Consider the following 56,475-nt stretch of genomic DNA (forward strand, 5'->3'; position numbering starts at 1 on the left):
GGGTCTCGTCGCCCAGATGGATTCTCGCGGAATGAGCGAGGAACGGCGGGAGGGGTCAGGCGTTCTTGGTGTCGCGCCAGCGCAGCCACGAGCGGATGAGGTCGTAGTCCCAGTCGGGGCCCTGGAATCCGATCGTGAACAGGCGCACGCCGGCGTCGTAGAGGCCGTCGGCGTGGGCCTCGTCGCGCTGGTGCAGCTCGTTCGAGATGACGAGGTTGGAGGTGTCGCGCTGCTCGCGATCGGCCCACCGCTCGATCACCTCGAGCTTGTGGGACAGATCGGTCCCACGCACGTAGCTGTGCCAGATGTCGGCGTGCCGGGCGACCAGGCGCAGGGTCTTCTGCTCGCCTGCGCCGCCGATCATGACCGGGATGTCGCGGGTCGGGGCCGGGTTGAGCTTCTGCCAGCGCGCCTCGATCCGCTCGAGCCCGGCGGCGAGGTCGTCGAGGCGCGACCCGGCGGTGCCGAACTCGTAGCCGTACTCCTCGTAGTCGCGGGCGAACCAGCCCGAACCGGTGGCGAAGATGAAGCGGCCGACGCCGTCCTTCGCCGAGATGTGGTCGATCGTGCGGGCCATGTCGGCCTGCAGGTCGGGGTTGCGGTAGCTGTTGCAGTTGACGAGGGCGCCGAACTCGACCCGCTCGGTCTGCTCCGCCCATGCGGCGAGCATCGTCCACGACTCGAAGTGGAGGCCGTCGGGGTCACCGCTGAGCGGGAAGAAGTGGTCCCAGTTGAAGAGGATGTCGACGCCCATCTCCTCCAGCCGCAGGACGGCGTCGCGGAAGGAGGAGTAGGGCGCGTGCTGGGGCTGCAGCTGCACGCCGAGGCGCACGGGAGTATCGAGGAGGGGCATGGGGAAAGCGTACGGCCGCCCGAAGGGGGCGGTCCTCGTTCGAGGGAATGCGCCGAGATGCGGACCGCCCCCGGGGTTCGGTCCGCATCTCGGGCCAGGTCCTCAGCTGAGGACGCGTGACGACCCCCGCCGCGCACGCGCAGCCTTGAGTGCGGCATCCACCGTGTCCCAGATCGCGACGCCCGCGATGACGAAGCCGACGATGATCGAGATGATCTCGCCGACCTCGGCGCCGTCGCCGGGGATGATCGTCGGGAAGTACGCCGGGTTGATGAGGCGCCCTTCGAACAGCAGCCACAGCGCGGGCACCGCGATGACGAGATTCAGGATGCCGTTGGCCACCGCGAGTCCGACAGTCCAGCGTCCGATCGCGTAGACGACGACCGCGAGCACGGCTTCGAGGGCCATCACGGCGAACAGCGCCAGGATCCACCAGGGCCAGAGCCCCGGGTCGAGGAACGATAGACCGGGCTCCGTGGGCACGAAGCCGATGAACAGGTCCCACAGCACGACCCCGGCCATGATTCCGAGGAACGCCAGCGAGGTGATCATGTCGCCGAGGCCGACGCCCTTCTGGCGCGGTTCGGGGAGCTGGTCGGGCGTCCAGGGCTGGCCGGTCATCGGCTGGTGACCGGTGCGCTCGAGGATGACGAAGACCAGCGTGGTCCAGAACGCGAGGTGCACGACCACCGAGAGCAGCAGCGGCACGAGCGCGCCGATGATCTCGCCGAACGTGGCACCGTCGAGCACCATCGCGAGCGAGACGCCGAAGGCTGCGCACGCGGGCACGATGTACAGCAGCAGCTTCAGCAGCCGCCACCAGTCGAGGAAGTAGCGCGGGCCGACGAGCCACAGCGGGCGATCCGTGTACCCCGCGGCGAGCTTGTCGGGGTCGCCGAGCTCGGTGAGCACGGCGCGTTCGGCCGTGTCGCGCGGCTCGCCCTGCTCGAGGCGGGCTTCGACCTGGTCGTCGATCGACGCACGCAGCTCGGCCGCGAGGTCGGCGCGCTGCGCCTCGGGCACCGTGCGCATCGCTGCGTCGACGTAGCGATCGGTGAGGGTGGCGGTGGTGGTCATGTCACTTCTCCTGGGGGAGGGCGTCGATCGCGACGGCGATCGCGCGGAAGTCGTCGGTGAGGGCGCCGGCCAGACGGAGGCCGGCGTCGCTGGTGCGGTAGAACTTGCGGGGACGGGATTCGTCGGTGTTCCACTCGCTCGTGAGATACCCCTGCTTCTCGAGGCGCCGCAGCAGCGGGTACAGCGTGTTCGCGTCGGTGGGGAAGCCGCGCTTGCCGAGCTCCTCGAGCAGCCCGTACCCGTACCCCGGCGTCTCGAGGAGCCGCAGGCACGCGAGCACGGTCGTGCCGCGCCGCAGCTCCTGCAGATGCGTCTCGAGGATCTCGGTTTCGCTCATGCCTCACACCATACTGTGCGTCACACACTATCGTCAACGGCACTTTATAGTTCCGATCCGAACTGGGATGCTGGGGGCACCGCGGGACGGGAGGCCCCCATGTCCGAGAAGCCGAGTCGTTGGATGCGCCTGAAGTGGGCACTCCTCGGAAAGCCCGTGAGCCATGAGGAGTACAGGAATGCGCACTCCTCCTCGTACGTCGATGCCCGCGTGATCGGGCACGCAGAAGCAAGGAGTCACCGCTTCCAGGCCGGCAGCGGATTCTGACCGCGACGGGGCAGACTGAGCACGTGACCACGTCTGCCCCGCTCCCCCCGCTCGCCGAGATCCTCGACACCGCGCACGTCGTCGCACTGCCACTCGCGACGCGGTTCCGCGGCATCGACGTGCGCGAGGCCCTTCTCTTCCATGGCCCAGAGGGCTGGGCCGAGTTCTCGCCGTTCGCCGAGTACGACGACGCGGAAGCCTCCACGTGGCTGGCTGCCGCCATCGAGGATTCACGGATGCCGCGGCCCGCCGCCCTTCGCGAGCGCATCGGCGTCAACGCCACCGTGCCGGCGGTGGCGGCAGCATCCGTCCCGTCCGTACTGGCGCGGTTCGACGGCTGCCGCACGGCGAAGGTCAAGGTGGCGGAGCCCGGTCAGGTGCTCCCGGACGACGTGGCGCGCGTGCGCGCCGTGCGCGAGGCCATGGGGCCGGAGGGGCGCATCCGCGTCGACGCCAACGGCGCCTGGAACGTCGACGAGGCCGAGCACGCGATCCACGCGCTCGCCGAGTTCGACCTCGAGTACGCCGAGCAGCCGTGCGCGAGCGTCGAGGAGCTCGCTGAGCTGCGTCGGCGCGTGAAGTACATGGGCATCCCGATCGCCGCCGACGAGAGCGTGCGCAAGGCGGCCGATCCGGTGGCGGTCGCCCGGGCCGGAGCCGCCGACCTGCTCGTGATCAAGGCGCAGCCGCTCGGCGGCGTGCGGCGAGCGCTCGAGATCGTCCAGGAAGCCGGCCTTCCCGCGATCGTGTCGAGCGCGCTCGACACGTCCGTCGGGCTGTCGATGGGCGTCGCGCTGGCCGCAGCCCTCCCCGAGCTCGACTACGACTGCGGACTCGGCACGGCGTCGCTGTTCACGGCGGACGTCGTCGATCCGCCGCTCGCGCCGCGCGGCGGGATGCTCGCCGTCGGGCGCGTCACGCCCGACCCGGCGCTGCTCGCCGCGCACGCGGCATCCGCGGACCGCCGCCGGTGGTGGCTCGACCGGCTCGCCCGCTGCTATGAGGTGCTGCGCACCGCGGGGTGATGCCTGCGGGACTCACCGCCTGCGGAGGGCTCGCGGCGTTTCGACTCGCAAGCTCGCTCAACGACCGGGAGGAGCGCGACTGCCGGGGGTCAGAGGGGGTCGACGAGGGCGGTGGCCACGCGCGCGGTGCGCTCGTTGACCAACTGGTGCATCTCGGGCACGCTCAGGCCGGTCATGACCGCGAAGGCCGACGTGTCCTCCCAGGTCTGCAGGATGAGGCCCGCGAACTCCTGCGGCGACAGGCGCAGCCTGAAGCGATACGTGAGCGCGAGCTCCTCGATGAACGAGCCGACGCGCTCGACCATGCCGGTCTGCCACGCGATGTAGGTCTCGGCGAGCCGCTGGTCGCGCATCGCACGCGTGCGGATCTCGCTCGTGAGCAGGATGCCCTGCTTCTTGTCGAACGCCACGTCGAGCAGCTGGCGCACGAGGGCACCGGGCTCGAGATCCTCGCCGCGCTCCTGCAGCTGGGCGACGCGCTCGGCGACCTCGTCGATCTTCTCGCCGGCGACCCGCTCGGTCAGGGCGAGCATGAGCTCGTCCTTGGTCTCGAAGTTGGAGTAGAACGCGCCGCGCGTGAAGCCTGCGCGCTCGCAGATCGCTTCGACGGATGCCGCATCCAGGCCGACTTCCGCGAAGACCAGGGCGGCGGCATCCAGCAGCTTCTGCCGGGTCGCCTCCCGGCGACGTGAGGTGCCGGTCGCTTCGGCCACGGGGGTGTCGGTCATCGGTCCTCCATCTCGTCCAGTCTCACACGCACTACTCAGGTTGGGGCGACACGTCCGCCCTACGATACACTCATGTATCCGATACAGCGCTGTATCGACGGTTCCCGAACTCTCCACCCGTAACCGGAGGCGCTGTTGTCGACTCTTCTGTATGCGCTCGGCCGTTGGACCTACCGCCACCCCTGGCGGGTGCTGGTCTCGTGGCTCATGCTGCTCGGCATCGCCCTCGGGTTCGCGATCCCGCACCTGGGCGGCACCGACAACTCCTTCTCGATCCCCGGCACGGAGGCGCAGGAGGGCATCCAGCTGCTCGATCGCAGCTTCCCCCAGGCGAGCGGCACGAGCGCCCAGCTCGTCATCGTGACGGCCGACGGCGACCGGATCGACGAGGAGCCGTACACCGGCGCCATCGGCGACACGGTCGCGCACCTCGAAGATCTCGACGGGGTCATCGCCGTGACCGACCCCTTCAACGAGATGGTGACGGGCATGGTGTCGGACGACGAGTCCGCCGCGATCATCCGCCTGCAGTTCGACGGCCAGTCGACCGACGTGTCCGACGAGACGAAGGAGGGCCTCGAACAGGTCGCCGACGATCTGCGCGAGACGCTTCCCGAGGGCTCGCAGGTCGCCATGGGCGGCGACCTCTTCTCCACTTCGGTGCCTGCCCTGTCCCTCATCGAGGCGGTCGGCGTGCTCATCGCGCTGTTCGTCCTCATCGTCACATTCCGCTCGTTCGCGGTGGCGTGGTTCCCGCTCGTGTCCGCGCTCATCGGCGTGGGCCTCGCGATCGCGCTCATCTTCGTCGCCACCGCGTTCGTATCGGTGTCGTCGACGACCCCGATGCTCGCGATCATGCTAGGACTCGCGGTCGGGATCGACTACGCCCTCTTCATCGTGGCGCGACATCAGGATCAGGTGCGCGCCGGGGTCGAGCCCGAGGAGTCCGCCGCCCGCGCGACAGGCACGGCCGGTTCCGCGGTCGTCTTCGCCGGCATCACGGTGCTCATCGCCCTCATCGGCCTCGGCTTCGCCGGCATCCCCTTCCTCACCACGATGGGCATCGCCGCGGCGGTCGCCGTCGCGATCGCCGTCGTCGTCGCCCTCACTCTCACGCCCGCGCTCCTCGGCTTCGCGAAGCACCGCGTCGCCGGCTGGGGCCACGGCAGGAAGCGGCGGGGGATGCCTCTGCCCGGTGCCCGCCGCTCGGCGGCGCAAGAGGCCCGGACTTCGGACGCCGGCGTCGAGCCGAACGACGTCGTCGACGCGCCCCTCCCCTCCCACACGCCGACCAAGCGGACCAACCGCTGGGTCATGCTGGTGACCAAGCACCCGATCGTCACCACCATCGCCGTCGTGCTCACGCTCGGCGTCATGGCGATGCCGGCGGCGAGCCTCGCGCTCGCCCTGCCGAATGCCGGCCAGCAGCCGGAGTCGAGCCAGGCGCGTCAGGCGTACGACCTCACGGCCGAGCACTTCGGGCCGGGGTCGAACGGCCCGCTCATCATGACCGGGACGATCGTGACGTCGACGGATCCGCTCGGACTCATGGCCGACCTCAAGGCCGAGATCGAGAAGGTGCCGGGCGTGAAGGAGGTCGCGCTCGCGACGCCGAACGAGACCGCCGACACCGGGCTGATCCAGATCGTGCCCGAGACCGCGCCCGACGACCCGGCCACCGCCCAGCTCGTGCGCGACCTGCGCGCGCTCGCCCCGGAGCTCGAGGACGAGTACGGCGTCGACCTCAAGGTGACGGGATTCACCGCCGTCGGCATCGACATCTCGGACCGCCTGGGCGCCGCCCTGCTGCCGTTCGGCGTGTTCGTCGTGGGCCTGTCGCTCGTGCTCCTCATGATCGTGTTCCGCTCGATCTGGGTGCCGATCAAGGCCGCCCTCGGCTACCTGCTGTCGGTGATGGCCGCGTTCGGCGTCGTCGCAGCCGTGTTCGAGTGGGGCTGGGGCGCGGAACTGCTGCATGTGGACCGTACGGGCCCCGTGATCAGCTTCATGCCGATCATCCTGATGGGCGTGCTGTTCGGCCTGGCGATGGACTACGAGGTCTTCCTCGTCAGCCGCATGCGCGAGGACTACGTGCACGCCCGCCGCGCCGCCGGCGGTCACGCGACGCGCGGCGGCCGCGATCTCGCAGTCGGCGCCGTGCGCTCGGGCTTCACGGCCTCGGCGCGCGTGGTCACCGCCGCCGCGGTCATCATGTTCGCCGTCTTCGCGGCCTTCGTGCCCGAGGGGGACTCCTCGATCAAGCCGATCGCGCTGGGCCTCGCCGTCGGCATCGCCGTCGACGCGTTCCTCGTGCGCATGACGCTCGTGCCGGCCGTCATGGCGCTGCTCGGCGACAAGGCGTGGTGGATGCCGCGCTGGCTCGAGCGGATCCTCCCCCACTTCGACATCGAGGGCGAGGCCGTCGAGCGCGAGCTTTCGCTCGCCGACTGGCCGGAGCCCGACACGACGGCCGTGGTCGTCGGCGACGGCGTCGCCGTGCGCGCGGACGCGGGCGGCTCGGCCGGCGAAGTCGTGCTGTTCGACGACGCCGCCTTCCGTGCGGAGCCCGGCGGCACGCTCATCGCGACGGGCGACCCCCGCGCGGCGCGGGCCTTCGCGCTCACGATCGCGGCGCGACTGGCCCCGACCGACGGACGCCTGCGCGTCGCCGGCCATCTGCTCCCCGAGCGCGGGGCCTGGGTGCGTGCGCACGTCGGGCTCGCGCTCCTCGCCGACGCCGACGACCGCGTGCCGGCGCTGCGCCGCGCCCTCACCGGGAAGGCGAGCCTCGTCGTGATCGAAGGCGTCGACGCGCTCGATCACGCGGAGCGCGACCAGGCCGCCGCGCTGCTGCGCGACGCCGCTGCGGCGCTCGCGGCGAGCGACAAGCGGCTGACGCTCGTCGTGACCGGCCGCACCGAGAGCGCGGCTCTCGCCCTCCTCGCGGACGCGCACCGCCCCGACGTGACCTCGATCACGCTGCGCTCCGCCACCGCTCAGACCACCCCCACCGCAGAGGTGAACGCATGACCCCGAACTGGATCACCACGGCCGTCGAGCGCGCGCGCTCGACCCGGCCCGTCACGTGGCTGACGCTGATCGGCGTGCTGCTGCTGCCCGTCGTCATCGGCGGCATCCTGGTGGCCGCGCTGTACAACCCCGTGGAGCGGCTCGACAACCTGACCGCCGCCGTCGTGAACGAGGACGAGCCGGTCACCGTCGACGGGCAGCTGGTGCCGCTCGGCCGCCAGCTCACCGCCGGGCTCGTCGAGGGCTCGGACGAGCTCGACAGCAACCTCACCTGGACGCTCTCGAACGCGGATGACGCGGCCGCTGGCCTCGCCGACGGCACCTACGCCGCCGTCATCACGATCCCCGAGAACTTCACGGCCGCCGCCCTGTCGACCCGCCCGGGCGAGACGCCGGAGCAGGCCACGATCGAGGTGACGACGCCTCCCGACAGCCTCATCGTGGACGACGCCATCACGGCGCAGGTCGCCTCCGCCGCCGCCTCGACCATGGGCACGCAGCTGTCGACCGTGTACCTCGAGAACGTCTTCCTCGGGTTCACAACGCTGGGCGACCAGCTCGGCACCGCCGCCGACGGTGCGCAGCAGCTCGCCGACGGCGCGACCCAGGCCGCCGACGGCGCGGCTCAGCTGCCCGACGGCATCTCGCAGATCGCCGACGGCAACGAGCAGCTGGCAAGCGGGGCCTCGCAGCTCGCCAGTGGCGCCGGACAGATCGCGGGCGGGGCGACCTCGCTGCAGTCCGGGCTGACCACGATCGCGAGCAAGACGCGTGAAGCCTCAGCTGGTGCGCAGCAGATCGCCGACGGCGTGAACGCCGGGGCTTCGACCCTTGAGCAGACCGGGGTCGTTCCCACCACCGTGTCGGATTACCTCGACGTCGCGGCTGCAAGCACCGTCACGACAGCAACCGACATCGGGAAACAGGCGGCGGCGCTGCAGCAGCTCTCGGCAGAGTGCACGCCGTCCGATTCGGGCTTCTGCATCCGCCTGGCGAACGCGGCGGCCGGAACACTCGCGGCCGCCGGGCAGGCGGGCACCGCCGCGACGGATGCCGGCACCGCGGTGTACGTGCTCGACCAGTTCAACAAGAAAGCGACGGCAGAGTTCGCAACGCAGTTCCGCACCATCGGCACCGGCGTCGGCACGCTGGCGGGCGGCCTCACCCAGCTCGCCGGCGGCATCGACCAGTCAGCGGCGGGCGCGGGGCAGCTGGCGACCGGCGTGACCGGCATCCAGAGCGGAGCGGACGGCCTCTCCGACGGCGCATCGCAGCTCGCCTCGGGCGCGACCCAGGCCGCCGACGGCGCCACGAGCCTCGCCGACGGCGTGGCCCAGCTCGCGGACGGCACCGGTGAGCTCGCGAGCGGACTGGCCACGGCATCCGATTCCCTCCCGTCGTACACCGACGACCAAGCCACCGACCTCGCCACCGTGGTGGCGAACCCCGTGGAAGCGGAGGGCGTGGGCACGTCGCTGTTCGGCGCCTCCGCGATCCCGCTTCTCGCGACCCTCGCACTGTGGTTCGGCGGACTCGGCACCTTCGTCGCGTTGCAGGCCGTCTCGCGTCGCGCGCTCACGTCGCGCCAGCCCTCGGCGCTGCTCGCGCTGCGCTCGTTCGCCCCGGCGGCGGCGCTCGGCGCCGTGCAGGGCATGCTCGTGGCCGGCGTCGTGCAGCTCGCCGCGTCGTACGCGTGGGCGGACTGGTGGGTGTTCGCCCTGGTGGCGGTCGTCGCCGGCATCGCGTTCGCCGCGGTGAACCAGGCCCTGATCGCCGTGTTCGGCGGTGCCGGGCGATGGATCGCCGCACTGATCGGCGTGTTCGCCGTCGCGACCGGCGTCGTCTCGACGGTGCCCGGTGTGCTCTCGAGCGTCGCGGCCCTGCTGCCCACCGGGCCCGCCTACAACGGGATGCTCGCCGCCCTCACCTCGGCGTCGGGACTCGGCGCCGCGATCGCCGGCCTGGTGGTGTGGACCGTGCTCGGCCTCGGCGCCACGATCCTCGCGGTGGCGCGCCGGCGCAGCACGTCGGCGAGAGCGCTGCTGAAGGCGGCCCCCGTCACCGCCTGACCCGCGCGTCGACGGAGCCCGGCCGCCTCGCGGGCGGGGCTCCGTCGCGTTCCGGCGCCTCGGCCGATCGGCCCGAGATCCCGGCCGATCGGCCGATTGCCCCCGCGAAGGTGGCGCGTCAGGATCGGAGGCATGAACGCTCCAGGGTCCGCTCCGCGTCCGACCGGGCAGCCGCACGACCCCGCCCGGATCCCGCCGCGCTGGTTCATCCGCACCGCGTGGGTCGTTCATCGCGGGCTGTACCGGGTGACCGGCGGACGCGTGGGGCTGCGGCATCCGTCCCCCACCGTCTACGGGATGATGCGCCTGCACACCGTCGGACGCCGGTCGGGCAGCCCGCGCGTCGCGATCGTCGGGTACTTCGAGGACGGCCCCGATCTCGTCACCCTCGCGATGAACGGGTGGGGCGATCCGCCGCCGGCGTGGTGGCTGAACCTCAAGGCCCGGCCCGCGGCATCCGTCAACCTTCCCGACGGCACGCGCGCGGTGCTCGCCCACGAGGCGACGGGTGCGGAGCGCGAGCGGTTGTGGGCCGTGTGGCGCACCCTCGAGGGCGACGCGGACCTGGACGCCTACGCGGCGCTGCGCAGCCGCGAGACCCCGGTCGTGGTGCTCGCTCCGGCGTGACGGACGAGGAACGCGGTCGGCTCGGGCCTGCACCGCGACGGATGCTCGCCGGCTTCAGTTCAGGCCGGAGTAGGCGTGGAGGCCCTTGAAGAACATGTTGACGATCGTGAAGTTGAAGATCACCGCGGTGAAGCCGATGATCGACAGCCACGCCGAGCGCGAGCCGCGCCAGCCGCGCGTGGCCCGTGCGTGGATATACCCGGCGTAGAGGACCCAGATCACGAAGGTCCAGACTTCCTTGGTGTCGAAGCCCCAGTAGCGGCCCCACGCGTCGTTGGCCCAGATGGAGCCGGCGATGAGCGTGAAGGTCCAGAAGATGAAGCCGAGGATCGCGAAGCGGTAGGCCAGCGACTCGAGCGCCTCGGCGCTCGGGAGCGTCTTGAGGAAGCCCGGTCCGGTCTTCGCGGTGCCGGATGCCCCGCCCTCCGCCTTCGCGAGAGCCGCGATCCTCGTCTCGCGCCGGGCCTGCATGAGCTGCAGCACCGAGAGGCCGAAGGCGAGGGCGAACAGCGCCGTCGCGAGGGAGGCGACGAAGACGTGGATGACGAGCCACACCGACTTCAGCGGGTCCATGAGGGGCACGATGTCGGTGTAGAACCAGATGGCCGTGCCACCCAGCAGCACCACCACCAGGCCCGTGATGAAGGTGCCGAGGAATCGCAGGTCGTACCGGAAGAGCACGCCGAGGTACACCGCGACGATCAGCAGCGTGCCGGTGAGGGCGAACTCGTACATGTTCGACCACGGCACGCGCCCCGCCGCGATGCCGCGGGTGACGTCGCCGCCGAGGTGGAAGAGGAAGCCGAGCACCGTCAGCGACGTGCCGATGCGGGCCCACACGAGTCGCGCGCGCTTGCCGACCGGGGCGTTGAGCGCCTCTTCGGACGCCGTCTCCTGCGCGCGCATCTGCTCGATGATCCCGACACGCGAGCCGCCGCCGGCGCCGCCGGCGGCGACGAGTTCGCGCTCGCGCGCGATCTTGGCCGCGGCATCCTTCGCGTCCACGGCGACGGCACCGCGACGGGCCAGGTCGACCGCGTACGCGATGAACGCGAGGGCGTAGATCGCGATGGCCGTCCAGACCAGCAGCACCGAGACCGAGTCGAGGGTGAGGGGGGAGGCGTCGGGCATGGTCCTCAGTCTACGTCGGGGGTGGATTCGGGCTTCGTGGGGGGCTCGCCAGCGGGAGCGGGGTCGGCGAGCGAGGCGAGGTGGCGCTGGGCGAACTGCTCGAGCGCGCCGTCGAGCGCAGGGTCCTCGCCGCGCGCAAGACCGGCGTATTCGAGGTGCACGGTGTGGCCCTGACGCGTCGCCTTGACCCACATGCGGCGACGCGGCACGAAGAGCGCGGCGAGCAGGCCGGCCGTCGCGAGCACGGCGAACACCAGCACCCACGTCGCCGCGGCGTCGCGATGGATCGAGAGCGACACGTACCGCTTGACCGAGTCCTGGAAGCCGGCCGCCTCCGGTGTCTCGTTCTCGAAGGTGATCGTGCCGAGGCCGTCCGGAAGGTCGACGGTGTCGCCGGGCTTCAGCTCGAGCGAGTCAGTGCCCGAATCGCCTCCGGCGAGCTGGGTCATCTCGCTCGGGTCGAGCGTGTACACCGACTTGGGCACGCCGCCGTCGATGCCGAGGTCGCCGGCGTAGACCCAGAAGGTGAGCATCGGGTACTCGAGGTCGCCGTACACCGAGGTGTAGGCGCCGTTCGTGAGCTCCTGCGCGGTGGGATAGAAGAAGCCCACGAGGCCCACCTGCTCACGGAGGCCGTCCGGCACCTTCACGACGCCCTGCGAGGTCATGTTGTTGTCCTGCGGCAGGAACGGGACGGACTCCGAGAAGACCACGTCACCGTCGCTGTTTCGGATGGTGATGGTCGGTGCATAGCCGTTGCCCATCAGGTACACCTTGTCGCCGGCGATCTGCAGCGGGTGGTTGACGCGCACCTCACCCGCCTCGGCATCGGCGTCGGGGAACTGCGTCGTCAGGTGCGCGACGAAGTCGCCGGCCTGCCCCGCGCCCTTCGCACCGGGGGTGACGTAGGAGAGCGAGAACTCGTCGAGCGTCAGCGCGTAGGGCTGGAGGGCGTCCTCGTCGACGAACCGGCCGGGATTGAACGACGTGTAGTCGAGCATCGTGTTCACCCAGGTGCGGCCCTCGATGATGACCGTCTGCCCGGTATAGGTGAATCCGCCGCCGATGCCGACCGCGAGCAGCACGCCGACCAGCGCGGCGTGGAACACCAGGTTGCCGGTCTCGCGAAGGTACCCGCGCTCCGCGGACACCGACAGCGACGTCGCGCCGTCGTAGCGGGCGACACGGTACCCGGCCTTGCGCAGCTGCTGCTGCGCCGCCTCGATCGCGGTCGCGGCGGCGGCCGCGGCATCCGTGTCGTCCTGGAACTCGAGGATCTCGGAGCGGTGCGCGTCCAGGCGAGCCAGTCGGGCGGGCGTGCGCGGCGGCTGCGCGCGCATCGCCTTGTAGTGGTGCTTGGTGCGCGGGATGACGCAGCCCACGAGCGAGACGAACAGCAGGATGTAGATCGCCGAGAACCACGGCGACGTGTACACGTCGAACAGGCTCAGTTTGTCGAGCACCGGCGCGAGATCCGCGTTGTCGACGAAGTACTGGCGCACGCCGTTGGGGTCGGCGCTGCGCTGCGGCACGAGCGAGCCGGGCACGGCGGCGATCGCGAGCAGCAGCAGGAGCACGAGCGCGGTGCGCATCGACGTGAGCTGACGCCAGCCCCAGCGCAGCCACCCGACGACGCCGAGCGCGCCCCCGCCGGCTGCTCCGCCTGTCGAAGCATCGGGTGCCGGGGAGTCGGCGTGATCGGAGGGCCTCAGCGGGTCGGTCACGTCGTCGGTCACAGAGCCTTCCGGAGCATCAGAGCGGGGCCGGGACACTGGCGAACACCCCCTGGAGCTGGGCCATCACGGCGGTCCAGACGCCGGTCACCATGAGCAGGCCCAGCACGATGAGCACCGCGCCGCCGATGAGGTTGACGACGCGGATGTGGCGCCGCACGAACGACACCGAGCGCGTCGCCCACCTGAATCCCAGCGTGAGGAGCAGAAAGGGGATGCCGAGCCCCAGCGAGTACGCCACACCCAGGAGCGCCGCGCGGGCGGCCGAGCCGGAGTCGAACGCCATCGTGAGGATCACGGCGAGGGTCGGGCCGATGCACGGCGCCCAGCCGATGCCGAGCGCGACGCCGAGGAGCGGTGCGCCGATGAGTCCGAGGTTGCCTCTCACCTGGGGCCGCGCGATGCGCTGAGCGAGGCCGAACCACCCGATGAAGACGAGCCCCATCGCGATGATGACGACACCGAGGACGCGGGTGATGAGGTCCTGGTACTCGAGCAGGAAGCGCCCGAGTGTGCCGCCGAGCATCGCCATGCTGACGAAGACCACGGTGAACCCGGCGATGAACAGGAGCACGCCCAGCATGAGGCGCCCGCGGGCGGGCGCGTCACCGTCCCGACCGGCCTTCGCGGTCGTCGAGCGAGCGAGGGGCGCGGTCGTCGAGCGCGCTTGCGAGTCGAAACGCGGAGTCGACACGCGCCGACTGTCCGAGATGCCCTGGGCCGCAGCATCCGTTCCCACGGGAACCGGCGCGGGTCGCGGCGAGACCGCGCCGCCGATGAAGCCGAGGTACCCCGGAACGAGCGGCAGCACGCAGGGCGACAGGAAGGAGATGGCGCCGGCGAGGATCGCGATCGGGATCGCGATCAGGAGTGACCCGTCGGCGACGAGGGCGCCGATGTTCACGACTCCTCCAGGGCGTCGCGCACGATGGTCTCGAGGATCGATGCCTCTTCGATCTGACCGACAAGGCGGGCGGCGACGCGGCCGTGCTTGTCGAGCACGATCGTGACGGGCACCGCGTTGAGCGGGGTCTCCCCCGCGAACGCGAGCTTGATCGAGCCGTCCTCGGTCGCCAGGGCGCTGGGGTACGCCACGCCGTACTTCTCGGCGAACGCCTGGGACGCCGCGGCGCCGTCGTACAGGTTCACCCCGAGGAACGAGACGCCCTGGCCCTGGAACTCCGCGTCGACCGCGGCCAGCTCCGGGGCCTCGACGCGGCACGGCGCGCAGCCGGCGTACCAGAAGTTCACGACGAGCACGTCGCCCGCGTAGTCGGCGCTCGAGGTCGTGCCGCCGGTGTCGAGCACGCCCTCGAACTCGACCGGTTCGGTGCGATCGGCGGCCGGGATCTCGACGACGCGGAAGCCGTCGGCCGCGACGAAGCCCTTGTTGTCGCCCGAGCGGTACTGCTCGGCGAGGGGGTCGCTCGTGCACGCGGCGAGACCGGAGATCAGCCCGACGACGAGGAGAGCGGATGCCGCCGCCCGCAGTCGCGCGCCGCGCGCGGGGCGCTTCGACTCGCGCGCTCGCTCAACGACCCGCTGAGTCATACCGCCCCCACATCCACTGCGCCGGCCGTCGACGCCGGTTCGGCGTAGGCGGTCTCGGTCCATTTGCCGTCGACCATCTCGAAGCTCGTCACGCTCGACAGCGCGCAACGTCGCGCGCGGGGGTCGTGCCGGAGCGGGAGCCCGGCGACCGCGAGGTGGGTGATCCAGATCGGGAGCTGGTGCGACACGATGACGACGTCGCCCGAGTCCGCAGCATCCCATGCGTGCGTCATCGCCGAGTTCATACGGCCCACGACGTCCGCATACGGCTCGCCCCAGCTCGGCAGCGCCGGCTTGCGGAGGTGTCGCCAGTTCCAGGGATTGACGAGTGCCCGCGCCATGCGCTTGCCCTCGAAGACGTTGGTCGGCTCGATCACGCGCTCGTCGAGGAGGGGCTGGAGGCCGAAGATCTCGGTGAAGGGCTCGGCCGACTCCTGCGTGCGCTCCAGCGGCGAGCACACGAGCGCCGACACGGGACGGTCGAGCGACTTGATGTACTCGGCGGCCTGCCGGGCCATGTGACGGCCGTCGGCGCTCAGCCGGTATCCGGGGAGTCGCCCGTAGAGCACGCGGGCAGGATTGTGGACCTCCCCGTGGCGCACGAGATGAAGGCGAGCGGCGGGCACCGGCCCAGTCTACGTGGGGGTCCTCTGTGGACCGGCTGAGCGTTCTCCCAGCTTCGGCGCCCGCCTCAGTCGAGTTCGGGCTCGGGACCGCGAGAGGTGCCACGGGACTCGAGCAGGGCACGGACCCGCACGTACAGGAACCATGCCACGCCGATGACGGCAACAGCGATCACGACGTACTGCAGGATCTCGGCGTACCGCTCGACGATGTGCCACGACTCCCCGAGGAAGAAGCCCGAGAGCACGAAGATCGAGTTCCACACCAGGCTTCCCGCCGCCGTGAGCAGCGTGAACCGCCACACGGGCATGCGGGTGATGCCTGCGGGAATGGAGATGAGGCTCCGGAAGATCGGGATCATCCGGCCGAAGAACACCGCCTTGCCGCCGTGGCGCCCGAACCACGCGACCGTGCGGTCGATGTCTTCCGGGTGAAGCAGCGGCACCTTGGTCGCGATCGCACGCAGCCGCGCGATCCCGAGCCACGCGCCGAGCCCGTAGAGAAGGAGCGCGCCGAGGACCGATCCGATGGTGGTCCACGCCAAGGCCTCGACCAGCGAGAACGACCCGCGGCTGGCCGCGAGTCCCGCCATCGGCAGGATCACCTCGCTCGGCAGCGGCGGGAAGAGGTTCTCCATCGCGATCGCGATGCCCGCTCCGGCGGGTCCGATCACGTCCATCAGGGAGACGGCCCAGTCCGCGAGAGCGGTGAGCCAGGAGCCGTCGGTCGTCGTCGCAGTCGTCATTCGTCGGATCCCGTCCGTCGGTGGCATTTTCGTGGCGGCGGCCGCGACCGGTCGGCGCGACACCGTCCACGCTACGGGGCGATGGTGAACGGAACCCGGGTGCAGACCCCCGGAAGCCGATGGACCTCGCGGGTTCCCGCTGGGATCAGAGGGTCGAACCCGGAACCGCGGCCGAAGCGACCATGAACGCTGCGACGAGCGACAGCACGATGAGGGCGGCTCCGGCGAGCGGAACCCAGAATGCGAGCCGTCGCTTGACCATCAGCACGATCGCCACGACGACCGTCGCGACGAGCATCACCCACGGCAGGATCATGCCCATCAGCCAGCCGAGGGTGATGAGGTCGACGTTGCAGTCGCGGGCGCCGCACGAATCGGACGCCATCACGAGGAAGATCCCCATGAACGACGCGAGCGTCGCCAGCACCGCGTCGGCGACCAGCAGCACGATCGTGATCACGAGGTCGAGGACCTTCACCGGCGGCTTCGTCGGGGCTGCGCCCTCCGCGGAGGGCGTGTAGGCGTGGCCGCCCGGATAGGGAGGCGGAGCCGCCGCGGTCCAAGCCGGCGCAGGCTGCTCGGATTCCGGCGTGGTCATGCCCGCATGGTAGCGGTGGGTGCGGATTTCGGCGAGAAGGCGAGTGCGGCGCGTCCACGTAGACTTGTCGCTCGTGAGTGAACGCGTCCTCGTCAAGCAGCTTCAGGGTCTCGCCGACGGCCCGGTGTCGGTCTCCGGGTGGGTCGAGACCGTCCGTGATCAGAAGAAGGTGCAGTTCGTGATCCTCCGGGATGAGTCCGGCGCCGTGCAGCTGGTGAACCCCGCGACGCGCCCAGCAGAGGACGGCAGCGACCAGGATGCTGCGGCCCTGGCCCTCACGGACCTCATCTCGAACCTCGCCACGGGAACCTTCCTGACCGTGACCGGCGAGCTCAAGCACGACGAGCGCGTGAAGCTCGGCGGGGTCGAGATCAAGATCGCACGCCTGGACATCGCGGCGGCCGCCCTCCCCGAGACGCCCATCGCGGCGGACTCGGGCCTCGACAAGCGCATGGACTGGCGCTTCCTGGACCTGCGCCAGCGCCGCAACAACCTCGTCTTCCGCGTCCAGACCACCCTCGAGCACGCCTTCCGCTCGTACTGGATCGAGCGCGACTACATCGAGGTGCACTCCCCCAAGCTCATGGCCTCGGCATCCGAGTCCAACGCCGAGCTCTTCGAGGTGCCGTACTTCGAGGACAAGACCGCGTATCTCGCGCAGTCGCCGCAGTTCTTCAAGCAGATGGCGCAGGTCGCCGGCTTCGGCAAGATCTTCGAGATCGCCCCCGCCTTCCGCGCCGACCCCTCGTTCACGTCGCGCCACGCGACGGAGTTCACCTCGGTCGACGCCGAGATCAGCTGGATCGATTCCCACGAGGACGTCGCCGCGATGCAGGAGGAGCTCCTGCAGACCGCGTTCCAGGCCGTGAAGGACAAGCACGGCGCCGAGATCGAGGAGCTCTTCGGCCTCGAGGTGCAGGTGCCGGCGATTCCGTTCCCGCGCATCCCGTTGGCCGAGGCGCGCGAGATCGTGAAGAGCCGCGGCTACGAGATCCCCCGCACCGACGGCGACCTCGACCCCGAGGGCGAGCGCCAGATCTCGGCCTACGTCGAGGAGACCTACGGCCACCAGTTCGTCTTCATCACCGACTACCACCCCGAGATCCGCGCGTTCTACCACATGCGCGACGAGGAGACCGGGCTCACCAAGTCGTACGACCTCCTGTTCAAGGGGGTCGAGATCACCACGGGTGCCCAGCGCGAGCACCGCGTCGACGTGCTGATCGAGCAGGCGAAGGAGAAGGGCCTCGGGGCCGAGCACCTCGACTTCTACTTCGACTTCTTCCGCTATGGCGCCCCGCCCCACGGCGGGTTCGGCATGGGCCTCGCGCGAGTGCTCATGCTGCTGCTCGGGCAGGACTCGATCCGCGAGGTCACTTACCTCTTCAGGGGCCCGACGCGCCTCGCGCCCTGACCCGCCCCGGACGGTGCAGGCCGTCGGGCGTCGGCGGCTAGGGTGAATCGTATGGCGATCGAGGGACTGTTCAACTTCCGCGATACGGGCGGGATGCCGCTGACCTCGGGCGGCGTGATCCGCAGCGGCGTGCTCTACCGGTCTGCCGCGCTCAACGCGCTCACCGACGACGGGCTCGCGCAGCTCGCCGACACGGCGGTAGGCGTGATCGCCGATTTCCGCACGCCCGTCGAGCAGCAGATGGCTCCCGATCGGGTTCCGGTGTCACGCCCGTTCCGCGTCGAGTCGCTCACCCTCCTGGAGGGCGCGCTGCCCCAGCCGGCGGTCGGCGCCGACGCGACGGCAGTGCCGGAGTCGTTCGCGACCGTGCTGGCGCAGCTGCCCACGCTCGGCGAGCTGTACCTGTCGATGCTCGCCGCCGGCGCAGAGACCTTCGCGGGCGTGGCACGCCTCGTCGGCGCATCCACCGACGACGAGCCGACGGCGGTGCTCGTGCACTGCACCGCGGGGAAGGATCGCACGGGGGTGGCGGTCGCCCTGATGCTCGACGCCGCGGGCGCGGAGCGCGACGCGATCGTCGCCGACTACGCGTCCTCGCAGGACAACCTCGCCGGTCCCTGGGCCGAGGGCATGCTCGGCACCCTCACCTCGATGGGCGTGCCCGTCACCGACTCGCTGCGCACCCTCGTGACCAGGACTCCTCCCGCTGCGATCGAGCAGGCCCTGACCTGGGTCGACGGCAAGGGCGGGTCCGCCGCCTATCTGCAGTCGGGCGGCCTCACCGACGCGGAGCTCGACGCGCTCCGGACTCGCTTGCGGGCGTGAACCCCGGCATCCGCCACCCGGAACCCGGAGGACGCGGGTCCCTTCCGCGGCGACGCCGGCGCCGATAGCGTGAACGCGGCGACACGCCGGGACGCGGCATCCGTCCGCTTCCCACATGGACCGAGGGGGCTCCGATGGCGGGCAAGTTCGAACTGTGGACCGACAAGGGCGGAGACTGGCGCTTCAACCTGAAGGCGTCGAACGGACAGGTGATCGCGACCAGTCAGGGATACTCGTCGAAGGCGAGCGCACTGAACGGCATCGAATCGGTCAAGACGAACGCGCCCGGCGCGGAGGTCGAAGAGATCGAGAGGTGACGCCGGTCCGTCAGCGCGCGGTGGCCAGCGCCGCACGCAGGCGGTCGGGCGACACGCGCCAGTGTCCGTGCAGCTCGCCGTCGATGAGCACGACGGGGATCTTCTCCCACCACTGCGCATAGAGGGACGGGTCGTCGGCGATCGAGAGCTCCTCGACGTCGACCGCGTCCTCGGGCAGCTCCGCCACGACGGTCTCGACGACCTCGCGCGCCACGTCGCACAAGTGGCAGTCGGGCTTGCCGATGAGGGTGATGGTCCTCACGCGCGGCGTCACGCCTCGACCGGGAAGCCGGCCGCGATCCACTCGTTCGTGCCGCCGTCGACGTTGGTGACGTCGTAGCCGCGCGCTTCGAGCGCTTCGACCACGCGGCCGGAGCGGCCGCCGATCGCGCAGATGACGTCGAACGCGCCGTCGGGCAGTTCGTCGAGGCGACCGCCGATGACCGACATCGGGATGTTCACGGCGCCGGGCACGTGGCCCGCGGCGTACTCGTCGACCTCGCGGACATCGATGAGCGGCGTCCCGACGCGGTCGCGCAGCTGCTGAACGGTGATGGACTTCATGACGGCCTCTCGGGTCGCGGGCTGCGCCGGCGGGGGCGCGGGATACACGAAGCGCCCGTCCGGAGACAGGCGCTTGGTGCGGATGCCGCTTACTTCTTGTTGCGGCGCTGGTGGCGAGTCTTGCGAAGCAGCTTGCGGTGCTTCTTCTTCGCCATGCGCTTGCGGCGCTTCTTGATGACAGAACCCACGGAAAACCTCACTAGATCGGGGTCTGGACGCGGCCTGGCCGCGCCCGGGAACGGGGCAAAAGGAAAATGCCTCGGGACAGTCTAGCCGACGTCGGCGATCGGCCGTTGCAGAGCCTCGGTGACCGCTGAGTCGGGCACGCGGTAGCTGCGGCCGAAGCGCACCGCGGGCAGCTCGCCCGAGTGCACGAGCCTGTACACCGTCATCTTCGAGACCCGCATCAGCTCAGCGACCTCGGCCACCGTGAGGAAGCGCACGTCCGGCAATTCAGCCATGTCGATCCCCCCCTTCCCCAGAAGTGCTGCAGTCACTCTAGAACGCGGGCGACCCGCGTGTAAACACAGAGACTGGTGTGAAGCCTGTGACACGTGATGCCCGTGGGGTGATCACGCTTCCGGACGCTGCCGAGCGCGCCGATCACGCGCCTCGCGCGCGGCCTGACGCTCGAGCTTGTGGGCGTCGCGCAGAGCCTTCTCGGCCTCACGCACGGCCTTGCGGGCCTCGCGGAACTTCTTGTCGTCGGCGATGTCGGCGTCGTCGGGCACGACCCACGACTGCGGCCGTTCCGGGCGTCCGTCGGCTGTCGCGGCGATGTAGGCGCTGACCCCTTCGAGGCCGCGGGCGAGGGCGAAGGAGAACGGATCCGACTCGTCGAGGAACGCGCCCGCCTCGATCGCGGCACGGAGCTCGGGGTAGGCGTCGGCCGTGATCAGGGCGCGGAACATCGCGTCCTCGCTGCGGCTGATCGCCTGGCCGTCGACACCCCGCTCGCGCTCGACCCGCGCGTAGCCCGCGAGGACGGTGCCGGCCCAGTGCGCGGTGCCGGTGACGAGCAGCATGACGGCGAGGCGCTCGGTGTAGCTGAGGTCGGTGTCGGCGAGCGCGCTCAGCCCGGCGTCCATCCATGCGGCGCTGTTCGGCGTCGCGGGGACCCCCGAGATCGGGATGTCGAGGACCCACGGGTGCGTGAGGTAGTGCTGCAACTGCTCGCGGTAGAGCGCTTCCAGCCGCTCACGCCACCCACCGGCCGTCCGCGTCGCCTCCGACGGCGCACCGGTCGCCTCCTCCTGCATGAGCAGGATGAGGTCTTCCTTCGCGGTGACGTAGCGGTAGAGCGACATCGGAGTGAAGCCGAGGCGCGCTGCCACCGCGGCCATCGACACGGCACCGAGGCCCTCGGCATCCGCGATCTCCACCGCCGCCTCCACGATGCGCTCGACGCTCATCTCGCGCTTGGGGCCGCGCTGCGGGTTGGCGGCCACTCCCCACGCGAGGGCGATGCCCCGCGGGAGCTCGGGCTCGACTGCATCGGTCATGGCGTCAGTCTAAGACTGTTTATTACGTAAACAGTGTGTTAGCGTCATAAACAGTTACTGGCATAAACAGTTTCTCCCCTACACGATCTGACGGAAGGATGCCGCGATGATCCCCACACCTACTCCACACGCCGCTGGCGCGTCGCGCGGAGCCTCTCGGTACGTGGGCCCAGCACCCGCCATCGACGTCCGCGGGCTCGGCAAGAGCTTCGGACGCACCCTCGTCCTCGACCGCCTCGATCTCACAGTCGCGCGCGGCGAGATCTTCGCCCTCCTCGGCGCGAACGGCGCGGGTAAGACGACGACCATCTCGATCCTCACGACGCTGCTGCGCCCCGACGTCGGCAGCGCCCGGGTGGCGGGGCACGACGTCGCGACGCAGCCCGACGCGGTGCGCGGGCGCATCGCGCTCACCGGGCAGTCGGCCGCCGTGGACGACATGCTCACCGGGGTCGAGAACCTCGTCATGCTCGGGCGCCTGTCGGGTCTGTCGCGGCGGACCGCGAAGCTGCGCGCCGCCGAGCTGCTGGAGCGCTTCACGCTGACGGATGCCGCGACCCGCCGCGTGGGCACCTACTCCGGCGGGATGCGCCGACGTCTCGACCTCGCCCTCAGCTTCGTCGTGGTCCCCGAGGTTCTGTTCCTCGACGAGCCCACCACCGGCGTCGATCCGCGCAGCCGCCGTGAGCTGTGGGACGTCATCCGGTCGCTCGCCAGCGCCGGCACCACCGTGTTCCTCACGACCCAGTACCTCGAGGAGGCGGATCAGCTCGCCGGCCGCATCGCGGTGCTCGACGGGGGTCGCGTCGTCGCGACAGGCACCCCCGCCGAGCTCAAGTCGCTCGTGGGCACCGACACCGTCGTGCTGACCGGGGCCGGCGGCGAGGTGCTGCGCGAGATCGCCACCGACGGATCGATCGACGGCCTTCGCTCGGCGATGGACCAGCTCGGCGACGGGGTTGCCGGCGCCGAGGTGACGCTGCGACGCCCGACCCTCGACGACGTCTTCCTCTCGCTCACCGGCGCGTCCCACGCCCCTGCCGCCAAGGAGCTCGCATGACCACGACCGCCATCACCCCTCGCCCGCCGCTGCGCGGCTTCACCGCCGAGTCGGTGTTCGTCGGACGCAGTCTCACGCAGTCGCTGCGCGACGGCGAATCGCTCAGCATGTCGATCCTGCTGCCGGTGATGCTCATGCTGCTGTTCACGTTCGTGTTCGGCGGCGCGATCGAGCCCGGCGGGGCCTACGTCGACTACGTCGTCCCGGGCATCATCCTGCTCTGCGCGGGTTTCGGAGCCGCGACGACCGCGACCTACGTCGCGCGCGACATGTCCAGCGGCATCATCGACCGCTTCCGCACGATGCCGCTGCGCAGCGGCGCCGTGCTCACGGGTCACGTCGTGGCGAGCCTCGCCCGCAACCTCGTCGCGACCGCCGTCGTCATCGGGGTCGGGCTCCTCGTCGGGTTCCGCCCGCACGCCGACCTCCTCGCGTGGATCGGCGCGGCCGGACTCATCGCGCTGTACATCCTCGCGATCACGTATCTGTTCGCCTCGATCGGGCTGGCGGCCGGCAGCCCGGAGGCGGCATCCGGCTACGGGTTCATCATTCTCTTCCTGCCGTACCTGTCGAGCGCGTTCGTGCCGGTCGAGACCATGCCCGAGTGGCTGCAGTGGGTCGCCGACAACCAGCCGATCACCCCGATCATCGAGACCCTCCGCGGCCTCCTGATGGGTACCGACCTCGGCACCGAGGCGTGGTGGGCCATCGGCTGGTGCATCGCGATCGTCGCGATCTCGGCGGTCTGGGGCGCGTGGCTCTTCGGCCGCAAGAGCCGTCGCCACTGACCTCGCTCGACGGACGGGATGCTTCGAGCCGAGGCATCCCGTCCGTTTCTGTCGGTCAACGTCCGGGGAGGCGCTTGAGGGCGTTCTCGAGGGCGTGCTTCGCGGACGCGGCGGCGCGGCCGACGACCTCGGCCGCGTGCGCTGCCGAATCCGGCAGCGCCGCGGCGATGCCGTCGCCCTCGATGCCGCCGCCGTCGTCGAGGAAGGGCACGAGCCAGTCGTCGACCTCGTCGAGGGGTGCGGCCGAGAGGCTGTAGTAGCGGTGCTGGCCCTCTTCGCGCACCGAGACCAGGTGGGCGTCGCGCAGCACCTTGAGGTGCTTCGAGACGGTGGGCTGGCTGGCGCCGAGCTCGGTCACGATGTGCGACACGCTGGTGCCGCGCTCTCCGGCGGATGATCGATCGAGCAGCAGTCGCAGGATGTCGCGACGCGTTCCGTCTGCGATCACGTCGAAGATGTCCGCCATGTGCTCAGATTAGTCGGGAGCCCAGCGGAGTACCATGAGCGAGACCGCCGGGCCGCCCGCACGAGGACCGTTCGCACCAGGAGGAACCCCGTATGACGGATGGCAGGCGCGCCGCACCCGTCTCAGGCATGAGTGCGCTGCGCGCGGTCGGCCACGGGTTCATGGAGTTCTTCCGCGACCTGACCCAGCGCTCCCCCGCGCGGTTCGCGATCATCATCTTCCTCTCGCTGATCCTGGTGTTCACCGGACTGTTCTCGCTTCCCGTGGCGGCCGCGAACGGTCAGGTCACCCCCTTCGCCGACGCCTTCTTCACGGCGGTGTCGACGATCTGCGTCACCGGACTCGCGACCGTCGACATGGCGACGCACTGGTCGCCGTTCGGCCATGTGCTGGTGTTCGTCGGCGTCCAGATCGGTGCCCTCGGCGTGCTGACCCTCGCGTCCATCCTGGGACTCGTGATCTCGCGGCGGCTCGGCCTGCGCGCGAAGCTCATCGCCGCCAGCGACTCGAATCCCCTCCGCACCCACGGCGGCCCGGTCAACGAGGGCCAGACGGTTCAGCTCGGCCAGATCGGCAGCCTGCTCGCGACCGTCGCCCTGTCGACCCTCGTCATCGAGGGCGCGATCGCGATCCTGCTCTATCCGGGCCTGCTCGTCGCGGGGGTTCCGTGGAACGTCGCGTTGTGGGAGGCGCCGTTCTACGCCGCGATGTCGTTCACCAACACGGGGTTCACGCCGAACGCCGAGGGCCTCGCGCCCTTCCGGCACGACTACTTCTTCCTCACGGTTCTCATGGCGGGCGTGTTCCTCGGCTCCATCGGATTCCCGGTGATCTACACGCTTCTGCGTCAGCGGTGGCGCGTCCGGCGGTGGTCGCTGCACGCGAAGCTCACCCTCATCACGACGGTGACGCTGTTCTTCCTCGGCGGCGTCGTCTTCCTCATCCTCGAGTACGACAACCTGCTCACCCTCGGCACCAACGATGCGTGGGACACCACGTTCCAGGCGTTCTTCCTGTCGGCGATGACGAGATCCGGTGGCTTCGCCATCCTCGACATCGGGCAGCTCAACCAGTCGAGCCTCCTGGTCGCGTGCATGCTCATGTTCGTCGGCGGCGGCTCCGCGTCGACCGCGGGCGGCATCAAGGTCACGACGCTCGCAGTCATCGCGCTCGCGGTCATCTCCGAGGCCAAGGGTCGCGCGTCGAACCAGGCGTTCGGTCGCCGCATCCCGAGCGACGTGCTGCGCGTCGCGCTGTCGGTCGTGGCCTGGGGCTCGACGATCGTCGCGATCTCGACGATCATCATCACGCAGATCACGAAGGCCGATCTCGGAGACGTCCTGTTCGACGTCATCTCCGGCTTCGCGACCGTGGGCCTGTCGACCGGCCTCACCGCGCAGCTGCCGGATCCCGCCATCTACGTCCTGGCCATCACGATCGTCATGGGTCGCGTTGGTACAGTGACACTCGCCGCGGCGGTGGCCGCGTCATCCCGATCGCAGCTGTACTCGCTGCCGGTGGAAAGGCCGATCGTTGGTTGAGCGGATGAGGGGCGATGCGCCTGTTCTCGTGATCGGACTCGGGCGCTTCGGCGCCGCCTGTGCGGGTGAGCTGGACCGGCTCGACCGCGAGGTGCTCGCCATCGACGACAACCTCGACCTCGTGCAGAAGTGGTCGGAGCGGGTCACCCACACGGTGCAGGCGGACGCCCGCAACATCGACTCGCTCAAGCAGATCGGCGCACAGGACTTCTCGGTCGCCGTCGTCGCGGTGGGCTCCTCGATCGAGGCATCCGTCCTCATCACCGCCAATCTCGTCGACCTGAAAGTGCCGCAGATCTGGGCGAAGGCGGTGTCGCAGTCGCACGGCAAGATCCTCGCCCGCGTGGGCGCGAACCACGTGATCTACCCCGAGCGGGAGGCCGGCGAGCGCGTCGCCCATCTCGTCAGCGGACGCATGCTCGACTTCATCCGATTCGACGACGACTTCGCGCTGGCGAAGCTGTACCCGCCGAAGTTCATCCGCGGTGTCGGCCTGAACGAATCCGGCGTGCGCACGAAGTACAACGTCACGGTCGTCGGCGTGAAGAGCCCCGGCAAGCCCTTCCGCTACGCCGAGGCCAACACCGTGGTCACGAACCACGACCTCATCATCGTGTCGGGCACCAACTCCGACATCGAGCGCTTCGCCTCGCTCGAGCGCTGACGGCCTCCCCCACACACCCCGCTTCCGCGCGGGCGGCTTCCGCCTGCCCGGAAGCGGCCACACGTGGATCCACGCTTTGATCGTTACAAATCGATCCTTGTTCGCGCTCACAGTGAGCGATAACATTCCGGCGGGCCGACCATCGGGAGTCGGCGCGTCCCGGCCGCTGATGACCGGGAGGGAAAGGATCTGCAATGAGGCACTCACGCCTGCGAAGAACAGTCGCAGGGCTCACGGCATTGGCACTCGGGGTCACCGGCGCCGTCGTCGCGACCCAACCCGCCTTGGCGGCGGAACCCCATCTCGTCGCGCACTATCAGCTCGATGAGACCTCCGGCACGGTGGCGACGGATGCCTCGGGGTCGGGGAGGAACGCGACCTATGTCGGCGGCCCGACACTGACGGGCAGCGAGGGCGCACGCTTGGACGGCACCGACGATTACGTCAGGCTGCCGAACAACATCCTCGCGGGCCTCGACTCGATCACCGTGAGCGCCGACGTGCTCGTGCGTGCGTCGCAGGCGACGCCGTACTTCATCTACGGCCTCGGAAACACCGACGGCTCGGGTGTCGGCAACGGGTACCTGTACTCGACCGGCAACACCTACAAGACCTCGATCGCGACCGGCAACTGGACGACCGAGCAGACCGTCAACAGCAGCGCGAACCTCGCCCGCGACGTCTGGAAGACGATCACCTACACGCTCGATGACGCGACCGACACCGCCCGCGTGTACCTCGACGGGGTGCAGGTCGCGCAGAGCACCGGCGTCACGATCAAGCCGGGCGCCATCGGCGGCGGCGTCACGACGGCGAACTACCTCGGCCGCTCGGTCTACACCGCCGACAAGTACTTGGCCGGGAGCCTGCGCAACGTGCGGATCTACGACTCCGCGCTGACGGAGACCGAGGTCGCCGGGCTCGCCCCGGCCGATGCGACGCGCGTGCAGCGCGATGCGGCGGCGCTCTCCCTCGGCAACCTGAGCGCGGTCACCGCCAACCTCGCTCTGCCGTCGACGGCGGCGAACGGGTCGAGTGTCGCGTGGGCGACCGGCAACGCGGGCGTGATCTCGGGGACGGGCGCCGTCACGCGTCCGGCGGCGGGCCAGCCGAGCGTCGACGTCACGCTGACGGCGACGCTCACCCGGGGTGCGTCGACGCAGACGAAGCAGTTCACGGCGACCGTGCTGCCGCAGCCGGGCAGCGAAGCGCTCGCCCAGGCCGACCTCGATGCGATCTCGATCCAGAACGCGAGCGACGTCCGCGGCAACATCACGCTGCCGGCGGCGGGCTCGAAGAACGGCAGCGCCATCACGTGGTCGGCATCACCGGCCGGCGTCATCACCACCACGGCGCAGGGCGGCAAGGCGGCCGGCGTGGTGACGCGCGGCGCGAGCGACACCGTCGTGACGCTCACCGCGACGGTCGCGGCCTCCGGCGTGCAGCGCACCATCCCGGTGACAGTGAAGGCCACCCCGGCCGGTCTCGACAAGGACTACTCGGCGGGCTACCTGTGGACGCACTTCGCGGCGCAGGGCGGCTACGAGAAGATCTTCTACGGCTACAGCGACGACGGCCTGCACTGGGACAAGCTCAACGACAACGAGCCGATCCTCGCGAACCTCGCCGGCGACCTGGGCGTGCGGGACCCGCACCTGGTGCGCTCCCCCGAGGGCGACAAGTACTGGATCATCGGCACCGACCTGCACGCCGAGGGCGGTGGGGCCGGCGGCTCCGGCTGGGACCAGCTGAACGCCAGCCAGAACATCGTGGTGTGGGAGTCGACCGACCTCGTGCACTGGAGCGACCAGCGCATCGTGTTCGCGGGCTTCGACCAGGCGGGCTGCGTGTGGGCACCCGAGGCGATCTACAACGAGGCGACCGGCGAGTACTACGTGTACTGGTCGGCGCGCGACAAGACCGACAACGGCACGAACGACTGGGCGCTGCGGGTGTACCTCACCAAGACGCGCGACTTCACCACGTTCACCAAGCCCGAGATCTGGCTCTCGCTGAACGCCAAGGGCGACGGCGCGACCGGGCCGAACATCATCGACACGACCATCGCGAAGGAAGGCGACACGTACTACCGCTTCTCGACGTCGGACTGGCACACGGTCGTCGACACCGCCACGAGCCTGGACGGCCCGTGGACCACGGTGATCGCCCGCGGCGAGGCGGCGGCCCACGGCATGCGCGCCTCGATGGAGGGCCTCACGGCCTACCAGCTCCCCGACGGGCGCTGGGCGCTGATGGGCGACCAGAGCGGCTACTACGCGCAGACCGCCGACACCCTCGCGAGCCTGCAGTTCACGCAGCTGAGCGCGGGATCGGGTGCGAACCAGTACTCGTTCGACCAGGCCTTCCGCCACGGCTCGGTGATGCGGCTGTCGGCTGCCGAGGAGGAGCGCCTGCTCGCGGCGTACGGCGACGAGCCGGTCGACCCGACCGACCCGGAGGAGCCTCAGCAGGAGCCGATCGCGAAGTACACGTTCGACGACGGCACGCTGAACGACTCGATCGGCGCGGCGAACCTGACCGCGTCGGGCACGGCGGCAGTGGCGACGGATGCCGTCAAGGGCAAGGCGCTCAAGCTCGACGGCTCGACGAACGGCTTCGCGTCGTTCCCGACCGGCTTCTTCGACGGGCGCGACACCATGACCGTGTCGATGGACGTCAAGTCGGAGAAGACCAGCGGCAACTTCTTCTCGTTCGCCTTCGGCAAGGACTCCAACAAGTACTACTTCCTGCGCGTGCGAGGAGGTGATGTGCGCAGTGCGATCACCCAGGCGACGTACACGACCGAGTCCGCGGTGACCGGAACGGTCGCCTCGGGCCAGTGGCACCACATCGACGTCGTCTTCGAGGGCACGACGATGACGGTGTACTCGGACGGCATCCGGATGGGTCAGAACACGACCCTGAACACCAAGGTCAGCGACCTCGGCACGAGCCTCGCCGGGTACCTGGGCAAGTCGTTCTATTCCGCTGACGGCTACTTCCAGGGCTGGTTCGACAACGTGAGCGTGTACAACCGTGCGCTCTCGCCCGTCGAGGTGCTCGCGAATGCGGGCGTCACCGACCAGCTCCTGGACGTCTCGCTCGCGAACGCCGATGCGCTCAAGCTCGCGCCGATCGTCGACGCGACGGACCACTCGGTCGTGCTGCCCGTGAAGAAGGGGACGGATGTCTCGGCACTCGCCCCGACGTTCTCGACCGTTCCCGGGGCCACGGTCTCGCCCGCGTCGGGCACGACGGTGAACCTCACCCAGCCGAAGAGCTACACGCTGACGAAGCCGGACGGCTCGACCGTCACGTGGAAGATCGAGGCGCGCGTGGTGAACAGCCCGGTGCTGCCGGGGTACTACGCCGACCCGAACATCGCGGTGTTCGGCGACACGTACTACATCTACGCGACGACCGACGGGCTGCCCGGGTGGGGAGGCAACACGTTCTACGTGTGGAAGTCGAAGGACCTCGCGACCTGGGAGCGGGCGGCGCAGCCGTTCCTCACCCTCGACGGCGCGAACGGCAACGTGCCGTGGGCGACCGGCAACGCGTGGGCGCCGACGGTCATCGAGCGGGACGGGAAGTACTACTTCTACTTCAGCGGCCACAACCCGACGTACAACCGCAAGACGATCGGCGTCGCGGTGGCCGACAGCCCCGAAGGACCGTTCATCGCACAGCCCGCGGCGATGATCCTCAACAACGAGGCCGTCACGTCCGGTCAGGCCATCGACCCGGCCGCCTTCCACGACCCGGTGACGGGCAAGTGGTATCTGGGCTGGGGCAACGGGTCGCCGGTGCTGGCGGAGCTCAACGACGACATGGTGTCGATCAAGCCGGGCACGTACCAGCGGATCAACGGGCTGACGGACTTCCGCGAGGGCGTCTTCTTCAACTACCGCAACGGGCTGTACCACCTCACCTACGCCATCGACGACACCGGATCGGAGAACTACCGGGTCGGGTACGCCACCGCGACCAGCATGAACGGTCCGTGGACGTATCGCGGCGTGATCCTGCAGAAGGACCTGTCGCTCGGCATCAAGGGCACCGGCCACAGCTCGATCATCAACGTCCCGGGCACTGACGACTGGTACATCGCGTACCACCGGTTCGGAATGCCCGGCGGCGACGGAACGCACCGTGAGACGACGATCGACAAGCTCGAGTTCGGCGCCGACGGGCTCATCAAGCCGGTCGTGCCCACTCTCGAGAGCGTCGTACCGCAGACGATCCAGCTCCCGCCGACCGGCCCGGAGATCCGGGTCACGACCGCGGCTCGCTGCGTCGCCGGCAAGGCCGTGCTCACCGTGACGGCGACGAACCTCGACGATGTCGCAGCTTCGCTCAAGGTCGCGACCGCCTACGGCGCGAAGGACATCGCCTCCGTCGCCGCCGGCAAGGCCACGTCGCAGGCGTTCACCACGCGACTCGGAAACCTCGAAGGCGGCTTTGTCGAGGTGACCGCGACGGCGACGATCGGCGGAGCCCCCGTCACGTCGACGACGACCGCGACCTACGCGGGCACCGTCTGCGGCTGACGCGCTGATCCGACCAGGAGGGGTGGCACGCGAGTGCCACCCCTCCTGCTGTGTCTGCGAGCACTCCGGCCGGGGCTCTGCCCGGGTGGATGCGGTTGTCCGGGGTTCGCGGGATACTCGCGGCATGACAGACCGGAACACGACGGAGGCGGCCGCCCGGCGATGGGTCGCGGCGTACGAGAACGCGTGGAAGACGAACGAGCCCGACGACATCCGAGCACTCTTCACCGACGATGCCGCGTACTTCACCCAGCCGTGGGGTGAGCCGTGGGCGGGTGCTGACGCGATCGTCGCCGGATGGCTCGACGCGCGCGACGAGCCGGGCACGTACGAGTTCGAATGGGAGATCGCGGGTGTCGACGGCCACCGTGTCTTCGTCGACGCCCGAACCGACTACGCCGCCTCGGGTGAGGAGCAGCCCGACGGTCGCACCTACCGCAATCTGTGGGTGATCGACCTCGACGAGGATGGGCGGGCTCGCGCGTTCACCGAGTGGTACATGAAGCAGCCCAGAGGCTGATTCGCACGAATAGCTCACCCGCCCTGGGCGAGCTCTTTCGCACGGGCCAGCGCCGCATCGGTGGCTTCGGCGAACACGTCGTCGAGGCGGGCGTCCTGCAGCACCGCGATGGCCCGCTCGGTCGTCCCCTTCGGGCTGGTGACGCGTCGGCGCAACTCCGCGGGATCGTCTCCGGATGCCTCGAGCAGCGCCGCAGCGCCGATGAAGGTCTGCTCCGCCATGAGCCGCGCCTCGGGCTGGGCGAATCCCTTGGCGACGGCGGCCTTCGTGAACTCCTCCACGAGCAGGAAGAAGTACGCAGGACCCGAGCCCGAGATCGTGGAGAGCGCGTCGATCTGCGACTCCGGCACCTCGACGACGGAGCCGACGGTCTCGAACAGCCGACGGACCGTGGCGACCGCGCCCTCGTCCGCGCGCGAGCCGGCAGCGAGGCCGGTGACTCCACGCCCGACGAGCGCGGGCGTGTTCGGCATGGAGCGGAGCACCGCGACACCGTCCCCGAGGATCTCCTCGAAGGTCGCGACGGTGACACCGGCGGCGAGGCTCACCACGATCGTCCCGGGCCGCAGCACCGGCGCGATCTCCCGCAGCAGGTCCGGCACCATCGTCGGCTTGACACCCACGAGCACGACGCCCGCGGCGGTCGCGGCATCCGTGTTCGCGGTCGACTGCGCCTCCAGGGCGAGGCTCGTGACGCCTTCGAGGCCCTCCAGCTCTGCGGCCCTCGCGAGGGAGCGGTTCGTCGTGGTCACTCCCCCGGCAGCGAGGCCCGATCGAGACAGACCGCGGGCGATCGCACCGCCCATGGAGCCGGCGCCGAGGATCGCGATGGGCGGAAGGGCGGGGGTGTCTGCAGCCATGGATCCGATCCTACGAGCCCACCCGTGTTCGCAATTCAGGATGGTTGCTCCACCCACACGCGTCGAGGCGCGGAAACACGTGGGTCGCACCCTATCCCGACGCCATCCATCCTGAATTGCGAACGGATAGGTCAGCATAGGTCTTGACTTATATAAGCCAGAGCGCAAACATGGTCCCATGCACGCGCTCGACATCCTCGGCGACCCGGTGCGCCGACGCATCCTCGAACTCCTGGCGGAGGGCGAGCGCAGCGCCGGCGAGATCGGCGAGGACGTGCAGCGTGAGTTCGGCATCTCGCAGCCCGCCGTCTCCCAGCACCTGCGGGTGCTGCGCGAGTCGGGGTTCGCGACGGTGCGGCCGGAGGGCGCCCGCCGCCTCTACGCGATCGCGCCGGAGCCGATCGAGAACGCCGCGGCCTGGTTCGACCCGTTCCGGCGGTTCTGGCAGCCGCATCTCGACGCCCTCGGCACCGAGCTCGCACGGGGGCGCCGGGCCCGGCGTCTCGCGGCGGAACAGGACACCGCCGGCGACACCGACGAAACCGACACGACCGAACCCCAGGAGGATTGACATGGTCGACGTGCAGCGCCAGCTCGCCGCAGTGAGCCGCGAGATCGCGAGCGAAGAGATCGACGGCTTCCCGTCGCGCGTGCAGACGCTCGCGCAGACCTATCCGTCCCCCATCGAAGACGTCTGGGACGCCGTCACCCGCGCGGACCGGATCGCACGGTGGTTCCAGCCCATCTCGGGTGACCTCATGGTCGGCGGCCGCTACCAGATCGAGGGCAACGCCGGCGGCGAGATCCAGGAGTGCGCGCCTCCCGCGAACGGCGCCGCGCACTACAAGGCGACGTGGGAGTACGGCGGCGGCGTGACCTGGCTCACGGTGCGGCTCACGGCGGAGGGCGTCGATGCGACCCGCTTCGAGCTGGAGCACATCGCCCGCACCGACGAGGTGCCCGCCGAGTTCTGGGACGTCTACGGCCCCGGCGCCACCGGTGTCGGCTGGGATGGCGGCCTGCTCGGGCTCAATCTTCACCTCACCGGCGGCGGTGGGCCCAAGCCCGAAGACGCCGAGGCATGGGCGTTCACGGACGAAGGCCGCGCGTTCTATCGCGGCGCCGCCGATGCGTGGGGCGCCGCGCACGCCGCCGACGGCGCCGATCCCGCTGCCGCTGCGCGAGCCGCTGACAACACGTTCGCCTTCTACACCGGCCAGACCCCGCCCTCCACGGAGGACTGACCGGTCCCGCGCCCCTCCGCGCGCCGCCGGCGCGCGGAGGGGACCCCCCGGCGCGTGGGCCCGGCCGCGGCCGCGGCATCCCTAACATGAAACCCGATTCACAAGATCCTGCGGCCGGTCTATTCTCGTGAGTGGGCGGGGTCGCAGGGGCTTCCGCAGGACGTGGGAGGCACCCGAAATGACCCTCTTCGACGGCATCGCCGCACGCATCGTCGAGACGCCCGGGCTGTCGGTGAACGTGCTGGAGCGCACCGCGGACGACCCGGCCACACCGCCCGATCGCACCGTGGTGCTCATCCACGGCAACGTGTCGTCGTCGCTGTTCTGGCAGGAGTTGATGCAGGACCTGCCTCACGACCTGCGGGTTCTCGCGATCGACCTGCGAGGCTTCGGCGGAACGGAACACGCGCCGATCGACGCGACCCGCGGGGTCCGCGACTTCAGCGACGACGTGCGCGCGACGCTCGAGGCGCTCGGGATCGCGACGGCGCACCTCGTCGGATGGTCGATGGGAGGCGGCGTCGTGATGCAGTACGCGCTCGATCATGGCGCACTCAGCCTCACCCTGCAGGCACCGGTGTCGCCGTACGGGTTCGGCGGCACCCGCCGCGACGGCTCGCGCCTCACCGATGACGACGCAGGGTGCGGCGGCGGCGGAGCGAACCCGGACTTCGTGCAGCGCCTGATCGACCACGACACCACCGACGAGGCGCCGACCTCGCCTCGCAACGTCTTCCGCTCGGGCTACGTGGCCCCCGGATATCAGACCGACAACGAGGACGTCTGGGTGGAGTCGATGCTCACGACCTCGACGGCGACCGGCAACTACCCCGGCGACATGGTGAAGAGCGAGAACTGGCCGGGCTTCGGCGCCGGCGACATCGGGGTGCTCAACACCATGACGCCCGGTCACTTCGACGTGTCGGGCATCGTCGACCTCTCCGACAAGCCGCCGATCCTGTGGATCCACGGCACCGCCGACGCCATCGTGTCGGACGCATCCTTCTACGACTTCAATCACCTCGGAAAGCTCGGCATCGTCCCCGGCTGGCCCGGGGACGACGTCGCACCGCCGCAGGAGATGGTGTCGCAGACGCGCGACGTCCTGGCCCGGTACTCCGACGCGGGCGGCCAAGTCACCGAGCTCGCGCTCGAGGACACCGGGCACTCGCCGCACCTGGAGCGGCCGGCCGAGTTCCGCCACGCGCTGCTCGAGGTCATCGGGTACGTCGGGCACCCGCACGACCCCTCCCCGCCGACCGAGGCGATCATCCTGCGCTCGTCCGACTGATGCCGGAACCCGTCACAGGCCGCGGCCCGCGCATGACGCGGGTCGCGGCATCCGTAGACTCATCCGCATGAGTGCTTCCGGCGGCGGCAAGGCGATCCTCGCGGCGTTCCTGGCCAACATGGGCATCGCCCTGGCGAAGTTCATCGCGTGGTTCCTGTCGGGCTCGGCGTCGATGCTCGCCGAGGCGATCCACTCGGTCGCCGATTCGGGCAACCAGCTGCTGCTCATGCTCGGCGGGCGCCAGGCGAAGAAGAAGGCCGACCGCGAGCACCCCTTCGGCTACGGCCGCGAGCGGTACGTGTACGCGTTCGTCGTGTCGATCATCCTGTTCTCGGTCGGCGGCCTGTTCTCGATCTACGAGGGCATCGACAAGCTCACCCACCCGCACGAGCTCGAGAACGCGTGGATCCCGATCGCCGTGCTCGTCGTCGCGATCGTGCTGGAGTCGTTCTCGCTGCGCACGGCCGTCAAGGAGAGCAACCACGTGCGACCCAAGGGGCAGTCGTGGGTCTCGTTCGTACGGCACGCGAAGGCGCCGGAGCTCCCCGTCGTCCTGCTCGAAGACATCGCCGCGCTCACCGGCCTCGTGTTCGCGCTGTTCGGCGTCGGCATGACCGTCATCACGCACAACCCGGTGTTCGACGCGATCGGCACGCTCATGATCGGCACGCTGCTGATCCTCGTGGCCATCACGCTCGGCATCGAGACCAAGAGCCTCCTCGTCGGCGAGGGTGCGACCGATGCCGACCACGACCGCATCGTCGACGCCATCAACGACGGGCCCGAGGTCGAGAAGATCATCCACATCAAGACGCTCTACCTCGGCCCCGACGAGCTGCTCGTCGCGGCGAAGCTCGGGTTCGCGTCGGATGCCCCACTGGCGCACGTCGCCTCCGACATCGACCGCGTCGAAGCGCGCGTGCGGGCGGCCGTGCCGGCGGCTCGCGTCATCTACTTCGAGCCCGACATCTACCGACCGGGCGACGACGCCACTCCGCCCACGTCGGAGTTCGTCATCAAGTCGGCGGACTGACCGTTCGACAGGTTCAGCGACCGCCATGGAATACTGCATCTTCACCGAGCCCCAGCAGGGCGCCAGCTACGATGACCAGCTCGCCTTCGCTCAGGCAGCCGAGCGTCTCGGCTTCGACGGCTTCTTCCGCTCCGACCACTACCTGCACATGGGCGACGGCGACGGGCTTCCCGGTCCCACCGACGCGTGGACCACGCTGGCGGGACTCGCCCGCGAGACCTCCCGCATCCGCCTCGGCACGCTCGTGTCGTCGGTGACCTACCGTGTTCCGGGGCTTCTGGCGATCCAGGTGGCGCAGGTCGACGCGATGTCGGGCGGCCGTGCAGAGCTCGGCCTCGGCACGGGGTGGTTCGGTCGCGAGCACGACGCCTACGGCATCCCGTTCCCGGCCAAGCGGTTCGGCCTCCTCGAGGAGCAGCTCGCGATCGTGACCGGCCTGTGGTCGACCCCCGTCGACGAGACCTACAGCTTCGCGGGCGAGCACTATCGGCTGACGGATGCCCCGGCCCTGCCGAAGCCGGTGCAGTCCCGCGTTCCCGTCATCGTGGGCGGCGGCGGGCCGAAGCGCACCCCCGAGCTCGCCGCGCGGTTCGCGACGGAGTTCAACATCGGCTTCCGGTCCGAGGCGGAGTCGGCGGAGAAGTTCGCCGGAGTGCGCGCCGCGTGCGAACGCGTCGGTCGCGACCCCGAATCGCTCAAGCTCTCGGTGGCGCTGCCGACGTTGGCCGCGGCATCCGCGTCCGAACTCGACCGGCGTGCCGAGAATCTCGGCCGCACCGTCGACGAGCTGCGCGGCGACGTGAACATCGTCGGCACCCGCGACGAGATCGTCGCGAAGGTCGAGCGGCTGGTGGCCATCGGCGCCAACCGCGTCTACTTCCAGCTGATGGACCTGCAGGATGTCTCGCACGTCGAGTACCTCGGCGAGGTGCTCCCCCACCTCCCCCGCTGACGTTCAGGGCGTGGCCCATTCCTCGACTCCCTGCCTCGTGGGGGCGCCGGATCCCGGAATCGGGTCCGGCACTTCCCGGTGAGTTGTGCCCGTAACCGCTGATTGTCGCCCCGGGTCGACGCGCGCGCCAGAGGCTCCGGTGCCGACCGGATGCCTTCGCTCAGCGGCGCAGATCCGCGAACGGCGCACCCGGGTGGTCGTTCTCGTCTGCCGGCCAGGCTCAGACGGAGGTCGTGGCCCACAGCGGAGCCAGTGCGATCGCCACCATGATGAGGCCCGCCGTGGCTCCGAGTGCGACGAGATCGATGAGAGGCGGCCTCCGGGCGCTGATCCGCCCGACGACGCTCGCGAGCAGCACGACAGCCGCACCCGCTGCACAGATCAGCAGCAGCCAGCCGACGAGCCACGCGAACACAGCAGCGTTCTCATTCGCGTCCAGTGCTGCCGGGGTCCCGGTATTCTGCACCCAGAGCACGCGGTAGACCCATAGAGCGAGCACGGCGCCGGCTGCCGATGCGAGGGCGACGGCCCCGGCTGTCGTCAGCCGATCGCGCGACGTCGCCCGGTCCACACCGGAACCCTAGCGAAGCACCTGGGCGGTGTCGCCCCCGTCTGCGTGCCGCACGCGTCGGCCGGCCACAGGGAGTTCGCTGTTCACTTCCCGGTCGTTCCGCCGACGGCTCATCACCGCTAGCGTGCAGGCAGGAGTTGCGATGACCACCGTGACGGTTGCCGGCGACGCACCGGCCGTACCGCGGCCGAAGAAGCGGACGCCGCTCCTGCCTGCGCTGATCGCGGGTGCGGTCGGGTTCGCCGCGGTCGCCGTTCCCGCGCTGATCGCCTCCTCGACCCCGCCGCCTTCGAGCTCGCCCGCCTTTCCCACGGCGGTCGCCACCTACTCGTGGTTCGTCTCGCACAGCGACCTCGACATGCCGGCAACAATGATCTACCAGAACGGCATCGGGGTTGAATTCATGGACTCCCCGCAGGCGGTCGCACTCGGCGTCGACGGCAGCACATACCGGCGCCTCGGTGCCGCCGAGCAGCGCTCTGTGCCGACCGACCAGGGCGACCCAGCCGCCATGGTGCTGTCAGCCGACGGCACGTTCGCGGTGATCGCCGGCGCGAACGGTCACGGCAGCGTCCTCGTCCGTTCCCTCGTCGACGGCACCGACCGAGAGGTATCGATCGGAGTCGGGCGCAGCGCCGTACCGTTGAGCATCGCCTCCGACGGAGACCACGTCCTGGTGCTGCTCGGCGACGGTGAGATGAGCCGGTACACCGACCCGCCGTTCAGCGGCACACTCGCCTTGCTCGACCTGTCGAGCGGCGACCTGCTCGAGTACTCGCTGGACGCGGTGACATCGGCGGCATTGGCCCCCGATGGATCTCGCGTCGTCGCGCAGGCGTCGCAGGGCGCCGTGATGATGGATGCCGCGGGGCACAGCATCCGCGAACTCCCCGCGGAGCTGACGGGGCAGGCGTTCGGCGACGACGCGTGGTCACCGGACGGCACCCGCCTCGTGACGCTGGTCCACGACCCCGTGTGGGTGGAGAAGCCCACGGGCAGAACGCTGACCAGCTCTGCGACGCTGCAGATCTCCGCACTCTCGGCCGGCACGACGCAGATGTTCGCGCTCGCGGGCGTCGAGTATGCGGCGGCCCTGGGCTGGCGCGACGACGACACCGTCGTGCTTCAGACCTACGCCGAAGACAACAGCTCCGAGTTCCGATGGGTCGACGCCGACACGGGCGCTGCGCAGACCTTCGCGACCTACGAATCGGGGTTCACCTCGGCATCGATCGGCTCCGCCGACCTCGCACGGGACCTGATCCGCGAGTGGGTGGTCGAGGACCGACCCGTGGATCAGGGGTGGACCTTCGGGATGATCGCCGGCATTGCCGTCGGTGCCGCCACCGGGCTCATCGTGTGGGTTGTGACGCGACGTCGTGAGGGCTGAGCGCGCGTCGATCCCGACGGGCTCCGCGCGGTGTGCGGCGGCGCCGTCGTGATCCGGCGCTGAATCAGGGGTCGGCCCGTCGGAGGTCAGACCGGCAGGCGGTACGAGGGCAGGCCCCGACGGCGGATCAGCCACTCGGCGAAGACGAGGTTCGGGAGCCAGCACAGGAACGGCACCGCGGCGTAGGCGTTCGCGAAGACGGAGTCGAACTCCCACGGCTGCCCGAGCAGGAGCGGCGCCATCAGCAGCAGCGGCAGCCAGATGCGCAGCATGACGCCGGAGTAGGTCAGAGCGTAGTTGCGGATCATCCACGCCTGATGGCTCGGTACGTCGTGGCGACGGATCGCGCGGTACGCGCGCCAACCCGTGATGAGCCACAGGACGGCGAGCGCGCCGAACCCGAAGAAGCCGACGTAGCCGGCGGGGCTCGACGGCGCGATGATGAGTCCGCCGACCGCCCCGATCCCCACCGCGACCAGGTACACCCGGCCGATCCAGCGGTGCACGCGCGGCGCGCGCGTGCGCAGGCCCCGCCAGAACTGCAGCGGACCGGCGACGAGCGCCGTCGCCCCGCCGACGATGTGGAGGTAGAGGGCTCCCTGGACGAATGGGGGCACAGCGGCGTACGTCGGGGCGAGCCCCACGTCCTGCCCGGCGAGGTCGGCCAGCGATGCGGTGAAGTACGGCACGGCGGAGTACGCGACGATGGCGAGCGCCGTCAGCAGGACGAACGTCCAGCCGATGCGTGAGCGGATGCCGCCCGGCCGTGCGACGGCTGGTGCGGTCCGGACGGGTTCGATGAGGCGGGTCATGGCCGTCACGCTAAGTCCGGGCGCGGGGCGTCCAGCAGGGTGCTGTCCCCCCGATCCGCCGGGGCTCACCCCCCGATCAGCGGCGGGCGTCGAAGAAGGCGCGAAGGAGGGCGGATGCCTCGGCCTCGCGCACGCCAGCGACGACCTCGGCGCGATAGGGCAGGCGCCGGTCGCGCACGACGTCGTACATCGATCCCGCCGCGCCGGCCTTCTCGTCCCACGCGCCGAACACGAGCCGCGAGATGCGCGACTGGAGCACAGCGCCCGCACACATCACGCAGGGCTCGAGCGTCACCACGAGTGTGCAGCCTTCGAGGTTCCAGTTGCCACGCGTCGCTGCCGCTGCGCGAAGAGCCACCACCTCGGCGTGCGCGGTCGGATCGTGCTCGAGCTCACGGAGGTTCCGGCCCTCGCCGATCACCGTGCCCGCGGCATCCGTCACCACCGCCCCTACCGGGACGTCGCCCGCACCGCCGGCCACCGCGGCGAGCGCCAGCGCGCGGTCCATCGCGGCGAGGTCGGCGGGGGCGGGAAGCACAGCACGAGCGTAGTCGCCCCCGACGAAGTCGCCCGGGGTTCCGGCACCGCGACGCACTAACCTGTCTCTATGCGCCTGCACGTCGCCGACCACCCCCTCATCACCCACAAGCTGACGGTGCTGCGCGACAAGCGCACCCCGTCGCCGGTGTTCCGCCAGCTCACCGAGGAACTCGTGACGCTGCTCGCTTATGAGGCGACCCGCAACGTCCGCGTCGCGCCGATCGAGATCCAGACGCCGGTGACGACGACGACCGGCGTCCGCATCGACGAGCCGCGCCCCCTGGTGGTGCCGATCCTCCGTGCGGGCCTCGGCATGCTCGAGGGCATGGTCAAGCTCATCCCGACCGCCGAGGTCGGCTTCCTCGGCATGGCGCGCAACGAAGAGACCCTCGAGCCGACGACATACGCCGAGCGCCTGCCCAACGATCTGAGCGATCGCCAGTGCTTCGTGCTCGACCCGATGCTCGCCACCGGCGGCTCGCTGGGCGCGGCCATCGACTTCCTGTTCGACCGCGGCGCACAGGACGTCACCGCGATCTGCATCCTGGGCGCCCCCGAGGGCGTCGCGGCGATCGAGAAGCAGGTCGCGGGTCGCGACGTCACGCTCGTGCTCGGCGCACTCGACGAGCGCCTCAACGAGAAGGGCTACATCGTGCCGGGGCTCGGCGACGCCGGCGACCGGCTGTACGGCACGGTCTGACCCGCGGCCGCCGCACGATCACACGATCGGCACGCGGCGCACATCCGACGCCACAGCGACCTCGGCGGTCGTGGCACCCCGCCCGACGACGGCGACCGGAGTGAACGGGCGGCCGTTGAATCGCGTCGCGGTGACCGTCGTGTACGCGCCCATCGTGGGGCTCACGAGAAGGTCACCCACCTCCAGCTCGGGCAGCAGCACCTCGCGCGCGATCACGTCCGACGAATCGCAGGTCGGGCCCCCGAGGGTCGCCCAGCGGTGGTTCGCCGCATCCGCCGGCGTTGCGGTGAGGTCTCGCTCGGCGAAGACGAGCGGGTGCACGTCTTCGGTGAGCACGTTCGAATACGAGCCGTAGAGCCCGTCGTCCAGGTAGTACCAGCGACCGTCGCCGCGCTCGGCGATGCCCACGACGCTCGTGACCAGGGTCATCGCGTCGGCCACCATCACTCGGCCGGGCTCGGCGATGATGTCGAGCCGCCGCGCGTGCGGCTCGAGCACGGGGCGGAGCGCAGCCGCGACGTCTTCGATGGCCGCTGACTCGGAGTCGTACGACGCCGGGAAGCCGCCGCCGATGTCCAGGGTGTCGAACTGCACGTTGAGACGCCGCTCGAGGATGCCCATGAGCTCGAGCGTGTCGGCGGCCGCGGTCGCGAAACGGGTCGGATCGTCCAGCTGGCTGCCCACGTGATAGCTGAAGCCGGCGACCGCGATGCCTGCGGCGTGCGCGCTCTCGACGAGACGCGCCGCCTCGAACGGCCCGACTCCGAACTTGCTCGACAGGTCGCTCTTCGCGTGCGGGCTGCGGTAGGCCAGACGCACCAGCAGTCGCGTGTCGCTCGGCGCACCCCGGAACTTCTCGATCTCGACGTCGTTGTCGACCACGAAGGTGCGCACCCCCGCGGCCAGCGCCTCGGCGATCTCGGCGGGCTTCTTGATCGGATGCGTGTGGATGATGCGGGATGCCGCGACACCCCGGCGCGTCAGCATCGCCAGCTCCTCGCCGGTCGCGACGTCGAACCCGCAGCCGGCATCGTCGAGCATGTCGAGCACGGCGTCGTGGGCGAGCGCCTTGACCGCGTAGTGGAGCCCGACGAACGGCAGCGCGGTGCGCAGGTGGCGGTACTGCCGGCGCACGCGCTCCGGATCGAGCAGCAGCAGCGGTGTGCCGTGCACGGCGATGGCCGCGCGAGCCGCGACGGACGACAGCAGAGCGGATGCCTCGGCCCGCCGTCTGCTCTCGAGCGCCCGGGTCGTGCGGGGCTCGCGTCGGAGGGCCGCGAGATTCACCTCGTCACCTCCTTGGTTCCCCAGGGGCGACGTGCGTCGCGCAGGCCGGTCTTGGCGGTGACGGTGAAGGCGCCGGCGGCGACCGCGTAGAACACGATGTCGGCGGCGATCTTGCCGGCGAGCATGCCCCACAGCGGATCGGGGATGAGCCACACGCCGAGCATCAGCGCCGCGGGACGCACCAGGAAGGTGTCGAGCAGCTCGGCTGCGCCGAACTCCGCGACCAGCAGCACGGCCGTACGGGCGACAGCCCGTCGCCGTGTCGGCGCGTCAGGCGCCTGCTCGATGTAGATCGTGACCGCGAGCACGGCGTAGAAGCCGATGATCTCGCCGAGGAGGGCCGCCACGGCGATGAGCGGTGCCGCGTCGGTCCAGAGGGTGGCGAGGAGTCCCCCGACCACCATGGCGACGGTTCCTGCCACCTCGGCGGGCAGATAGCGGACGATCCAGAAGACGATCCCACGACGCCGGGGCGCCTCATCGATCGTCGTCTGCGTCTGGGCCGCCGCCTCCGGCGTGGTCGCGATGGTCGCGAGCGGCTGGTCGATCGTTGTCATGTCTTCCCCCTCCGTGTGTCAGAGGAGGAAGCACAGGCAGTGATACCGGAAACGGGGCGGCGCGGCATCCGCCCCTCGCCGAACGGATACCGCGCCTCTGCGCTTTTTACGACGCGTGGCAAGGCTACGTGGCCAGAATTTTTCGCCCAAAGGGGTTGACTTTGGCCACGGCGGCCGTCTAGCGACAACCCCGCGCTCAGTCGCGCAGCGGGGCGTCGCCTCAGTCGCCGAGCGGAGGCTCCTGCGGGTTGCGACGACCGGTTTCCCGCTCCCAGAACTCCAGCTGCTGGGTCAGCGCCTTCGCGAGCTCGAACACCTGGTCGGGTGGGATGCGGATGCGGCTGACGACACGCGCCGGGACGACCGTGTGGCGCTGGCCGGTCTCGGCGTCGACCTGCTCGCGCGGCGGCTGCGCGAGGGTGAGGAAGTCCATCACGAACACGGTCGGCGTGTGCCACACGTTCGCGAAGTCGGCGTAGTTGCCGCCGATGAGCTCAGGCGGGAGGTCGATCTCGAACTGCTGCGAGGCGTCGTCGGCCATGCGGGCTCCTGTTCGGCGGGTATCTCGTCCCTGACCGGTGCGAGACGCTCGGGGGCTGTCGTGTGCGACGTGTTCGACTGTGAGCGCGAGTCTACGCGGGGCTCAGCCCCGGCCGACCAGTCGCGCGAAACCGCTCAGACGTGCCACACCTTCGGGGGTGTACGGCAGGTCGTCGAGGAGCCCCGGCGAGTACACGACGAACGCCGTGTGCATCGCGCGCGAGATCGCGACGTTGAGGCGATTGCGCAGCAGCAGGAACTCGAGCCCGCGGGGCGCGTCGCGCCCGCTCGAGGCCGCCAGCGACACGATCGCGACGGCGGCCTCCTTGCCCTGGAACTTGTCGACCGTACCGACGGGCACATCGGGAAATCCTGCCGCGGCGAGGGCCGCCTCGACCGCGACCTGCTGGGCGTTGTACGGCGTGACGACGATGAGATCCTTCTGCTCGAGCCACCGCGGCGGGTGCGAGAATGACGAACCGTCGGAATCGTCGGTGGCGGCATCCGTCCACTCCCGACCGATCAGATCGGTGACGAGGCGGGCGACCTCCGCGGCCTCTTCGAGCGACTGCGTGGCGTTGCCGTGATGGCGCAGCGCGATCGGGACGAGGCCCGCAGGCACGCCCTCGATCCGCCGCAGCGCCGTCGAGGGGTGCGCCTCGAGCTCACCGCGGTACGAAAGCGTCGACACGGGCGCTGCGACCTCGGGACGCATGCGCCGGGTCTCGGCGAGGAAGTACCCGTACTCGTGCGGGATGACGTCGGCGCCGTCCATCACCCAGCCGAGCGCCGACGTGTCGACGGGGGCGGGGTGCGTGCCCTGGCTCACCTGCGGCAGCTGCTGCGGATCACCGAGCAGCAGCAGCCGGGGAGCGGCGAGCGACACCGCGATCGTCGAGGCGAGCGAGAACTGGCCGGCCTCGTCGACGACGAGGAGGTCGAGGCTGCCGCGCGGGACGCGGCCCTCGTGGCTGAAGTCCCACGCGGTGCCGCCGATGACGTAACCGGATGCCTCGTGCTCGGCCGTGAAGGCCGCCACGCCGTTCTTGGGCAGCACGGTGAAGGCGTGATCGGTCGTCGCGTCCTTCGGCGCCTTGCCCACCTGGACCGCCGGCACGCCCGCAGCGATGACGCGGTCGAGGAGGTGCTCGATGGTCGCGTGCCCCTGGGCGACCACGCCGACCTTGTACCCGTGATCGCGCACGAGCCGGGCGATCACGTGGGATCCCACATAGGTCTTGCCGGTTCCTGGCGGGCCCTGCACGGCGAGGTAGCTCCGGTCGAGGTCGCGCACGGCCCGCGCGATGGCGTCGACGGCATCCGCCCCCGCAGCAGGCAGATTCCCGTTCAGCGTGCGCGGCGGCCGGCGGCACAGGATGTCGGTGGCCGGGTCGGTGGGAAGGTCCGGCGCGGCAGCGATCACGGCATCCGCCCACGCGTCGATCGCCTTCTGCTGGTTGCCTGCGGCGGGCGGCGCCTGCGGGGTGAGCGCGAGAGGCAGGTCGTTCCAGGTCACGCCGTCGACGGCGGTCTCCTCGATCACGGCGCCGTCGTCGAGGACCTCCACGACGGTCACGGACCGGTATGCATGGATCCAGCGCGGCGACGCCTCGAACGGGAACGGTGCGGGCAGTTCGTACAGCGCGAACGGGTTGGTGCCCTCGCTGAGCCGTGTACCGGGGGCGAGGTCGCCGCGCAGCTCGACGATGCGCCGCTCGCCGCCCCTGCCGCTCTCGAGGAAGTGCCAGTCCTCGCGCACGCGGCTGCGAGCCGGGTCGATGGCCACGACGTCTCGGGTCTGGTCCCACAGCGAGACGGGCTCGCGCAGTCGCAGGAAGTGCGTCGCCCAGAAGGACTTCGCCTCGCGCGGGTAGTAGTCGATCGCCGCAGCGCCGAGGCGCAGCGAGCGCGCCTCCACGGAGTCCTCGGGGTGGTCGAGCGCCAGCGCGTCGAGCACCGTCGCGCGAACCGACGGCTCGTACGCCCGCTCGTCGGGCTCGGGGTTCGGCGAAGGCACCAGCTTCGCCTCGCGGGCGCGGTCGACGAGCCAGTCCCGCAGGCGTCGCGTCGAGACGCAGTCGTAACGGTTGTAGTCCCCGAGGTCATCGAACACGAGGCTCGCCTCGGCCTCGGCGCCGTCGGCCTGCAGCGCACGCGCCTCGACGTAGCGGACGATGGAGTCGTCGCCCTTCTGCACGTCGCTGGTGCGCACCTCATCGCCCATGTAGAGCGGCTCGAGCTTCTTGATCGAGTAAGAGCGGGAGCCGACCCGCAGCGCGCGGCGCACGACCGGGTACAGATCGACGAACACGCCGTCGCGCAGCAGCCGGTCGACGTCGGCCTCGCGCGCGCCGTGGCGGGCCGCCATCGCGAGCAGGTGCGTCGGCTCGTACGGCGCGTAGTGATAGATGTGCATGCCGGGGAACTGCTGCCGGCGGAGATTCACGATGTCGAGGAATGCCTCGAGCGCGCGCTTCTCGTCGGCGAACGAGTGGGCCCACAGCGCGGTGTACTGCTCCCGCGTATCGACCCAGCCGAACAGATAGTCGATGCCCCACTGGGTGGGCTCGCCCGGTGCGGGCGGCTCGGTGTGCAGCGGGTCGCCCTCGAAGTCGAAGAACAGGTCTCCGTGGTCGGGTCGCGGAAGCGCGCCGAGCGCCTTGGGCGCCACCACCTCGAACACCGGGATCGGCGGAGCAGGAGCGGCCGCAGGAGCCTCGAGCACGGCGGCCACCGTCGCCTGGGCGAGCGTCGCGCCGTCGGCGGCGATCACGCTCTCTGCCACCACGATCTCGTGCGGCACGGGCTTCGGCGCGATGAGCGGCGGCGTGCCCGCCGGGCTCTCGAGCTGCAGGCGCGCCTGCGTCCGCAGCGACGCGAACACGTCGGGGTTCATGCCCGCCGGCCCGCTCGGCGCCCCGGCGAGCTGCTCGATCGTCTCGATGCCGGCGGCGCGCAGACGCTCGCGCTGCACGGGGCGCATACCCGCCACGAGCAGCAGATCGCGGGACGCCACGACCTCGGCATCGCACGTCGCGCAGCGTCCGCACGCGACGACGCCGAGCTCGCCGCGCGGGTCGCCCCACGCTATCGGCTCCCCCGCCGGGCCGAGGTCGAGGCGACGGTCGGCGGTGAGCGCGCCGAGCCGCTCTCGGCGCAGCGCGAACACGGGGAGCAGGTCGTCGACCTCGTGCTCGCTGACGCTGCCGTCGCCGAGCAGCAGCTGCACGCGGTCGGAGCGCGGCACCCCCAGACGGTCGAGCTGGTCGACGTATGCCGCGAGCTGCATGAGGGCGGTGACGCGCGCGTGGCGCGCCAGCTTGGTGTCCTGCACCAACCAGCGCCCGGCCTCGTCGCGCACGAGGAAGTCCGCGAAGCCCACGAACGACTCGGTCGAGAACGCCGCCTGATAGACGACCTCGGCATCCGACGCGAGGGCGGCATTCGTCTGGGCCACCGCAGCGGCGAGGGCGGCAGCATCCGATGATCGCGTCTCGGGGATCTCGACCACGCGATCCCCGTAGCGCTCGATGTAGTCGGCGAGCACCCGGCGCTCGTGCACCGTGCCGAGGCGACCGGCGCGCTCGAGGGTGAGGTCTTCGGGATCCTCCACCGCGGCCACGCGGCCGAGTCGCGCGTCGATCGCGCGAAGCCACGCGAACTCGCACTCCGCAGCGGTCTTCAGATCGCTCGCGCTCCAGACGATCCGGCCCTCGTCCTCGATGTATCGCATGCCGCGCCCTTCTGCCCACCTCGACAGTAGCCGCGACGGCAGACAGCGCGCCCGTCCGGGCGCCGCGGGCGCCGACACGTCCGCCCTCATGCACCACCTGACAGACTTGACCCATGAGCCTGCCCTTCGACAGCGCGTACCGGCACGGGTTCGCCCGCATCGCCGCGTGCACGATCCCGGTCGCCATCGCCGACCCGGCGACGAACGCCGACGCCGTGCTCGAGGCAGCGCGGGTGTGCGACGCCGACGCGGTCGCCGTCGCGGTCTTCCCCGAGCTGTGTCTGACCGGCTACGCGATCGACGACCTCGTCATGCAGGACCCCGTGCTCGACGCCGTCGTCGACGCGATCGAGCGGCTGGTCGAGGCATCCGTCGATCTCCTGCCGTTGCTCGTCGTCGGCGCGCCGCTGCGCCACCGCAACCGCCTCTACAACTGCGCCGTCGTGATCCACCGCGGCGAGCTGCTGGGCGTCGCTCCCAAGTCGTATCTCCCGACCTACCGCGAGTTCTACGAGCGCCGCTGGTACGCGCCGGGCGACGACCGGGCCGGCCAGGACATCCGCGTGGGCGAGCTCGAGGCGCCGTTCGGACCCGACCTGCTGTTCGAGGCGCTCGATGTCTCCGGTCTCATCGTGCACGCAGAGGTCTGCGAGGACGTGTGGGTGCCGATCCCGCCGTCGTCGCGCGCGGCGCTGGCGGGCGCGACCGTGCTCCTCAACCTCAGCGGAAGCCCCATCACGATCGCGCGCGCGGAGGACCGCAAGGACCTCTGCCAGTCGCAGTCGCTGCGCTGCCTCGCCGCCTACGCATACGCAGCGGCGGGCGCCGGCGAGTCCACGAACGACCTCTCGTGGGATGGCCAGACCATGATCTATGAGGGCGGCAACCTGCTCGTCGAGACCGAACGGTTCCCGGACGGTCCGCGCCGCTCGATCGCCGACGTCGACCTCGACCGCCTGCGCCAGGACCGCCTGCGCCAGGGCACCTTCGACGACAACCGCAGGACGACGGGAGCGGATGCCTCGTTCCGCACCGTCCACTTCCGGCTCGACCCGCCGCGCACCGACGTGGGCCTGCGCCGAACGCTGGACCGGTTCCCCTTCGTGCCCGACGACCCCGCCCGCCTCGCGCAGGACTGCTACGAGGCGTTCAACATCCAGGTCTCGGGTCTCGTGCAGCGGATGCGCGCGATCGGCGCCCCGAAGCCGGTGATCGGCGTGAGCGGCGGCCTCGACTCGACCCACGCGCTGCTGGTGGTCGCGCGCGCCATGGACCTGATGGGGCGCCCGCGCAGCGACATCCTCGCGTACACGATGCCTGGCTTCGCCACGAGCGAGCACACGAAGTCCAACGCGATCGCCCTCGCCGAATCGGTCGGCGCCTCGATCGACACGATCGACATCCGGCCGCTCGCGATCGAGATGCTCGAGCGCCTCGGGCACCCGTTCGCCGACGGCGAGCCGGTGCACGACATCACGTTCGAGAACGTGCAGGCGGGTCTGCGCACCGACTACCTCTTCCGCCTCGCGAACCACCACGGCGGCATGGTCATCGGCACCTCCGACCTGTCGGAGCTCGCCCTCGGCTGGGCCACGTACGGCGTCGGCGACCACATGAGCCACTACGCCGTCAACGCCGGCGTGCCGAAGACCCTCATCCAGCACGTGATCCGCTGGGTGATCTCCGAGCGCGAGGGCGTCGACGACCGCGAGGCCGAGGTGCTGCAGTCGGTGCTCGACACCGAGATCTCGCCCGAGCTGGTGCCCATGGGTCAGGACGGCAAGATGCAGTCGACCGAGGACCGCATCGGACCCTACGCGCTGCACGACTTCGCGCTGTTCCACATCCTCCGCTACGGCTTCCGCCCGTCGAAGATCGCCTACCTCGCCGCGCACGCGTGGGGCGATGCCGAGGCCGGCGCCTGGCCCCCCGGCTTCCCCGACGAGGACCGCTACGCCTACGACCTGCCCACGGTCGCGAAGTGGCTGCAGGTGTTCCTGAAGCGCTACTTCGCGTTCGCGCAGTTCAAGCGCTCCGCGATCCCCAACGGTCCGAAGGTCTCGCCCGCAGGTTCGCTGGCGCCGCGCGGCGACTGGCGCGCCCCGTCGGACGGCAACGCCCGCGTGTGGCTCGCGGAGCTGAAGGCGGCCCTCCCCGATCTCGTGAAGGACTGAAGAAGCGGATGCTGCGGCTCGCGGCATCCGTTCCGCCGCCGCTTTCGGCGGTGCACGCTGTCGCCGGGATCAGGAAGAACGGCGATTCCGGATGCTGCGGCTCAGGCGGGTGCCTGCGTGTACGCCAGCGTGATGATCCAGCTGTCGCGGGACAGGTCAGCGAGCTTGTAGAAGACCTTGCGGTCGGGGATCCAGCCCTTCGTCAGCGGGCTGTCCAGGCGCACGTGATCGGCGGCGACGCGAGCGCCCCGGCCGTCGGCATCACGCACGGCCTGCACGCGGGTCCAGTGGGCGAGGAGCTTGCCGAGGTCGTTCTCGTCGAGCAGGTGCGAGTGCCGCTTCATGAGGTGCAGCTCTGCGTCGTCGGGGTGCGCGTCGCGCAGATCGAGCCCGAGGGAGGCGTCGGCATCGGCGACCGCGACGACGGTGGCGGCGCGGAAGTTGACGTTGCGGATCTTCAGCGGTACCTCGGCACCGCCCACCTCGGCGATCAGCTGGGTGTGGAACCCGAACGTGCGGGGGGCCTCGCGCTCGACGCGCACGTCCTTCGGGTCGACGCCGAGCTTCGTCGCGACGATCTCCTTCGCGAGCGCGCGTTTGCGGTCGTGGTCCGAGAGCTTGGGGTCCCAGCCGAGACGCGCCGTGATTCCTGCCGGAGTCTCGAGAAGCACCGATTGCATGATCCACCCCATTCTCCGCGGCCCGTCCGCACCTCCATCCTGTCGCGGCGGGAAGCGGTGAGGAAGATCGCCACGCCCCTTCGTCTCCACCCGATCGAGTCCCCGCGATCCTGTCGCCTGTGCGGACACGCGGGTCGGTGACGACGACGCGCCGATGACGGGTGCCGCCTCCCGGCGTGTCGCGTCCCGCACCCGCCCTTTCGCGCGAGACGGGCCGTCAACCCCCCTCCCAGGACCGCGGGGCGATGGAAGGATGGGGCGCATGGCGAGGCGCGCGACGGTGATCGGCAGTGGCCCCAACGGGCTGTCGGCCGCGGTCGCGCTGGCGCGCGCCGGCTACGAGGTGCGCGTGCTCGAGGCCGCCGCGACCATCGGCGGCGGCGTCCGCACCGCGGCGCTCACCCTTCCCGGCTTCCGCCACGACGTGTGCTCGGCGGTGCACCCCGCGGCGCTGTCGTCGCCCTTCTTCCGGGCGTTCGGCATCCACGAGCGGGTCGGCTGGATCCACCCGCTCGCCTCGTACGCGCAGCCGCTGGACGGCGGGCGCGCGGCGATCGCGTGGCGCGACATCGAGCGCACGGCCGATGCCCTCGGCCCCGACGGCCGCGCATGGCGGGCGGTCCTGCGCCCTCTCAGCCGTCACCTCGGCGGCCTCGTGGACTTCACCGGGTCACAGCTGCTGCGGTGGCCGCGGCATCCGGTCACCACCGTCCGGTTCGGTTTGCGCGCCCTGCAGCTCGGGACGCGCCTAGGCCGCGGGACCTTTCGCACCGAGGAGGCGAACGCGCTGCTCGCGGGCGTGCTCGCGCACGCGAACACCCCGCTGCCCTCGCTCGGAGGGGCCGCCTCGGGGCTCTTCCTCGCAGCGCACGGGCACTCCGCCGACGGCTGGGCGTTCCCCCGCGGCGGCTCGCAGGCGATCGCGGACGCGCTCGTCGCCGATCTGGAGGCGCACGGTGGCGGCGTCGAAACCGGCAACCGGGTGCAGACCCTCGCGGGACTGGACTGGGGTGATCCGGATGCCGGCGACCTGCTGCTGCTCGACACCACGCCGCGGCTCCTCCTCACGCACCCCGACCTTCCCGCGCGGTACGCGCACGCCGTGCGGCAGTACCGCTACGGCCCGGCCGCCGCGAAGGTCGACTTCGCCCTCGACGGCCCCGTGCCGTGGTCCCATCCCGACGTCGCCCTGGCCCCCACCGTGCACCTCGGCGGCACACGGGAAGAGGTCGAGGCGAGCGAGAACGCAGTGGCGCGAGGCCGCCTGACCGACCGGCCGTACGTCCTGACCGTGCAGCCGAGCGTGCTCGACGGCACTCGTGCCCCCTCGGGCAAGCACGTGCTGTGGGCGTACATCCACGTTCCGGCGGGGTCCACGTTCGACCCCACCGAAGCCGTCGTGCGGCAGGTCGAGCGCTTCGCTCCGGGATTCCGTCACGGCATCCTCGCGAGCCACGCGATGACGGCCGCCCAGCGCGCCGCGTACAACCCCGCCGACATCGACGGCGACATCCTCGGCGGCGCGTTCACGTTCGCGCAGGCGATCCGGCGCCCCGTCGTGTCGACGACGCCGTGGCGCACCCCGCTGCGGGGCGTTTACCTCGCGTCGGCGTCGACCCCGCCCGGACCCGGCGTCACCGGCATGCCGGGGTGGTACGCCGCACGCCAGGCCCTGCACGATCGCGGGCGTCGTCGTGGCGACCGCCTCGAACTCGGGGATCTCTTCGGAGCGTGACCGGGTGGACGCTTTCGCCGCGGTCGACTTCGAGTTCGCTCGACAGGTGCTGCAGCGGGGCATCGCGGCCCTGTTCGTCATCGCGTTCGTCTCGTCGCTGAACCAGTTCCGCCCGCTTCTCGGCGAGCACGGCCTGCTGCCCGCGTCGGAGCTGCTCGAGTGGGTGCGAACCTCGAAAAGAGGGGCCCGGATGCTGCGCCCCACCCTGTTCCGTCATTTCCGGTACACCGACCGCAGACTCGTCGCCCTGTGCTGGACGGGCATCCTGATCGCCGCGACGCTGGTCGCGGGCCTCCCGCAGCTCGGTCCGCCGTGGGTGCCGATGCTGTGCTTCCTCGCGCTGTGGCTCGGGTACATGTCGATCACGAGCGTCGGGCAGACCTTCTATGGATTCGGGTGGGAGATGCTGCTGCTCGAGGCCGGCTTCCTCGCGGCGTTCCTGGGCTCTGACGACCAGCCGCCGCCGGTCGTCGTGATCGTGCTGTTCTGGTGGCTGGTGTTCCGACTCGAGTTCGGCGCGGGCATGATCAAGATCCGCGGCGGGCGCGAGTGGCGCGACCTCACCGCGCTCACCTACCACCACGAGACGCAGCCGATGCCGGGGCCGCTCAGCCGCCAGGCGCACCTCCTCCCCCGCTGGTTCCACAAGGGCGAGGTGCTCGCCAACCACTTCGCGCAGCTCGTGGTGCCGTGGTTCTTGTTCGCGCCGTTCGCCGGGCTCTTCGTGTCCGGACCGGTGCCCGCCATCGTCGGGGCGGTGGCGGCCGCGATCGTCATCGCGACGCAGGCGTGGCTCGTCGTCACCGGCAACTTCGCATGGCTCAACTGGATGACGATCGTGCTCGCCTTCGCGGCGATCGGACTGCCGGGCATGGGCGCAGAGTATGAAGGCGCGGCTGGGCCCACGCGCCTGGAGGCTCCGGCCACCGCGCCGGCGGTGACCGGCGAGGGCGTGGGGACCCTTCCTCCCGGTGTGTTCAGCGGGATCCCGGTGTACTGGCTCGTCATCACCTGCGCGGTCGGCGTGCTGTACCTCGTGATCAGCTGGTGGCCGCTGCGGAACCTGTTCGCGCGGCGGCAGCTGATGAACGCGTCGTTCAACCGGTGGCAGCTCGCCAACGCCTACGGTGCGTTCGGCACGGTCACGAAGGAGCGCATCGAGATCGTCGTCGAGGGCACGATGGACGACGATCCTGACAGAGCCACGTGGCACGAGTACGGCTTCAAGGGAAAGCCCGGCGAGGTGCACCGCATCCCGCGGCAGTTCGCACCGTACCACCTGCGCCTCGACTGGCTGATGTGGTTCCTCCCGCTCGGGCGGTCACTGGACGAGTGGTTCACCGCATTCCTGGTGCGGCTGCTGGAAGCGGATGCTGCGACCCTGCGTCTGCTCGCGCACGATCCGTTCTCGGGCGAGCGGCCGCGATGGGTTCGGGCCGTGTCGTACCGCTACCGCTTCACCACGCGCGCGGAGTTCCGCGAGTCCCGCGCCCGGTGGAAGCGCGACCGGCGGCGCACGGTCATGGGACCGGCGTCCCTCCGCCGCTGACGGCGGCCTTGCGCTCGCGCGCGCTGCGGCGCGCGGTGAGGTCGACGATGGCCACCAGGAACGCGAGCGCGAGGAAGACCGCGACAGACAGCATCCCGAAGGCGTACGCGTCGTGGTAGACGACGAGGCTGTCGTGGGAGCCGGACTCGCGGTAGATCGCGGCGTAGAACAGCGACAGCGCGACCGCTGTGCCGACCGCCGCGCCGATGCGCTGGCCCAGCTGGCCGACGGAGCCGGCGAGGCCGCCCTGCTTGACCGGGATGTCGCCGAGAGTGAGCGCCTGGTTCGGGGCGATCACGAGACCGCCTCCGGCACCCCCGACGGTCATGACCGCGGCGGCGATGTAGGGGGTCCACGCGGGGTCGCTGTAGAGCGCCGCGAGCACCAGCCCGCCGACGCACAGCAGCATGCCGGCGAGACCCCACACCACGACCACGCGGCCGTGCGTGCTGACGAGGTTGCCGCCGATCCACGAGGTGACGGCGGAGGCGAGCGCGAATCCGATCGAGACCATGCCCGCGTACACCGGTGCGAGCCCGAGGCCGAGCTGCAGGAACAGCGTCGTGACGAGGAACATCGCCGGCGCCGCGGTGAAGTACGCCGTCTGCAGCAGCGTGCCGTTGCGATACGACGTGATGCGGAAGAGGCCGAGCGGGATGAGCGGGTTGCGGCCGCGCTTCGCGTAGCGACGCTCCCACGCGATGAAGGCGGACGCGAACAGCGCGAAGGCGACGAGCAGCCACCACCGCGCCGGGTTGTCGGTGGGCGCGCCGGTGGTGAAGAGGAAGGGCCACATGAGCGAGATCACGCTCGCGCCGAACAGCAGCACACCGACCGGGTCGAGCTGCACCTTGCGCTGGGATCGCGTGCGGGTGTCGGGCAGGAGCCACAGCGCGAGCGCGATCGCGATGAGGCACAGCGGCACGTTCATCCAGAAGATGAGCCGCCAGCCGTTCGTCGGCCCGCCGAGGGCGATGAGCAGACCGCCGAGCGTCGGGCCGAATGCCGTCGCGATGCCGATCGTCGCGCCGAAGAGGCCGAAGGCGCGGGCACGCTCCTTGCCCTGGAACAGCTCCTGCGCCATGCCGAGCACCTGTGGCATCTGGATGCCCGCCGCCACGCCCTGCAGGAGCCGCCCGATCAGCAGCGCCTCGGCGGTCGGCGCGAGCGCGCACAGCACGCTGGTGACCGTATAGAGCGAGAGACCCACGACGAACAGCGTCCGCCGCGAGCGCTGGTCGCCCAGGCGGCCCATCGGCACGAGCACGAGCCCGAAGGTGAGGACGAATCCCGACACGATCAGCTGCAGCTGGGTCGAGCTCGCTCCGAGCACCTCGCCGATCGACGGCAGCGCGACGTTGACCTTCGTCATGTCGAGGATGGTGATCGCCGCGACCGAGACGCAGACCCAGAATGCGCGCCAGCGGGCGCCGTGGGACAGGGGGATGACGGCGGTCGTGACCGGCACGGCGCGCGCCGGCCTCGAGGTTCTCTGCGGCGTCGGCTGTGGCTGGGACATCTCGCCCAGGCTAACCCCGTCCGCGGCGCGTCGGGCGCAGACTCCGGCGAGCGGGAGATGATGGGAGGGTGAGACTCCTCGTCGCCGCCCTCGCCTCCGAGCTCGTCGCGTTCCCCGACGACCTCGACGGATTCGACCGCCTCGTCACCGGCCCCGGCAAGCTCCAGGCGACATACGCGCTCACCCGCGCCCTCGACGCGAACGCATACGACGAGGTGGTGGTGGTCGGCACCGCGGGCGCGATCGACGCCCGGCTCGAGGCATCCGTCTACGAGATCGCCGCCGCCCTGCAGCACGACGTCACCGACATCGACGGGATCGTCGGTCAGCATGTGTCGCTGCCGGCGCGCGTCGAGCTCGACGCCGACGGCGTGACGATCGCGACCGGCGACCACTTCGTCGACGACTCCGAGGCCGTGGAGGTCATCCGGCCGCTCGGCGCCGGCCTCGTCGACATGGAGACGTACGCCTACATCTGGGTCGCGCAGCGGTTCGGCGTGCCGATCCGCGTGCTCAAGGCCGTCTCAGACCGCGCCCAGGACGGCGCGATCACCGACTGGCGCACGGCCGTGGCCGCCTGCAGCCACCAGCTGCGCGACCGCATCCGCGCCGACTACGGCGTCTGACCCCGCCTCACGACACCCACTGCGTCTTCGCCCATGTGATGTTCGCCAGCGTGGCCTGGCCCGACAGCGACGGGTGGAAGTAGTCCCGCGTCGAGATGTCGGACTTCGCGAACGCATAGTTCGCGACCGCGTATCCGTCGAATCGGCACTTCGCGGTGGCTGCGCAGGCGGCCTCCAGCACCTTGTTGAAATCGGTCACCCGCTGCTGCACCAGCGTGCGGCGCTGCACGTCGGCGGTCGCGCTGCTGCTCGGGTTGGCGAGCATCGATTGGCAGGTGCCGAGCAGCGACCACGCGAGACGGGCGGACAGACTCGACCTGTTGATGTCGTAGAGGCGCTGCAGGCTCGGGATGCTCGCGACGAAGATCTCCGGCGCCGCCGGACTCGCTGCCAGGGTGGAGAGCGCCGCCTGCACGTTGGTCCGGAACGCATCGACCGACGTCATCTGCGCCACGGTCCGGGTGCAGGCGTCGATCGCGCCGATCTCGATCGTGACGTACTCTGCCCCCTGTCCGGCGGCCATCTGCGCCTGGGCGGGCAGCGCCGACGATCCCACGCCTGATTTGGCGTCGTTGAAGACGTTGACGAGGCCTGCAGACCCGGCCGCCCGCAACCGCTGCAGGTGCGAGTTGACCGATGTCGTGGTTCCGGTGGACCAGCTGTTGGCCGGACATGACGTGAGGCTCGAACACGTCATCGCCGCCTGGGTGATCGAGTCCCCGAGCGAGGCCATGCGGGTGATCATCGCCGGCGCGGGTGCGGCGTGCGCGGCGGAGGCGGCGCTGAGAGTGCCGGTGAGAAGAAGGGCGGATGCCGCGAACGCGGCGAGGGCGCGGCGCGCCCGAGAGGTGGAACGCATTTCGACTCCGTACGTCGTCGTAACGAGAGGGCGCGGCTGACGGCCGCGGCCGGACGAGCGCCGGCGGTCGGGCGGGATCGCGAATCCCCAGGAAGCGATCTGCCGCGAACGATACACCCGTGCATCGCCCCGGCGACAGGGGGACCAGCCCCACCACGGTGCCGCGCTGGATGGGCGGAGCCGAGCCCGTGGCTCAGACGCGGGCGGCGGCGTCCTGCCGGATGACGCTCGGCCCGGCCGGTGTCGCCTCGACCGCGAGCTGCGCGGGCAGCTGCTCCTTCATCGCGGCCACATGGCTGATGACGCCCACGGTGCGCCCGCCCTGGCGCAGCTCGTCGAGGGTGCGCATGGCGAGGTCGAGCGTCTCCTCGTCGAGCGAGCCGAAGCCTTCGTCGACGAACAGGGTGTCGAGTCGCACACCGCCCGCACGGGCGGTGACGACCTCGGCGAGCCCGAGGGCGAGCGCGAGCGATGCGAGGAACGTCTCGCCGCCCGACAACGACTGGGCCGGACGGGACTGGCCGGTGAAGGCGTCCATGATCTCGAGGCCGAGGCCGGACGCGGCGCCGCGCGCGGCCCGCGCATCGGTGTGCTGCAGCCGGTAGCGACCCGACGACATGTCGCTGAGCCGCAGGTTCGCGGCGGCCACGATCTCTTCGAGTTCGGCGGCGAGCACGAACGTCTCGAGGTCCATCTTCATCGTGTTGGGGGCGCGGCCCGCGACGGTGTCGGCGAGCCGTGCGATGGCCGCGGCCTCTGCGGCGCGTGCGGCGACGCCGGCGTACGCGTGATCGATCTGCATCGCGAGATCGCGGAGTCCCGCCACCAGCGTGCGCGCGTCGCTCTCCGCGCGGAGCGCCTCGGTGCGTGCCGCGTCGGCGGCCGCGAGCGCCGCCTGTGACGCATCGGTGTCGACGCGCTCGCTCGGCGCGCCCGCGAGTTCGAGCTCGAGCTCGAGCATGCGCGCCCGCGCGGCTCCGAGCTGCGTGTCGTGCGCCGAGATCCGCTCTGCGAGGGCTTCCACGTCGGGGAGTGCGGCGAGTGCGGCGGTCGCCTCGGCGACGTCGGCGAAGACGGATGCCGCGATCCTCTCGTCGACGTCGGTGCGCGCCTGCGCTGCCAGGGTCGCCGCGCGATGCGCATCGGCGCGGGCGTCGACCGCCGCACGGCCCGCGTCGCGGATCGAGGTGGCGTGGGCGACGCGGTCGGCGACGCTC

General features: G+C 70.5%; 53 protein-coding genes (1 of these 53 only partly in view). 24 read left to right on the plus strand and 29 right to left on the minus strand.

Annotation, left to right across the window (positions count from 1 at the left end):
* Positions 1-55: 55 nt before the first annotated feature.
* The 3 genes from RS82_RS01645 to RS82_RS01655 form a co-directional block, all read right to left on the minus strand.
* Positions 56-853 (minus strand): LLM class F420-dependent oxidoreductase, encoded by a 798-nt coding sequence (locus RS82_RS01645; RefSeq protein ID WP_045296482.1) that lies wholly within the window; start codon positions 851-853, stop codon positions 56-58.
* A gap of 102 nt (positions 854-955) precedes the next feature.
* Positions 956-1,930: a permease prefix domain 1-containing protein gene (locus RS82_RS01650; RefSeq protein WP_045296483.1), complete on the minus strand. Its 975-nt coding sequence runs from the start codon at positions 1,928-1,930 to the stop codon at positions 956-958.
* A 1-nt stretch (position 1,931) separates the two neighbouring features.
* Positions 1,932-2,267, minus strand: coding sequence for a PadR family transcriptional regulator (locus RS82_RS01655; protein WP_045296484.1), 336 nt, complete (start codon positions 2,265-2,267; stop codon positions 1,932-1,934).
* Positions 2,268-2,557: 290 nt separating this feature from the next.
* On the opposite strand from RS82_RS01655, the gene RS82_RS01660 reads away from it, so the two are divergent.
* A complete protein-coding gene (locus RS82_RS01660) occupies positions 2,558-3,559 on the plus strand; it encodes an o-succinylbenzoate synthase (RefSeq protein WP_045296485.1) in 1,002 nt (333 codons plus the stop codon).
* 89 nt (positions 3,560-3,648) lie between these two features.
* Here RS82_RS01660 and RS82_RS01665 read toward each other — a convergent pair whose 3' ends face one another.
* Positions 3,649-4,287 (minus strand): TetR/AcrR family transcriptional regulator, encoded by a 639-nt coding sequence (locus tag RS82_RS01665; protein ID WP_045296486.1) that lies wholly within the window; start codon positions 4,285-4,287, stop codon positions 3,649-3,651.
* A 135-nt stretch (positions 4,288-4,422) separates the two neighbouring features.
* Between RS82_RS01665 and RS82_RS01670 the strand changes: the two genes are divergently transcribed.
* The 3 genes from RS82_RS01670 to RS82_RS01680 all read left to right on the plus strand — a co-directional run bounded on the left by RS82_RS01670 (position 4,423) and on the right by RS82_RS01680 (position 10,013).
* Entirely contained in the window at positions 4,423-7,317 is a 2,895-nt protein-coding gene (locus RS82_RS01670) for an MMPL family transporter (RefSeq protein ID WP_045296487.1), read from the plus strand.
* Entirely contained in the window at positions 7,314-9,386 is a 2,073-nt protein-coding gene (locus tag RS82_RS01675; RefSeq protein WP_211255841.1) for a YhgE/Pip domain-containing protein, read from the plus strand. The genes RS82_RS01670 and RS82_RS01675 overlap by 4 nt, the downstream gene beginning before the upstream one ends.
* Positions 9,387-9,518: 132 nt before the next feature.
* Positions 9,519-10,013: a nitroreductase/quinone reductase family protein gene (locus RS82_RS01680; RefSeq protein ID WP_045296488.1), complete on the plus strand. Its 495-nt coding sequence runs from the start codon at positions 9,519-9,521 to the stop codon at positions 10,011-10,013.
* A 54-nt stretch (positions 10,014-10,067) separates the two neighbouring features.
* Here RS82_RS01680 and ccsB read toward each other — a convergent pair whose 3' ends face one another.
* The 7 genes from ccsB to RS82_RS01715 all read right to left on the minus strand — a co-directional run bounded on the left by ccsB (position 10,068) and on the right by RS82_RS01715 (position 16,395).
* Positions 10,068-11,144 (minus strand): c-type cytochrome biogenesis protein CcsB, encoded by a 1,077-nt coding sequence (gene ccsB / locus RS82_RS01685; protein ID WP_045296489.1) that lies wholly within the window; start codon positions 11,142-11,144, stop codon positions 10,068-10,070.
* Between the two features lie 5 nt (positions 11,145-11,149).
* Positions 11,150-12,880, minus strand: coding sequence for a cytochrome c biogenesis protein ResB (gene resB, locus RS82_RS01690; protein ID WP_342666928.1), 1,731 nt, complete (start codon positions 12,878-12,880; stop codon positions 11,150-11,152).
* A gap of 16 nt (positions 12,881-12,896) precedes the next feature.
* Positions 12,897-13,781, minus strand: coding sequence for a cytochrome c biogenesis CcdA family protein (locus tag RS82_RS01695; RefSeq protein ID WP_045296491.1), 885 nt, complete (start codon positions 13,779-13,781; stop codon positions 12,897-12,899).
* Positions 13,778-14,428 carry a TlpA family protein disulfide reductase gene (locus tag RS82_RS01700; protein WP_045296492.1) on the minus strand — a complete coding sequence of 217 codons (651 nt, stop codon included), beginning with the start codon at positions 14,426-14,428 and terminating at the stop codon, positions 13,778-13,780. The genes RS82_RS01695 and RS82_RS01700 overlap by 4 nt, the downstream gene beginning before the upstream one ends.
* Positions 14,425-15,054: a histidine phosphatase family protein gene (locus RS82_RS01705; protein ID WP_045296493.1), complete on the minus strand. Its 630-nt coding sequence runs from the start codon at positions 15,052-15,054 to the stop codon at positions 14,425-14,427. Before RS82_RS01705 ends, RS82_RS01700 begins: the two co-directional genes overlap by 4 nt.
* Positions 15,055-15,119: 65 nt before the next feature.
* Positions 15,120-15,797: a DedA family protein gene (locus RS82_RS01710; protein ID WP_045296494.1), complete on the minus strand. Its 678-nt coding sequence runs from the start codon at positions 15,795-15,797 to the stop codon at positions 15,120-15,122.
* 145 nt (positions 15,798-15,942) lie between these two features.
* Positions 15,943-16,395 (minus strand): DUF6264 family protein, encoded by a 453-nt coding sequence (locus RS82_RS01715; RefSeq protein ID WP_157005280.1) that lies wholly within the window; start codon positions 16,393-16,395, stop codon positions 15,943-15,945.
* Between the two features lie 73 nt (positions 16,396-16,468).
* Between RS82_RS01715 and aspS the strand changes: the two genes are divergently transcribed.
* The 3 genes from aspS to RS82_RS01730 all read left to right on the plus strand — a co-directional run bounded on the left by aspS (position 16,469) and on the right by RS82_RS01730 (position 18,951).
* The gene (gene aspS / locus RS82_RS01720; RefSeq protein ID WP_045296555.1) at positions 16,469-17,809 is read left to right on the plus strand and encodes an aspartate--tRNA(Asn) ligase; all 1,341 of its coding nucleotides are present in this window, start codon (positions 16,469-16,471) and stop codon (positions 17,807-17,809) included.
* A 51-nt stretch (positions 17,810-17,860) separates the two neighbouring features.
* A complete protein-coding gene (locus tag RS82_RS01725) occupies positions 17,861-18,634 on the plus strand; it encodes a tyrosine-protein phosphatase (RefSeq protein ID WP_045296496.1) in 774 nt (257 codons plus the stop codon).
* 134 nt (positions 18,635-18,768) lie between these two features.
* Positions 18,769-18,951 (plus strand): YegP family protein, encoded by a 183-nt coding sequence (locus RS82_RS01730; RefSeq protein ID WP_045296498.1) that lies wholly within the window; start codon positions 18,769-18,771, stop codon positions 18,949-18,951.
* A 10-nt stretch (positions 18,952-18,961) separates the two neighbouring features.
* On the opposite strand, the gene RS82_RS01735 is transcribed toward RS82_RS01730, so the two are convergent.
* From RS82_RS01735 to RS82_RS01750, 5 genes are all read right to left on the minus strand, one after another.
* Positions 18,962-19,213: a glutaredoxin family protein gene (locus RS82_RS01735; RefSeq protein WP_045296556.1), complete on the minus strand. Its 252-nt coding sequence runs from the start codon at positions 19,211-19,213 to the stop codon at positions 18,962-18,964.
* An 8-nt stretch (positions 19,214-19,221) separates the two neighbouring features.
* On the minus strand, positions 19,222-19,515 hold the full coding sequence (locus tag RS82_RS01740; RefSeq protein WP_045296499.1) for a rhodanese-like domain-containing protein: 294 nt from the start codon (positions 19,513-19,515) through the stop codon (positions 19,222-19,224).
* A gap of 89 nt (positions 19,516-19,604) precedes the next feature.
* Positions 19,605-19,703: a 30S ribosomal protein bS22 gene (locus RS82_RS20945; protein WP_003792170.1), complete on the minus strand. Its 99-nt coding sequence runs from the start codon at positions 19,701-19,703 to the stop codon at positions 19,605-19,607.
* A gap of 81 nt (positions 19,704-19,784) precedes the next feature.
* The gene (locus tag RS82_RS01745; protein WP_045296502.1) at positions 19,785-19,976 is read right to left on the minus strand and encodes a helix-turn-helix domain-containing protein; all 192 of its coding nucleotides are present in this window, start codon (positions 19,974-19,976) and stop codon (positions 19,785-19,787) included.
* 111 nt (positions 19,977-20,087) lie between these two features.
* Positions 20,088-21,017, minus strand: a complete 930-nt coding sequence (locus tag RS82_RS01750) for a TetR/AcrR family transcriptional regulator (RefSeq protein ID WP_045296504.1) — start codon at positions 21,015-21,017, stop codon at positions 20,088-20,090.
* A 106-nt stretch (positions 21,018-21,123) separates the two neighbouring features.
* Here RS82_RS01750 and RS82_RS01755 point away from each other — a divergent pair, with 106 nt between their 5' ends.
* Together RS82_RS01755 and RS82_RS01760 are read left to right on the plus strand one after the other, a co-directional pair.
* Positions 21,124-22,077 (plus strand): ATP-binding cassette domain-containing protein, encoded by a 954-nt coding sequence (locus RS82_RS01755; RefSeq protein ID WP_084695399.1) that lies wholly within the window; start codon positions 21,124-21,126, stop codon positions 22,075-22,077.
* Complete coding sequence (locus RS82_RS01760; protein WP_045296506.1) at positions 22,074-22,865, plus strand: ABC transporter permease; 792 nt, start codon at positions 22,074-22,076, stop codon at positions 22,863-22,865. The genes RS82_RS01755 and RS82_RS01760 overlap by 4 nt, the downstream gene beginning before the upstream one ends.
* Positions 22,866-22,920: 55 nt before the next feature.
* On the opposite strand, the gene RS82_RS01765 is transcribed toward RS82_RS01760, so the two are convergent.
* Entirely contained in the window at positions 22,921-23,331 is a 411-nt protein-coding gene (locus RS82_RS01765) for an ArsR/SmtB family transcription factor (protein WP_045296507.1), read from the minus strand.
* Between the two features lie 128 nt (positions 23,332-23,459).
* Here RS82_RS01765 and RS82_RS01770 point away from each other — a divergent pair, with 128 nt between their 5' ends.
* The 4 genes from RS82_RS01770 to RS82_RS01785 all read left to right on the plus strand — a co-directional run bounded on the left by RS82_RS01770 (position 23,460) and on the right by RS82_RS01785 (position 30,606).
* On the plus strand, positions 23,460-24,872 hold the full coding sequence (locus RS82_RS01770; protein ID WP_045296508.1) for a TrkH family potassium uptake protein: 1,413 nt from the start codon (positions 23,460-23,462) through the stop codon (positions 24,870-24,872).
* Positions 24,873-24,876: 4 nt separating this feature from the next.
* The gene (locus RS82_RS01775) at positions 24,877-25,536 is read left to right on the plus strand and encodes a potassium channel family protein (protein WP_396653137.1); all 660 of its coding nucleotides are present in this window, start codon (positions 24,877-24,879) and stop codon (positions 25,534-25,536) included.
* Between the two features lie 194 nt (positions 25,537-25,730).
* A complete protein-coding gene (locus RS82_RS01780; protein WP_084695400.1) occupies positions 25,731-30,086 on the plus strand; it encodes a family 43 glycosylhydrolase in 4,356 nt (1,451 codons plus the stop codon).
* A 124-nt stretch (positions 30,087-30,210) separates the two neighbouring features.
* On the plus strand, positions 30,211-30,606 hold the full coding sequence (locus tag RS82_RS01785; RefSeq protein WP_045296510.1) for a YybH family protein: 396 nt from the start codon (positions 30,211-30,213) through the stop codon (positions 30,604-30,606).
* A gap of 14 nt (positions 30,607-30,620) precedes the next feature.
* On the opposite strand, the gene proC is transcribed toward RS82_RS01785, so the two are convergent.
* Positions 30,621-31,466 carry a pyrroline-5-carboxylate reductase gene (proC, locus tag RS82_RS01790; RefSeq protein ID WP_045296511.1) on the minus strand — a complete coding sequence of 282 codons (846 nt, stop codon included), beginning with the start codon at positions 31,464-31,466 and terminating at the stop codon, positions 30,621-30,623.
* A gap of 178 nt (positions 31,467-31,644) precedes the next feature.
* On the opposite strand from proC, the gene RS82_RS01795 reads away from it, so the two are divergent.
* The 5 genes from RS82_RS01795 to RS82_RS01815 all read left to right on the plus strand — a co-directional run bounded on the left by RS82_RS01795 (position 31,645) and on the right by RS82_RS01815 (position 35,986).
* Positions 31,645-32,037 carry an ArsR/SmtB family transcription factor gene (locus RS82_RS01795; protein WP_045296512.1) on the plus strand — a complete coding sequence of 131 codons (393 nt, stop codon included), beginning with the start codon at positions 31,645-31,647 and terminating at the stop codon, positions 32,035-32,037.
* Position 32,038: 1 nt separating this feature from the next.
* The gene (locus RS82_RS01800) at positions 32,039-32,710 is read left to right on the plus strand and encodes an SRPBCC domain-containing protein (RefSeq protein ID WP_045296513.1); all 672 of its coding nucleotides are present in this window, start codon (positions 32,039-32,041) and stop codon (positions 32,708-32,710) included.
* A gap of 178 nt (positions 32,711-32,888) precedes the next feature.
* Positions 32,889-34,001 carry an alpha/beta fold hydrolase gene (locus RS82_RS01805; protein WP_045296514.1) on the plus strand — a complete coding sequence of 371 codons (1,113 nt, stop codon included), beginning with the start codon at positions 32,889-32,891 and terminating at the stop codon, positions 33,999-34,001.
* 67 nt (positions 34,002-34,068) lie between these two features.
* Entirely contained in the window at positions 34,069-35,034 is a 966-nt protein-coding gene (locus RS82_RS01810) for a cation diffusion facilitator family transporter (RefSeq protein WP_045296515.1), read from the plus strand.
* 25 nt (positions 35,035-35,059) lie between these two features.
* Positions 35,060-35,986, plus strand: a complete 927-nt coding sequence (locus RS82_RS01815) for an LLM class F420-dependent oxidoreductase (RefSeq protein ID WP_045296516.1) — start codon at positions 35,060-35,062, stop codon at positions 35,984-35,986.
* 220 nt (positions 35,987-36,206) lie between these two features.
* Here RS82_RS01815 and RS82_RS01820 read toward each other — a convergent pair whose 3' ends face one another.
* Positions 36,207-36,557 carry a hypothetical protein gene (locus RS82_RS01820; RefSeq protein WP_045296517.1) on the minus strand — a complete coding sequence of 117 codons (351 nt, stop codon included), beginning with the start codon at positions 36,555-36,557 and terminating at the stop codon, positions 36,207-36,209.
* A gap of 142 nt (positions 36,558-36,699) precedes the next feature.
* On the opposite strand from RS82_RS01820, the gene RS82_RS20545 reads away from it, so the two are divergent.
* Positions 36,700-37,947 (plus strand): hypothetical protein, encoded by a 1,248-nt coding sequence (locus RS82_RS20545; RefSeq protein WP_052676645.1) that lies wholly within the window; start codon positions 36,700-36,702, stop codon positions 37,945-37,947.
* 86 nt (positions 37,948-38,033) lie between these two features.
* Here the strand turns inward: RS82_RS20545 and RS82_RS01840 are convergent, their stop codons facing one another.
* The gene (locus tag RS82_RS01840) at positions 38,034-38,759 is read right to left on the minus strand and encodes a DUF2306 domain-containing protein (RefSeq protein WP_045296523.1); all 726 of its coding nucleotides are present in this window, start codon (positions 38,757-38,759) and stop codon (positions 38,034-38,036) included.
* 76 nt (positions 38,760-38,835) lie between these two features.
* Positions 38,836-39,267, minus strand: a complete 432-nt coding sequence (locus RS82_RS01845; protein WP_045296560.1) for a nucleoside deaminase — start codon at positions 39,265-39,267, stop codon at positions 38,836-38,838.
* A gap of 99 nt (positions 39,268-39,366) precedes the next feature.
* Here RS82_RS01845 and upp point away from each other — a divergent pair, with 99 nt between their 5' ends.
* Complete coding sequence (upp, locus tag RS82_RS01850) at positions 39,367-39,999, plus strand: uracil phosphoribosyltransferase (protein ID WP_045296524.1); 633 nt, start codon at positions 39,367-39,369, stop codon at positions 39,997-39,999.
* 18 nt (positions 40,000-40,017) lie between these two features.
* Here the strand turns inward: upp and RS82_RS01855 are convergent, their stop codons facing one another.
* The 4 genes from RS82_RS01855 to RS82_RS01870 form a co-directional block, all read right to left on the minus strand.
* Entirely contained in the window at positions 40,018-41,286 is a 1,269-nt protein-coding gene (locus RS82_RS01855) for a type III PLP-dependent enzyme (protein WP_045296526.1), read from the minus strand.
* Positions 41,283-41,843 carry a hypothetical protein gene (locus RS82_RS01860; protein WP_045296528.1) on the minus strand — a complete coding sequence of 187 codons (561 nt, stop codon included), beginning with the start codon at positions 41,841-41,843 and terminating at the stop codon, positions 41,283-41,285. The genes RS82_RS01855 and RS82_RS01860 overlap by 4 nt, the downstream gene beginning before the upstream one ends.
* A 220-nt stretch (positions 41,844-42,063) precedes the next feature.
* A complete protein-coding gene (locus RS82_RS01865) occupies positions 42,064-42,384 on the minus strand; it encodes a DUF3467 domain-containing protein (RefSeq protein ID WP_045296530.1) in 321 nt (106 codons plus the stop codon).
* Between the two features lie 102 nt (positions 42,385-42,486).
* Positions 42,487-46,116 (minus strand): TM0106 family RecB-like putative nuclease, encoded by a 3,630-nt coding sequence (locus tag RS82_RS01870; protein ID WP_045296531.1) that lies wholly within the window; start codon positions 46,114-46,116, stop codon positions 42,487-42,489.
* Positions 46,117-46,229: 113 nt separating this feature from the next.
* Between RS82_RS01870 and RS82_RS01875 the strand changes: the two genes are divergently transcribed.
* Positions 46,230-48,290 (plus strand): NAD(+) synthase, encoded by a 2,061-nt coding sequence (locus RS82_RS01875; protein ID WP_045296533.1) that lies wholly within the window; start codon positions 46,230-46,232, stop codon positions 48,288-48,290.
* A gap of 101 nt (positions 48,291-48,391) precedes the next feature.
* Here RS82_RS01875 and RS82_RS01880 read toward each other — a convergent pair whose 3' ends face one another.
* On the minus strand, positions 48,392-48,970 hold the full coding sequence (locus tag RS82_RS01880) for a hypothetical protein (RefSeq protein WP_045296561.1): 579 nt from the start codon (positions 48,968-48,970) through the stop codon (positions 48,392-48,394).
* A 262-nt stretch (positions 48,971-49,232) separates the two neighbouring features.
* Here RS82_RS01880 and RS82_RS01885 point away from each other — a divergent pair, with 262 nt between their 5' ends.
* Together RS82_RS01885 and RS82_RS01890 are read left to right on the plus strand one after the other, a co-directional pair.
* Complete coding sequence (locus RS82_RS01885; RefSeq protein ID WP_052676646.1) at positions 49,233-50,705, plus strand: phytoene desaturase family protein; 1,473 nt, start codon at positions 49,233-49,235, stop codon at positions 50,703-50,705.
* A 4-nt stretch (positions 50,706-50,709) separates the two neighbouring features.
* The gene (locus RS82_RS01890; protein ID WP_045296563.1) at positions 50,710-52,254 is read left to right on the plus strand and encodes a lipase maturation factor family protein; all 1,545 of its coding nucleotides are present in this window, start codon (positions 50,710-50,712) and stop codon (positions 52,252-52,254) included.
* On the opposite strand, the gene RS82_RS01895 is transcribed toward RS82_RS01890, so the two are convergent.
* Positions 52,226-53,773 carry an MFS transporter gene (locus RS82_RS01895; protein WP_084695401.1) on the minus strand — a complete coding sequence of 516 codons (1,548 nt, stop codon included), beginning with the start codon at positions 53,771-53,773 and terminating at the stop codon, positions 52,226-52,228. The two genes, RS82_RS01890 and RS82_RS01895, sit on opposite strands and share 29 nt — an antisense overlap.
* A gap of 68 nt (positions 53,774-53,841) precedes the next feature.
* Here RS82_RS01895 and RS82_RS01900 point away from each other — a divergent pair, with 68 nt between their 5' ends.
* Positions 53,842-54,399, plus strand: a complete 558-nt coding sequence (locus RS82_RS01900; protein WP_045296539.1) for a phosphorylase family protein — start codon at positions 53,842-53,844, stop codon at positions 54,397-54,399.
* A 7-nt stretch (positions 54,400-54,406) separates the two neighbouring features.
* Here the strand turns inward: RS82_RS01900 and RS82_RS01905 are convergent, their stop codons facing one another.
* Entirely contained in the window at positions 54,407-55,258 is an 852-nt protein-coding gene (locus RS82_RS01905; RefSeq protein ID WP_045296540.1) for an SGNH/GDSL hydrolase family protein, read from the minus strand.
* A 193-nt stretch (positions 55,259-55,451) separates the two neighbouring features.
* On the minus strand, positions 55,452-56,475 hold the final stretch of the coding sequence (locus RS82_RS01910) for an AAA family ATPase (RefSeq protein ID WP_045296541.1). The gene runs 1,985 nt beyond the window's last position; the window shows 1,024 of its 3,009 coding nt (coding positions 1,986-3,009); its start codon lies beyond the right edge, outside the window; the stop codon is at positions 55,452-55,454.

This window comes from Microbacterium trichothecenolyticum, assembly GCF_000956465.1.
GTDB classification, from domain to species: domain Bacteria; phylum Actinomycetota; class Actinomycetes; order Actinomycetales; family Microbacteriaceae; genus Microbacterium; species Microbacterium trichothecenolyticum.

What these genes read in the sequence shown, in the direction of transcription:
- RS82_RS01645 (WP_045296482.1), bottom strand. Translation starts at nt 853, where the DNA reads ATGCCCCTCCTCGATACTCCCGTGCGCCTCGGCGTGCAGCTGCAGCCC.
- RS82_RS01650 (WP_045296483.1), bottom strand. Translation starts at nt 1,930, where the DNA reads ATGACCACCACCGCCACCCTCACCGATCGCTACGTCGACGCAGCGATG.
- RS82_RS01655 (WP_045296484.1), bottom strand. Translation starts at nt 2,267, where the DNA reads ATGAGCGAAACCGAGATCCTCGAGACGCATCTGCAGGAGCTGCGGCGC.
- RS82_RS01665 (WP_045296486.1), bottom strand. Translation starts at nt 4,287, where the DNA reads ATGACCGACACCCCCGTGGCCGAAGCGACCGGCACCTCACGTCGCCGG.
- RS82_RS01675 (WP_211255841.1), top strand. Translation starts at nt 7,314, where the DNA reads ATGACCCCGAACTGGATCACCACGGCCGTCGAGCGCGCGCGCTCGACC.
- RS82_RS01680 (WP_045296488.1), top strand. Translation starts at nt 9,519, where the DNA reads ATGAACGCTCCAGGGTCCGCTCCGCGTCCGACCGGGCAGCCGCACGAC.
- ccsB (WP_045296489.1), bottom strand. Translation starts at nt 11,144, where the DNA reads ATGCCCGACGCCTCCCCCCTCACCCTCGACTCGGTCTCGGTGCTGCTG.
- RS82_RS01700 (WP_045296492.1), bottom strand. Translation starts at nt 14,428, where the DNA reads ATGACTCAGCGGGTCGTTGAGCGAGCGCGCGAGTCGAAGCGCCCCGCG.
- RS82_RS01710 (WP_045296494.1), bottom strand. Translation starts at nt 15,797, where the DNA reads ATGACGACTGCGACGACGACCGACGGCTCCTGGCTCACCGCTCTCGCG.
- RS82_RS01715 (WP_157005280.1), bottom strand. Translation starts at nt 16,395, where the DNA reads ATGACCACGCCGGAATCCGAGCAGCCTGCGCCGGCTTGGACCGCGGCG.
- RS82_RS01725 (WP_045296496.1), top strand. Translation starts at nt 17,861, where the DNA reads ATGGCGATCGAGGGACTGTTCAACTTCCGCGATACGGGCGGGATGCCG.
- RS82_RS01730 (WP_045296498.1), top strand. Translation starts at nt 18,769, where the DNA reads ATGGCGGGCAAGTTCGAACTGTGGACCGACAAGGGCGGAGACTGGCGC.
- RS82_RS01740 (WP_045296499.1), bottom strand. Translation starts at nt 19,515, where the DNA reads ATGAAGTCCATCACCGTTCAGCAGCTGCGCGACCGCGTCGGGACGCCG.
- RS82_RS01745 (WP_045296502.1), bottom strand. Translation starts at nt 19,976, where the DNA reads ATGGCTGAATTGCCGGACGTGCGCTTCCTCACGGTGGCCGAGGTCGCT.
- RS82_RS01750 (WP_045296504.1), bottom strand. Translation starts at nt 21,017, where the DNA reads ATGACCGATGCAGTCGAGCCCGAGCTCCCGCGGGGCATCGCCCTCGCG.
- RS82_RS01755 (WP_084695399.1), top strand. Translation starts at nt 21,124, where the DNA reads ATGATCCCCACACCTACTCCACACGCCGCTGGCGCGTCGCGCGGAGCC.
- RS82_RS01760 (WP_045296506.1), top strand. Translation starts at nt 22,074, where the DNA reads ATGACCACGACCGCCATCACCCCTCGCCCGCCGCTGCGCGGCTTCACC.
- RS82_RS01765 (WP_045296507.1), bottom strand. Translation starts at nt 23,331, where the DNA reads ATGGCGGACATCTTCGACGTGATCGCAGACGGAACGCGTCGCGACATC.
- RS82_RS01770 (WP_045296508.1), top strand. Translation starts at nt 23,460, where the DNA reads ATGAGTGCGCTGCGCGCGGTCGGCCACGGGTTCATGGAGTTCTTCCGC.
- RS82_RS01775 (WP_396653137.1), top strand. Translation starts at nt 24,877, where the DNA reads ATGAGGGGCGATGCGCCTGTTCTCGTGATCGGACTCGGGCGCTTCGGC.
- RS82_RS01780 (WP_084695400.1), top strand. Translation starts at nt 25,731, where the DNA reads ATGAGGCACTCACGCCTGCGAAGAACAGTCGCAGGGCTCACGGCATTG.
- RS82_RS01785 (WP_045296510.1), top strand. Translation starts at nt 30,211, where the DNA reads ATGACAGACCGGAACACGACGGAGGCGGCCGCCCGGCGATGGGTCGCG.
- proC (WP_045296511.1), bottom strand. Translation starts at nt 31,466, where the DNA reads ATGGCTGCAGACACCCCCGCCCTTCCGCCCATCGCGATCCTCGGCGCC.
- RS82_RS01795 (WP_045296512.1), top strand. Translation starts at nt 31,645, where the DNA reads ATGCACGCGCTCGACATCCTCGGCGACCCGGTGCGCCGACGCATCCTC.
- RS82_RS01800 (WP_045296513.1), top strand. Translation starts at nt 32,039, where the DNA reads ATGGTCGACGTGCAGCGCCAGCTCGCCGCAGTGAGCCGCGAGATCGCG.
- RS82_RS01805 (WP_045296514.1), top strand. Translation starts at nt 32,889, where the DNA reads ATGACCCTCTTCGACGGCATCGCCGCACGCATCGTCGAGACGCCCGGG.
- RS82_RS01810 (WP_045296515.1), top strand. Translation starts at nt 34,069, where the DNA reads ATGAGTGCTTCCGGCGGCGGCAAGGCGATCCTCGCGGCGTTCCTGGCC.
- RS82_RS01815 (WP_045296516.1), top strand. Translation starts at nt 35,060, where the DNA reads ATGGAATACTGCATCTTCACCGAGCCCCAGCAGGGCGCCAGCTACGAT.
- RS82_RS20545 (WP_052676645.1), top strand. Translation starts at nt 36,700, where the DNA reads ATGACCACCGTGACGGTTGCCGGCGACGCACCGGCCGTACCGCGGCCG.
- RS82_RS01840 (WP_045296523.1), bottom strand. Translation starts at nt 38,759, where the DNA reads ATGACCCGCCTCATCGAACCCGTCCGGACCGCACCAGCCGTCGCACGG.
- RS82_RS01845 (WP_045296560.1), bottom strand. Translation starts at nt 39,267, where the DNA reads ATGGACCGCGCGCTGGCGCTCGCCGCGGTGGCCGGCGGTGCGGGCGAC.
- upp (WP_045296524.1), top strand. Translation starts at nt 39,367, where the DNA reads ATGCGCCTGCACGTCGCCGACCACCCCCTCATCACCCACAAGCTGACG.
- RS82_RS01860 (WP_045296528.1), bottom strand. Translation starts at nt 41,843, where the DNA reads ATGACAACGATCGACCAGCCGCTCGCGACCATCGCGACCACGCCGGAG.
- RS82_RS01865 (WP_045296530.1), bottom strand. Translation starts at nt 42,384, where the DNA reads ATGGCCGACGACGCCTCGCAGCAGTTCGAGATCGACCTCCCGCCTGAG.
- RS82_RS01870 (WP_045296531.1), bottom strand. Translation starts at nt 46,116, where the DNA reads ATGCGATACATCGAGGACGAGGGCCGGATCGTCTGGAGCGCGAGCGAT.
- RS82_RS01875 (WP_045296533.1), top strand. Translation starts at nt 46,230, where the DNA reads ATGAGCCTGCCCTTCGACAGCGCGTACCGGCACGGGTTCGCCCGCATC.
- RS82_RS01880 (WP_045296561.1), bottom strand. Translation starts at nt 48,970, where the DNA reads ATGCAATCGGTGCTTCTCGAGACTCCGGCAGGAATCACGGCGCGTCTC.
- RS82_RS01885 (WP_052676646.1), top strand. Translation starts at nt 49,233, where the DNA reads ATGGCGAGGCGCGCGACGGTGATCGGCAGTGGCCCCAACGGGCTGTCG.
- RS82_RS01895 (WP_084695401.1), bottom strand. Translation starts at nt 53,773, where the DNA reads ATGTCCCAGCCACAGCCGACGCCGCAGAGAACCTCGAGGCCGGCGCGC.
- RS82_RS01905 (WP_045296540.1), bottom strand. Translation starts at nt 55,258, where the DNA reads ATGCGTTCCACCTCTCGGGCGCGCCGCGCCCTCGCCGCGTTCGCGGCA.